At 45.2% G+C, this 57,230-nt stretch carries 68 protein-coding genes and 1 riboswitch (1 of these 69 running past the window's edge); of the genes, 6 read left to right on the plus strand and 62 right to left on the minus strand.

Annotated features, from left to right (window positions below; translation table 11 throughout):
- Positions 1–122 precede the first annotated feature (122 nt).
- The 14 genes from ytfJ to A8708_RS02550 form a co-directional block, all read right to left on the minus strand.
- Complete coding sequence (ytfJ, locus tag A8708_RS02485) at positions 123–605, minus strand: GerW family sporulation protein (RefSeq protein ID WP_068661939.1); 483 nt, start codon at positions 603–605, stop codon at positions 123–125.
- A gap of 135 nt (positions 606–740) precedes the next feature.
- Positions 741–1,445 (minus strand): DUF2953 domain-containing protein, encoded by a 705-nt coding sequence (locus A8708_RS02490; protein ID WP_068661940.1) that lies wholly within the window; start codon positions 1,443–1,445, stop codon positions 741–743.
- 123 nt (positions 1,446–1,568) lie between these two features.
- Positions 1,569–2,189, minus strand: a complete 621-nt coding sequence (scpB, locus tag A8708_RS02495) for an SMC-Scp complex subunit ScpB (RefSeq protein WP_068662011.1) — start codon at positions 2,187–2,189, stop codon at positions 1,569–1,571.
- Complete coding sequence (locus A8708_RS02500) at positions 2,158–2,949, minus strand: segregation and condensation protein A (RefSeq protein ID WP_068661941.1); 792 nt, start codon at positions 2,947–2,949, stop codon at positions 2,158–2,160. Before A8708_RS02500 ends, scpB begins: the two co-directional genes overlap by 32 nt.
- 16 nt (positions 2,950–2,965) lie before the next feature.
- On the minus strand, positions 2,966–3,607 hold the full coding sequence (locus tag A8708_RS02505; RefSeq protein WP_068661942.1) for a site-2 protease family protein: 642 nt from the start codon (positions 3,605–3,607) through the stop codon (positions 2,966–2,968).
- Complete coding sequence (gene ribH, locus A8708_RS02510; RefSeq protein ID WP_056614532.1) at positions 3,607–4,077, minus strand: 6,7-dimethyl-8-ribityllumazine synthase; 471 nt, start codon at positions 4,075–4,077, stop codon at positions 3,607–3,609. The genes A8708_RS02505 and ribH overlap by 1 nt, the downstream gene beginning before the upstream one ends.
- A gap of 72 nt (positions 4,078–4,149) precedes the next feature.
- On the minus strand, positions 4,150–5,379 hold the full coding sequence (locus tag A8708_RS02515) for a bifunctional 3,4-dihydroxy-2-butanone-4-phosphate synthase/GTP cyclohydrolase II (RefSeq protein WP_068661943.1): 1,230 nt from the start codon (positions 5,377–5,379) through the stop codon (positions 4,150–4,152).
- Between the two features lie 16 nt (positions 5,380–5,395).
- Positions 5,396–6,073, minus strand: a complete 678-nt coding sequence (gene ribE / locus A8708_RS02520; protein ID WP_068661944.1) for a riboflavin synthase — start codon at positions 6,071–6,073, stop codon at positions 5,396–5,398.
- 16 nt (positions 6,074–6,089) lie between these two features.
- Positions 6,090–7,199 (minus strand): bifunctional diaminohydroxyphosphoribosylaminopyrimidine deaminase/5-amino-6-(5-phosphoribosylamino)uracil reductase RibD, encoded by a 1,110-nt coding sequence (gene ribD, locus A8708_RS02525; protein ID WP_068661945.1) that lies wholly within the window; start codon positions 7,197–7,199, stop codon positions 6,090–6,092.
- A gap of 233 nt (positions 7,200–7,432) precedes the next feature.
- A riboswitch (FMN riboswitch) is annotated at positions 7,433–7,613 on the minus strand.
- A gap of 693 nt (positions 7,614–8,306) precedes the next feature.
- Positions 8,307–8,738, minus strand: a complete 432-nt coding sequence (locus A8708_RS02530; protein ID WP_068661946.1) for a peptidylprolyl isomerase — start codon at positions 8,736–8,738, stop codon at positions 8,307–8,309.
- Positions 8,739–8,855: 117 nt separating this feature from the next.
- Complete coding sequence (gene lysA / locus A8708_RS02535) at positions 8,856–10,187, minus strand: diaminopimelate decarboxylase (protein WP_068661947.1); 1,332 nt, start codon at positions 10,185–10,187, stop codon at positions 8,856–8,858.
- A 159-nt stretch (positions 10,188–10,346) separates the two neighbouring features.
- A complete protein-coding gene (locus tag A8708_RS02540; RefSeq protein WP_068661948.1) occupies positions 10,347–11,993 on the minus strand; it encodes a spore germination protein in 1,647 nt (548 codons plus the stop codon).
- A 24-nt stretch (positions 11,994–12,017) separates the two neighbouring features.
- Positions 12,018–12,440 carry a stage V sporulation protein AB gene (locus tag A8708_RS02545; protein ID WP_068661949.1) on the minus strand — a complete coding sequence of 141 codons (423 nt, stop codon included), beginning with the start codon at positions 12,438–12,440 and terminating at the stop codon, positions 12,018–12,020.
- Positions 12,437–13,069, minus strand: coding sequence for a stage V sporulation protein AA (locus tag A8708_RS02550; RefSeq protein ID WP_068661950.1), 633 nt, complete (start codon positions 13,067–13,069; stop codon positions 12,437–12,439). Before A8708_RS02550 ends, A8708_RS02545 begins: the two co-directional genes overlap by 4 nt.
- A gap of 192 nt (positions 13,070–13,261) precedes the next feature.
- Here A8708_RS02550 and A8708_RS02555 point away from each other — a divergent pair, with 192 nt between their 5' ends.
- Positions 13,262–13,471 (plus strand): DUF378 domain-containing protein, encoded by a 210-nt coding sequence (locus tag A8708_RS02555; protein WP_068661951.1) that lies wholly within the window; start codon positions 13,262–13,264, stop codon positions 13,469–13,471.
- Positions 13,472–13,606: 135 nt separating this feature from the next.
- On the opposite strand, the gene sigF is transcribed toward A8708_RS02555, so the two are convergent.
- The 17 genes from sigF to A8708_RS02640 all read right to left on the minus strand — a co-directional run bounded on the left by sigF (position 13,607) and on the right by A8708_RS02640 (position 28,057).
- Entirely contained in the window at positions 13,607–14,362 is a 756-nt protein-coding gene (gene sigF / locus A8708_RS02560) for an RNA polymerase sporulation sigma factor SigF (RefSeq protein ID WP_028554229.1), read from the minus strand.
- An 11-nt stretch (positions 14,363–14,373) separates the two neighbouring features.
- Entirely contained in the window at positions 14,374–14,820 is a 447-nt protein-coding gene (gene spoIIAB / locus A8708_RS02565) for an anti-sigma F factor (RefSeq protein WP_068661952.1), read from the minus strand.
- Positions 14,817–15,170, minus strand: a complete 354-nt coding sequence (spoIIAA, locus tag A8708_RS02570; RefSeq protein WP_068661953.1) for an anti-sigma F factor antagonist — start codon at positions 15,168–15,170, stop codon at positions 14,817–14,819. Before spoIIAA ends, spoIIAB begins: the two co-directional genes overlap by 4 nt.
- A 139-nt stretch (positions 15,171–15,309) precedes the next feature.
- Positions 15,310–16,485, minus strand: a complete 1,176-nt coding sequence (locus A8708_RS02575) for a D-alanyl-D-alanine carboxypeptidase family protein (RefSeq protein WP_068661954.1) — start codon at positions 16,483–16,485, stop codon at positions 15,310–15,312.
- Positions 16,486–16,673: 188 nt separating this feature from the next.
- Positions 16,674–17,975, minus strand: a complete 1,302-nt coding sequence (locus tag A8708_RS02580; protein ID WP_068661955.1) for a pyrimidine-nucleoside phosphorylase — start codon at positions 17,973–17,975, stop codon at positions 16,674–16,676.
- A gap of 133 nt (positions 17,976–18,108) precedes the next feature.
- Positions 18,109–18,492, minus strand: coding sequence for a cupredoxin domain-containing protein (locus tag A8708_RS02585; RefSeq protein WP_056614567.1), 384 nt, complete (start codon positions 18,490–18,492; stop codon positions 18,109–18,111).
- Positions 18,493–18,639: 147 nt separating this feature from the next.
- The gene (locus tag A8708_RS02590; RefSeq protein WP_204787456.1) at positions 18,640–18,993 is read right to left on the minus strand and encodes a hypothetical protein; all 354 of its coding nucleotides are present in this window, start codon (positions 18,991–18,993) and stop codon (positions 18,640–18,642) included.
- Positions 18,994–19,247: 254 nt separating this feature from the next.
- Entirely contained in the window at positions 19,248–20,102 is an 855-nt protein-coding gene (locus tag A8708_RS02595) for a purine-nucleoside phosphorylase (RefSeq protein WP_068661957.1), read from the minus strand.
- An 18-nt stretch (positions 20,103–20,120) separates the two neighbouring features.
- Entirely contained in the window at positions 20,121–20,948 is an 828-nt protein-coding gene (locus A8708_RS02600; protein WP_068661958.1) for a purine-nucleoside phosphorylase, read from the minus strand.
- Positions 20,949–20,983: 35 nt separating this feature from the next.
- Positions 20,984–22,159, minus strand: coding sequence for a phosphopentomutase (gene deoB / locus A8708_RS02605; protein WP_068661959.1), 1,176 nt, complete (start codon positions 22,157–22,159; stop codon positions 20,984–20,986).
- A 124-nt stretch (positions 22,160–22,283) separates the two neighbouring features.
- Entirely contained in the window at positions 22,284–23,180 is an 897-nt protein-coding gene (gene xerD, locus A8708_RS02610; RefSeq protein ID WP_068661960.1) for a site-specific tyrosine recombinase XerD, read from the minus strand.
- Between the two features lie 86 nt (positions 23,181–23,266).
- Positions 23,267–23,503 carry a DUF4227 family protein gene (locus A8708_RS02615; RefSeq protein ID WP_068661961.1) on the minus strand — a complete coding sequence of 79 codons (237 nt, stop codon included), beginning with the start codon at positions 23,501–23,503 and terminating at the stop codon, positions 23,267–23,269.
- 57 nt (positions 23,504–23,560) lie between these two features.
- The gene (gene ald / locus A8708_RS02620) at positions 23,561–24,691 is read right to left on the minus strand and encodes an alanine dehydrogenase (protein WP_068661962.1); all 1,131 of its coding nucleotides are present in this window, start codon (positions 24,689–24,691) and stop codon (positions 23,561–23,563) included.
- A gap of 182 nt (positions 24,692–24,873) precedes the next feature.
- Entirely contained in the window at positions 24,874–25,344 is a 471-nt protein-coding gene (gene fur / locus A8708_RS02625; RefSeq protein WP_068661963.1) for a ferric iron uptake transcriptional regulator, read from the minus strand.
- 94 nt (positions 25,345–25,438) lie between these two features.
- Positions 25,439–26,062 (minus strand): stage II sporulation protein M, encoded by a 624-nt coding sequence (gene spoIIM / locus A8708_RS02630; protein ID WP_068662012.1) that lies wholly within the window; start codon positions 26,060–26,062, stop codon positions 25,439–25,441.
- Between the two features lie 240 nt (positions 26,063–26,302).
- Positions 26,303–27,502, minus strand: a complete 1,200-nt coding sequence (locus tag A8708_RS02635) for an endonuclease Q family protein (protein WP_068661964.1) — start codon at positions 27,500–27,502, stop codon at positions 26,303–26,305.
- A complete protein-coding gene (locus A8708_RS02640) occupies positions 27,503–28,057 on the minus strand; it encodes an NUDIX hydrolase (RefSeq protein WP_068661965.1) in 555 nt (184 codons plus the stop codon).
- Positions 28,058–28,150: 93 nt separating this feature from the next.
- On the opposite strand from A8708_RS02640, the gene mciZ reads away from it, so the two are divergent.
- Positions 28,151–28,342: a Z-ring formation inhibitor MciZ gene (gene mciZ / locus A8708_RS02645; protein ID WP_068661966.1), complete on the plus strand. Its 192-nt coding sequence runs from the start codon at positions 28,151–28,153 to the stop codon at positions 28,340–28,342.
- 65 nt (positions 28,343–28,407) lie between these two features.
- Here mciZ and A8708_RS02650 read toward each other — a convergent pair whose 3' ends face one another.
- Complete coding sequence (locus A8708_RS02650; protein ID WP_068661967.1) at positions 28,408–29,538, minus strand: M20/M25/M40 family metallo-hydrolase; 1,131 nt, start codon at positions 29,536–29,538, stop codon at positions 28,408–28,410.
- A 72-nt stretch (positions 29,539–29,610) separates the two neighbouring features.
- Between A8708_RS02650 and prli42 the strand changes: the two genes are divergently transcribed.
- The gene (gene prli42 / locus A8708_RS35205) at positions 29,611–29,715 is read left to right on the plus strand and encodes a stressosome-associated protein Prli42 (RefSeq protein ID WP_157256922.1); all 105 of its coding nucleotides are present in this window, start codon (positions 29,611–29,613) and stop codon (positions 29,713–29,715) included.
- A gap of 4 nt (positions 29,716–29,719) precedes the next feature.
- On the opposite strand, the gene A8708_RS02655 is transcribed toward prli42, so the two are convergent.
- The 4 genes from A8708_RS02655 to lpdA all read right to left on the minus strand — a co-directional run bounded on the left by A8708_RS02655 (position 29,720) and on the right by lpdA (position 34,630).
- The gene (locus tag A8708_RS02655) at positions 29,720–31,051 is read right to left on the minus strand and encodes a dihydrolipoamide acetyltransferase family protein (RefSeq protein ID WP_068661968.1); all 1,332 of its coding nucleotides are present in this window, start codon (positions 31,049–31,051) and stop codon (positions 29,720–29,722) included.
- A gap of 51 nt (positions 31,052–31,102) precedes the next feature.
- On the minus strand, positions 31,103–32,083 hold the full coding sequence (locus A8708_RS02660; RefSeq protein WP_068661969.1) for an alpha-ketoacid dehydrogenase subunit beta: 981 nt from the start codon (positions 32,081–32,083) through the stop codon (positions 31,103–31,105).
- A 2-nt stretch (positions 32,084–32,085) separates the two neighbouring features.
- The gene (locus A8708_RS02665) at positions 32,086–33,096 is read right to left on the minus strand and encodes a thiamine pyrophosphate-dependent dehydrogenase E1 component subunit alpha (RefSeq protein WP_068661970.1); all 1,011 of its coding nucleotides are present in this window, start codon (positions 33,094–33,096) and stop codon (positions 32,086–32,088) included.
- A 109-nt stretch (positions 33,097–33,205) separates the two neighbouring features.
- Positions 33,206–34,630: a dihydrolipoyl dehydrogenase gene (gene lpdA, locus A8708_RS02670; protein ID WP_068661971.1), complete on the minus strand. Its 1,425-nt coding sequence runs from the start codon at positions 34,628–34,630 to the stop codon at positions 33,206–33,208.
- A 175-nt stretch (positions 34,631–34,805) separates the two neighbouring features.
- Here lpdA and A8708_RS02675 point away from each other — a divergent pair, with 175 nt between their 5' ends.
- On the plus strand, positions 34,806–35,069 hold the full coding sequence (locus A8708_RS02675; protein ID WP_068661972.1) for a DUF2627 domain-containing protein: 264 nt from the start codon (positions 34,806–34,808) through the stop codon (positions 35,067–35,069).
- Positions 35,070–35,107: 38 nt separating this feature from the next.
- Here the strand turns inward: A8708_RS02675 and steA are convergent, their stop codons facing one another.
- From steA to A8708_RS02690, 3 genes are all read right to left on the minus strand, one after another.
- Positions 35,108–36,265 (minus strand): putative cytokinetic ring protein SteA, encoded by a 1,158-nt coding sequence (gene steA / locus A8708_RS02680; protein ID WP_068661973.1) that lies wholly within the window; start codon positions 36,263–36,265, stop codon positions 35,108–35,110.
- Between the two features lie 199 nt (positions 36,266–36,464).
- On the minus strand, positions 36,465–36,644 hold the full coding sequence (locus A8708_RS02685) for a hypothetical protein (RefSeq protein ID WP_068661974.1): 180 nt from the start codon (positions 36,642–36,644) through the stop codon (positions 36,465–36,467).
- Positions 36,645–36,951: 307 nt separating this feature from the next.
- A complete protein-coding gene (locus A8708_RS02690) occupies positions 36,952–37,209 on the minus strand; it encodes a hypothetical protein (RefSeq protein ID WP_068661975.1) in 258 nt (85 codons plus the stop codon).
- 145 nt (positions 37,210–37,354) lie between these two features.
- Here A8708_RS02690 and A8708_RS02695 point away from each other — a divergent pair, with 145 nt between their 5' ends.
- Positions 37,355–37,621, plus strand: a complete 267-nt coding sequence (locus A8708_RS02695) for a hypothetical protein (protein ID WP_068661976.1) — start codon at positions 37,355–37,357, stop codon at positions 37,619–37,621.
- 57 nt (positions 37,622–37,678) lie between these two features.
- Here the strand turns inward: A8708_RS02695 and A8708_RS02700 are convergent, their stop codons facing one another.
- From A8708_RS02700 to A8708_RS02710, 3 genes are all read right to left on the minus strand, one after another.
- A complete protein-coding gene (locus A8708_RS02700) occupies positions 37,679–37,909 on the minus strand; it encodes a hypothetical protein (RefSeq protein WP_068661977.1) in 231 nt (76 codons plus the stop codon).
- A gap of 44 nt (positions 37,910–37,953) precedes the next feature.
- Entirely contained in the window at positions 37,954–38,379 is a 426-nt protein-coding gene (locus tag A8708_RS02705; protein WP_068661978.1) for a hypothetical protein, read from the minus strand.
- A 90-nt stretch (positions 38,380–38,469) separates the two neighbouring features.
- Positions 38,470–39,570 carry an MBL fold metallo-hydrolase gene (locus A8708_RS02710; protein ID WP_068661979.1) on the minus strand — a complete coding sequence of 367 codons (1,101 nt, stop codon included), beginning with the start codon at positions 39,568–39,570 and terminating at the stop codon, positions 38,470–38,472.
- Between the two features lie 244 nt (positions 39,571–39,814).
- Between A8708_RS02710 and A8708_RS34660 the strand changes: the two genes are divergently transcribed.
- Positions 39,815–39,907, plus strand: coding sequence for a YjcZ family sporulation protein (locus A8708_RS34660; protein WP_082595420.1), 93 nt, complete (start codon positions 39,815–39,817; stop codon positions 39,905–39,907).
- A 152-nt stretch (positions 39,908–40,059) separates the two neighbouring features.
- Here A8708_RS34660 and spo0A read toward each other — a convergent pair whose 3' ends face one another.
- From spo0A to spoIIIAF, 20 genes are all read right to left on the minus strand, one after another.
- Positions 40,060–40,857 (minus strand): sporulation transcription factor Spo0A, encoded by a 798-nt coding sequence (spo0A, locus tag A8708_RS02715; protein ID WP_068661980.1) that lies wholly within the window; start codon positions 40,855–40,857, stop codon positions 40,060–40,062.
- A gap of 234 nt (positions 40,858–41,091) precedes the next feature.
- Positions 41,092–42,432 (minus strand): SpoIVB peptidase, encoded by a 1,341-nt coding sequence (spoIVB, locus tag A8708_RS02720; protein WP_068661981.1) that lies wholly within the window; start codon positions 42,430–42,432, stop codon positions 41,092–41,094.
- A gap of 118 nt (positions 42,433–42,550) precedes the next feature.
- The gene (gene recN / locus A8708_RS02725) at positions 42,551–44,278 is read right to left on the minus strand and encodes a DNA repair protein RecN (RefSeq protein WP_068661982.1); all 1,728 of its coding nucleotides are present in this window, start codon (positions 44,276–44,278) and stop codon (positions 42,551–42,553) included.
- A 15-nt stretch (positions 44,279–44,293) separates the two neighbouring features.
- The gene (ahrC, locus tag A8708_RS02730; protein ID WP_057312193.1) at positions 44,294–44,743 is read right to left on the minus strand and encodes a transcriptional regulator AhrC/ArgR; all 450 of its coding nucleotides are present in this window, start codon (positions 44,741–44,743) and stop codon (positions 44,294–44,296) included.
- 2 nt (positions 44,744–44,745) lie between these two features.
- The gene (locus A8708_RS02735) at positions 44,746–45,198 is read right to left on the minus strand and encodes a hypothetical protein (protein ID WP_068661983.1); all 453 of its coding nucleotides are present in this window, start codon (positions 45,196–45,198) and stop codon (positions 44,746–44,748) included.
- Between the two features lie 102 nt (positions 45,199–45,300).
- Positions 45,301–46,131: a TlyA family RNA methyltransferase gene (locus A8708_RS02740; protein ID WP_068661984.1), complete on the minus strand. Its 831-nt coding sequence runs from the start codon at positions 46,129–46,131 to the stop codon at positions 45,301–45,303.
- Positions 46,132–46,164: 33 nt separating this feature from the next.
- Positions 46,165–48,057 (minus strand): 1-deoxy-D-xylulose-5-phosphate synthase, encoded by a 1,893-nt coding sequence (gene dxs, locus A8708_RS02745; RefSeq protein WP_068661985.1) that lies wholly within the window; start codon positions 48,055–48,057, stop codon positions 46,165–46,167.
- A gap of 114 nt (positions 48,058–48,171) precedes the next feature.
- Complete coding sequence (locus tag A8708_RS02750) at positions 48,172–49,086, minus strand: polyprenyl synthetase family protein (protein ID WP_420848522.1); 915 nt, start codon at positions 49,084–49,086, stop codon at positions 48,172–48,174.
- Positions 49,082–49,333 (minus strand): exodeoxyribonuclease VII small subunit, encoded by a 252-nt coding sequence (xseB, locus tag A8708_RS02755; protein ID WP_068661987.1) that lies wholly within the window; start codon positions 49,331–49,333, stop codon positions 49,082–49,084. The genes A8708_RS02750 and xseB overlap by 5 nt, the downstream gene beginning before the upstream one ends.
- Complete coding sequence (gene xseA / locus A8708_RS02760) at positions 49,323–50,690, minus strand: exodeoxyribonuclease VII large subunit (RefSeq protein WP_068661988.1); 1,368 nt, start codon at positions 50,688–50,690, stop codon at positions 49,323–49,325. The genes xseB and xseA overlap by 11 nt, the downstream gene beginning before the upstream one ends.
- Before the next feature lie 7 nt (positions 50,691–50,697).
- Positions 50,698–51,564 (minus strand): bifunctional methylenetetrahydrofolate dehydrogenase/methenyltetrahydrofolate cyclohydrolase FolD, encoded by an 867-nt coding sequence (gene folD / locus A8708_RS02765; RefSeq protein ID WP_068661989.1) that lies wholly within the window; start codon positions 51,562–51,564, stop codon positions 50,698–50,700.
- A gap of 68 nt (positions 51,565–51,632) precedes the next feature.
- On the minus strand, positions 51,633–52,094 hold the full coding sequence (nusB, locus tag A8708_RS02770; protein ID WP_068661990.1) for a transcription antitermination factor NusB: 462 nt from the start codon (positions 52,092–52,094) through the stop codon (positions 51,633–51,635).
- 119 nt (positions 52,095–52,213) lie between these two features.
- Positions 52,214–52,441 carry a DUF2273 domain-containing protein gene (locus A8708_RS02775; RefSeq protein WP_068661991.1) on the minus strand — a complete coding sequence of 76 codons (228 nt, stop codon included), beginning with the start codon at positions 52,439–52,441 and terminating at the stop codon, positions 52,214–52,216.
- 14 nt (positions 52,442–52,455) lie between these two features.
- Positions 52,456–53,016 (minus strand): alkaline shock response membrane anchor protein AmaP, encoded by a 561-nt coding sequence (gene amaP, locus A8708_RS02780; protein ID WP_068661992.1) that lies wholly within the window; start codon positions 53,014–53,016, stop codon positions 52,456–52,458.
- A gap of 85 nt (positions 53,017–53,101) precedes the next feature.
- Positions 53,102–53,515 (minus strand): Asp23/Gls24 family envelope stress response protein, encoded by a 414-nt coding sequence (locus A8708_RS02785; protein WP_068661993.1) that lies wholly within the window; start codon positions 53,513–53,515, stop codon positions 53,102–53,104.
- Between the two features lie 153 nt (positions 53,516–53,668).
- The gene (accC, locus tag A8708_RS02790; protein WP_068661994.1) at positions 53,669–55,027 is read right to left on the minus strand and encodes an acetyl-CoA carboxylase biotin carboxylase subunit; all 1,359 of its coding nucleotides are present in this window, start codon (positions 55,025–55,027) and stop codon (positions 53,669–53,671) included.
- A 66-nt stretch (positions 55,028–55,093) separates the two neighbouring features.
- Positions 55,094–55,588 (minus strand): acetyl-CoA carboxylase biotin carboxyl carrier protein, encoded by a 495-nt coding sequence (accB, locus tag A8708_RS02795; RefSeq protein ID WP_068661995.1) that lies wholly within the window; start codon positions 55,586–55,588, stop codon positions 55,094–55,096.
- Between the two features lie 158 nt (positions 55,589–55,746).
- A complete protein-coding gene (locus tag A8708_RS02800; protein WP_068661996.1) occupies positions 55,747–56,484 on the minus strand; it encodes a SpoIIIAH-like family protein in 738 nt (245 codons plus the stop codon).
- A gap of 40 nt (positions 56,485–56,524) precedes the next feature.
- Positions 56,525–57,166 carry a stage III sporulation protein AG gene (gene spoIIIAG / locus A8708_RS02805; RefSeq protein WP_068661997.1) on the minus strand — a complete coding sequence of 214 codons (642 nt, stop codon included), beginning with the start codon at positions 57,164–57,166 and terminating at the stop codon, positions 56,525–56,527.
- 4 nt (positions 57,167–57,170) lie between these two features.
- Positions 57,171–57,230: the end of a stage III sporulation protein AF gene (gene spoIIIAF / locus A8708_RS02810; RefSeq protein ID WP_068661998.1), read on the minus strand. The gene runs 687 nt beyond the window's last position; only the last 60 of its 747 coding nucleotides appear in the window; its start codon lies beyond the right edge, outside the window; the stop codon is at positions 57,171–57,173.

The raw sequence follows: 57,230 nt of genomic DNA on the forward strand, positions 1-57,230 counted from the left end.
CTAGCTACAAAGGTGGCCTGGCCCCTCCCTTGGTTGGACTTTCACCAACTAGATAATGCGTGCCTCTGGGCACGCCACAAAGAAAAAGCTGTCCTCAAAGGACAGCTTATAATGACAACAGGTTACACAATAAAATTCTGATTCTCGACGTTGGTCACATTGGTTGAAACCGCTGCTGGCGATTTCGCTGACATACCTTTGATCATACTCTGAATCTTGTCCACAACCTGTGGCGCTGAATCGATGAGTCGCTCCAGAATATGCGTTTGATTATCTAACGGTACAACCTTTACGCCATTCTTACCTACAACTAAGAAAGCGATTGGCGTGATGGAAACCCCACCACCGCTACCACCACCGAAAGGGAGCGCAACTTTGGCATTAAGTGCGTCGCCACGATTGACTCCGCCTTCAATTTCGATTTCGGAGTCTGTTACAAACTCACTACCGCCCGCGGCAAAACCAAATCCGACTTTGGATATCGGCATAATTACACTGCCATCTGGCGTTTCGACCGGGTCACCGACAATTGTGTTTACGTCGACCATCTCTTTTATATTTTCCATGGCGACTTTCATGAGGCCTTGAATCGGGTGTTCGGACATCTTCATATTCCTCCTTAGCGTTTTTCCCACCATTACCATACGTTTCTGGCAACGAAAGCTCAAGCTTTGAGATCTCAAAAGAACTATCATAGTTCAGTTCTAGAATGCCCCTACTAGCATAGGGTTATGTAACACTCACGAAGCTGGTTTGAATCTTGCTTTGGCCTTCAAAACATACTGGATCCAGGTTCGAATGCCACCTTTGATTTTTGCCGCACGATACAACAACCGAATCCCAGCCATTACCGCAACCCACACCCGAATTCGACCAGCAAAACGAAACTCCGTCGCAAATTGCTTTGCATTATATTGCGGTATCACATCAATACGGGGCTTCGCTGTCAGCTTCACATACCGGACTGCAAAGCCAAGCAGCGAAGACTTGATCCCCCACACTGCCCCAGTTGTAATCGCTGTTTCTGGTGCATCGCCAAGACCTACACGTGTGATCCACTTCAACTCCGTACACTCTACTTTAGCTAATGTTTGCTTCATCCAGCCATATAAATTAAGCGTATGTACAAGGACATCTTTGGTTTCCTTGTAGAAGGTGATGACTTTATCTTTGGTTATATGATCTCTCGTCTCATCTTTCAGCTTCGCGTTATGTTGAGTCACTTTTTCCGACTTAATTAATATCCCTTGCGTGAATCCTTTGAATTGAATGATTGGAATAACATAACGGTAACGTACGAGCCCAAACAACCCTCGCATCTCCACGGAAAGCGTATCATTGTCTTTTACCCGGGAGAAATAGAACTCACCACGCATATAGCTGCACAGCACTACGATAAGTGCAATAATGACAACCGAGACGGCCAATCCTACCCACAGCAACATATACGCCTCCTTAGTCAAAATGAAAAAACTCCACGCGCATGATGAATTCTCGCAGGTGAAGTTAGTATGACCTCTATAAGGAAATGAAATGCATGATTGGATACGATCTGATCTAACATTGCCTTACTCGGAATGCTCGTCGCTCACATCATCCAGGGTCAATTGCTTCTGGTCCCCATTCAAACGATCGAATAGCATACGAGTTTCTTCTTCAAGATCAAAACTACCTTGGAAGTTAGCCGAGTCTGGTAATTCTTGAATCGAGTTTAAACCGAAATATTCTAAGAATTGTTTGGATGTGCCGTATAAGATCGGCCTACCTACTGCATCCGCTCGCCCGACCTCGGTAATTAAGTCCTTGCCCGTTAACGTGGCGAGTGCTCGATCACACTTCACGCCGCGGATCTCTTCGATCTCAACACGTGTAATAGGTTGTTTATAAGCAACAATGGATAACGTTTCAAGAGCTGCCTGCGAGAGTGAGGAACGTGATGGCGTATAAGCCAACCTCTCAAAATACGGAGCATGCTCCGCCAATGTAGTGAGCTGGTAAGCACCAGCAACCTCTACAATTTGAACACCGCGACCTTTGCGTTTGAAATCCGTTCGCATATCTTTCAGCAAATCTTTAATCACATAAGCATCAAGTTCCATGACTTCAGCAAGCTGCTTGAGATCTAGTCCTTCGTCGCCAGAGGCGAAGAGAAGACCTTCAATAATCGATTTCATCTGTTGGAAGTTCAGTGTCAAGGTTCGATCCCTCCTCTTTGGCTTGGATGACAATATCTTCAAATAGCTGATTCTGGTAGCAGATAATCTTCTTCATTTTCATCAACTCAAGGATCGCTAGAAAGGTAACGACAATTTCTTCCCTCGTCATCTCATAATCGAATAGTTTGGAAAATAACAGCTTACCACCTTTAATTCTAAGCAAATCAACAACTTCACGAATCCGTTCTTTCACCGAGATTTCGTCTCGTCTGATTCGCGCAACAACATTACGGTTCGCCAATTTGCGGAGCGTACGCTGGAAAGCAATCAGTAAATCTGCCACATCTAACCCTTCCACCGGGTTCTCTTGAAGATCCGGCAGATAAGGAGTTAAATCTTCGGGTTCACGCGTGTAAACGAGACTGCGCTCCACCTCTTTATCACGAAGCATATCAGCAATCGATTTATATTTCCGATATTCAATCAACTTGGCAACGAGCTCAGCGCGCGGGTCTAACGAATCATCCATATCATCAAAATATTCGTCAAATTCAATAACAGGCGGCTTAGGTAAGAGCATTTTGCTTTTGATGGAGAGCAGCGTAGCAGCCATAACGAGAAACTCACTTGTAATATCCAACTCCAGCTCTTGCATCGCTTGTACATACCCAAGGTATTGATCTGTAATTTCTTTGATCGGAATATTGTAAATGTCGAGTTCATTTTTATCAATCAGATGAAGCAATAGATCAAGGGGGCCTTCAAACGCTTCTAATTTGTACGTAACCTTCATGTCGTTCTTCCCCTTGTCATAGTGAATAAAGATGCATGATGACCTGTACGGCATAAGGATATAATCCGCTAAGCGCCCATTGTCCAATCGGGGTCACCATTAAAACGATTACAAGAATGAGTGCTTTGATCTTATGCTTGTCCAGCCAATGCTGTTTCGGAGTTGAGATAAGTCCTCTCCATATGTACCATCCATCAAGCGGATAGAGCGGCAACAAGTGGATAAGTCCAACCATTAAATTAACGATGACACAATATTGCAAATAAACACGCCATTGTTCTACAACGAGCGATTCTGTTCCTCCACCAAGTAGAGCAGGTAAGTAAAAATAAAGCCACCAGAAAAACAAAACGAGCACAAGATTCGTGACGGGGCCAGCTAAATAAACCATGGAAGTTGACAGTTTTTTATGCTTAGCAAAACGTTCTGGATCGACTGGAATGTTCTTCGACCAGCCATAAGGTCCGAAGACGATCATCGCCAACCCCAGGACGTCAAGATGCGCCAAGGGGTTAAGCGAGAACCGTTTGTTGTCACGAGCCGTTCGATCTCCTAGCAGCCAAGCGACTCCAGCATGCGCTGTATCATGCAAGGTGATGGCAATCAGGAAAGCGAACAGCCGCGGCAGCAGTGTTTCTAAATGGTAATAAGCCAGCATTAGGAAGAGAATTGCTTCGTCAAATTCGCCATTTCAATCGCAGTTACGGCAGCTTCCCAGCCTTTGTTGCCCGCTTTCGTTCCTGCACGTTCAACGGCTTGCTCGATGGAATCCGTTGTTAATACACCGAAGATGGTTGGAATTCCGGTTTTCAAGTTAATTGCGGAAACACCTTTGGCCACTTCGCTGCACACATAGTCAAAATGAGGCGTTGATCCACGAATTACCGCACCAAGGGTAATAACTGCATCATACTTGCCGCTTTCGGCCATTTTCTGAGCAATAAGAGGAAGTTCAAACGCGCCAGGAACCCAAGCGATGTCGACTTCACTTTCATCTACACCGTGACGTTTAAGCGCATCTTGTGCACCGCCTAGTAGTTTGGAAGTAATAAACTCGTTGAAACGTCCTACAACAATCCCATATTTTAAATTTTGCGAAATTAAATGTCCTTCATAAATCGTTGCCATGATAATAATCTCTCCTTCTGTTGAACCCTATTTGGTTGATTTGGATGTGTGTGAAACCCATCATGCTATAGATTAAATGCCTTTGCCTACATCGATAAAGGACAACATGTGACCCAACTTCTGCTGCTTGGTTTGCAAATAATTAAGATTATCTTTCTTACTCTCCATTTGGATCGGAACGCGTTCATCTACCTCAATTCCATATCCCTCTAAGCCTTTGATTTTACGCGGATTATTCGTTAGAAGACGAAGTTTGGAAATCCCGAGATCTTTGAGAATCTGAGCACCAATGCCATAATCACGAAGATCTGGAGCAAATCCAAGCTTAATATTCGCTTCTACGGTATCTAATCCCTGCTCTTGCAAGGCATAAGCTTTCAATTTATTAACTAAGCCGATACCGCGACCTTCCTGTCGCATATATAATAATACACCATTGCCCTCTTCATCAATCTGTTTTAGCGCGGCATCGAGCTGTGGACCACAATCACAACGGTGAGAATGGAACACATCACCGGTCAAGCACTCCGAATGGACACGTACTAAGGTAGGTTTGGAAGGGTCAATGATACCTTTAACTAAAGCTACATGTTCTTTGTCATCTAGTTGATTCGTGTACGCAATCGCTTTGAATGTGCCGAAATCGGTTGGCAAATCAACTTCAACCTCGCGTTTCACCAACTTTTCCTGCTGATTGCGATAGTGGATAAGATCTTGAATCGTAATGATGCAGAGCCCATGCTTCGCGGCTAACTCCATCAAATCAGGCACCCTTGCCATAGTACCATCTTCTTTGATAACTTCACAAATCACACCTGCCGGATACGAATCAGCTAGGATAGCTAGATCGATTGCGGCTTCCGTATGACCTGCTCTGCGAAGTACGCCACCTTTTTTGGCGATCAAAGGGAATATGTGACCCGGTCTGCGGAAATCCTGCGGCTTTGTCGACGGATCAATCAAACCTTGAATCGTTCTGGAACGCTCATGTGCTGAAATTCCAGTGCTTGTATCCGTATGATCAACAGAAACCGTGAAGGCTGTACCGTGATAATCTGTGTTGCGCGCCACCATTGGAGGCAGATCTAGTTCTCTTGCTCTGTCTTCGGTAATCGGTGTGCAGACGAGCCCACGCCCTTCTTTAATCATGAAGTTGATCACTTCTGGCGTCGTTTTATCGGCAAGTGCGATAAAATCACCTTCGTTTTCGCGATCTTCATCATCTACAGCAATAATTACTTTTCCTAGTTTCAGATCTGTAAGCGCCTCTTCAATTGTATTGAACCGAATGGATTGTGTCATATATATCTCTCCTAACTTACATAAAGCCATTATCTGCCAAAAAGCTTGCAGTCAGCTTACTTTTCTTCGTCTCTCCGTTTCGGTGAGCAGAAGTTTCAGAAGGACCGAATTTGAGCAGTCGTTCCATATATTTGCCAAGTACATCGCATTCAATGTTGACTGTATCCCCTGCCTTTTTGTCATGAAGGACTGTTTGTGCAAGGGTATGCGGGATAATCGAAACGGAAACATCGTTTTCTGTGACATCTACAACTGTCAAGCTTATACCGTCTATCGTAATGGAACCACCAGGAATGATATAGCGGAAAATATGCGGATTCTCCGGTGCGAATCGGTACACGACTGCATTCTCTTCCGCTATGCGAGAAAGGATTGTAGCCGTAGCATCCACATGACCCTGGACAATATGTCCGCCAAATCGGCCATTCGCAGCCATCGCCCGCTCCAAATTCACTCGCGTGCCCGATTGAAGTTTACGTAGGTTCGTCTTTCGATACGTTTCAGGCATCACATCAACAGAGAAGGAATCACTATCATAGGAGATGACCGTGAGACATACACCATTCACGGCAATACTATCTCCCAAATGGACATCTTCCAGTATTTTTTTGGCGCCAATGGTCAGGACCATGGCTTGCCCTCCACTATGAATGCGGCGCATGTGGCCGATTTCTTCAATAATGCCGGTAAACATGCCACTCCTCCATTCCCTAGCTCTTATAGAGCGGATAACCGGTTATACATACATCCGGTCCGAATTGCTCGACACGCAGCCGGTCGAGCGTAATGGCGTCATCCATCTTCGAATATCCATCGAAGTGGATGTTCATCGGTGCTGCTTGACCCCCGCCGATTATTTTCGGCGCAAACATCAGCACCAGCTTATCAATCAGGCGCCGCTCCAGCATGGCGCCGTTCAAGCGGCCTCCACCCTCGAGGAGGATGGAGCCGATCTCGCGCTCGCCAAGCTGCTGCATGGCGAGCGTCAGGTCCACCTGCGGGCCGTCGCCGCAGGTGAGGATCGTGACGCCGCGCGCTTCCAGCGCGGCACGGCGCTCTGCAGGCGCCTGTGCGCTGGCGAGCAGGATCGTCGGCTGACGATCCTGCTCGGTGAGCACGCGGGCGCCGAGCGGGACTCGCAGCTGCGAGTCCGCGATGATGCGTACCGGCTGCACAGCCGGTACGTCGCCGCGCGTACTCAGCTGCGGGTCGTCGGCGATAACCGTCTGGACACCGACGAGGATGCCTTGATGCTGGTGGCGAAGCGTGTGAACCCACCCTCGCGACTCCGCGGAAGTAATCCACTTGCTGTCGCCGGTTTTGGAAGCGATACGACCGTCAAGCGTGCTCGCAGTCTTCATCGTCACAAAAGGCATACGCGAAACGATGAATTTGTTGAAAATCTCGTTCATCTTCGTGGATTCATCACCTAGCAAGCCTACGCTCACTTCCAAACCTTGTGCACGCAGCTTAGCGATTCCCGTCCCAGACACTACAGGATTCGGATCTGTCGCAGCTACAACAACACGCGTCACACCAGCTTCGATGAGGCGGTCGCAGCAAGGCGGCGTTTTGCCATGATGACTGCAGGGCTCCAAAGTCACATATGCCGTGCTTCCTTTGGCTTCCTCGCCAGCCATACGTAACGCCAACACTTCAGCATGACCCTCTCCACGCTTCAAATGTGCACCCATGCCGACAATGCGGCCATCTTTTACAAGTACACAACCAACTACAGGATTAATTCCCGTTTGTCCGAGCCCACTCTCTGCCATCTGAAGCGCAAGTCTCATATAGGTTTCGTCATTTAACAGCCCCATGGATGATCACCGCCTTCTTATTCCAGTCCTTTGATTCTAATGCAAAAAAGCCCCTTCCGCTTACGGATGGGGGCCAGAGATTGTTTAGATAACACGAATAAGCCTCAGCTTTTACGCTTATCACATTTTTGATCACAACAAACAATACCGACGAAGATTGTCCCTTTGGACAGACCTGCCGAATTTACGTTAATGTGAAAAAATGAACAAGCATGCTAGCGAATTGCATTCGCATTTTCCTTCTCCCATCCAGACTATACTGTCGGTCCCGGAATTACACCAGGTCAACCGTAGCGAAGCTGTTGTCAGGTACCGCTAGCTTCACAACGGGTCACGGACTGATCGCAACCATATACACGTACATGCTCACGAATCACCGCCGGTGTGGAATTTCACCACGCCCCGAAGGTTTTGCATACTATAAAAAGAGATCAATAACTAAACCTTAGTTACTAATTTCTTTATTACACAAAAATTTATCACTCACGCATGAAAATTGCAAGGTCTTTTTTCAATTTTTCTGATAAAACTTGTCGGAATTAATGGATTTGACCTGCAATAGCTGATCTTATAGTCTTTTTTCAGTAAGAATTTGGATATGAATCATGGACACATTGCGCGGAATGAACCTTTAGTCTCGTCTCCTTAGTTTTAGTCCATACCCTTAGCTTATTTTCCAAACTAACCTCATCTTCTATACATATTTCCCATTTTAAGTTTTTTTGAGTGGCTTAGTAATTATTGAAATTGCAATGAGAGTCTCGATATATGTTTTCGATTAATTTAATTTCAGTCATTCAAACCCTCTTCCACCTGTTCAAAAATCCAAAAAAAGCACATTGGTGAATCGGAGTGCCTGTACGAATTTCCGCTAATTTAAATATGGATTTTACCTGTAAAACATACAGTTATTCCTGAAGAATCCCATCGATTATTCCACTTAGATGGAAAATCTACAGCTAATACTCCTTCAAACACACATTATCGTAAATATAGCTACAGAAAATCCATCTATTCACATCACACTAGAACTCCACCCGTCCCTCACACTCCGCCAAAACACAAAAACTGCCCAGACCTAAGTCTGAGCAGTCCCTATGACAGAAATTATACTTCGACAACTTCTACTTTTTCCATTTTGTCTTTGCCTTTGAATGCATCAACAAGCTCCATACCTTTGGATACTTTACCGAACACGGTGTGTCCGCCATCCAAATGTGGCTGTGGTTGGTAAGCAATGTAGAATTGGCTTCCACCTGTGTTACGGCCAGCATGCGCCATGGCAAGGGAACCGCGCTCATGTTTGTTTGGGTTGATTTCACAGTCGATTTGGTAGCCAGGGCCACCAGTTCCTGTTCCAGTTGGGCAACCACCTTGTGCTACGAATCCTGGGATGACGCGGTGAAAAACAAGTCCGTTGTAGAAACCGGAGTTTGCTAGTTTTTCAAAGTTAGCGACAGTGTTCGGTGCATCTTTCTCAAAAAGATCGATGACAACCTCTCCGCCACCTGCTAGTTGAATTTTTGCTTGTTTTGCCATTATGTGGTTCACTCCTTTAGGAAATAATATCTTATTCTACTATGAATGGCTGCATTACACAAACAACAGGAGCTACCCTTCGCAATAAAGGGCCTCCTGTCGATCTTGGATACCTATTTAGACTGTCTTGCTTACTTGTTTCATTCTCGCTGGAATTACGTCATTTCCAACAATTTGGTCAAAAGATTCACGTTTCACGACGAGGTCGCTCTCGCCGTCTTTAACGAAAACAACACCCGGTCTGCGGATACGGTTATAATTGCTAGCCATCGAGTAGTTGTAAGCTCCTGTACTTGACACAGCCAGAATATCACCTGCAGCTACCTTCGGCAGGTTCACATCCCAGATCAACATATCACCGCTCTCGCAGCATTTGCCAGCAATGGAGACAACCTCAGCAGGTTGCTCAGCCGCGCGATTGGCAAGCCCCGCTTCGTATACAGCATCGTAGAGTGCAGGACGCGGATTGTCAGTCATTCCGCCATCCACAGCCACATACTTGCGCACACCGGGAATATCCTTCGCTGTTCCGACCGTATAAAGCGTAGTTCCTGCATCGCCAACGATGCTGCGGCCTGGTTCAACCCAAATTTCTGGAAGCGGGTAACCGTTGCTTCCGAAGTTAGCTTTGATCGCGTCCGTAATAGCTTTCACATAGACAGCAACAGGAAGTGGCGTATCTTCACTCACATAACGAATGCCGAAACCACCGCCAAGATTAATTACTTTGAATGTAACATCTAATTCAGTCCGAACATGAATGGCAAATTCAGCCATTTTCTCCGCCGCAATTCGGAACCCTTCAACTTCGAAAATTTGTGAACCAATATGCGAATGTATACCGAGAAGATCAAGATTGGAAAGCTGCGAAGCTTCCTGAATCGCTTGGAAAGCTGATCCATTCCCGAGATCGAACCCGAATTTGGAATCGGTTTGGCCCGTTGAAATATATTCATGCGTATGCGCCTCAACACCTGGCGTAATCCGCAGTAAAATTTTCACTTTTTGGCGTTTCTCAGCCGCAATCGCATTCAACATTTGCAACTCGATAAAGTTATCCACAACGAAGCATCCAATTTTGGCATCAATGGCCATTTCCATTTCAGAAACGGTTTTGTTATTTCCGTGGAAGTGAATACGCTCAGCCGGGAAGCCCGCTTGCAGCGCTGTATACAACTCGCCATCCGAAACAACATCCAAAGACATTCCTTCTTCTTCTACGATTCTGCACATTGCCATTACGCAAAATGCTTTGCTTGCATAAGCTACTTGAAATTTCAGCCCAGAAGCTTTGAAAGCTTCAACGAATTCACGACAACGCTGGCGTACGAGTGTCTCGTCAAAAACATAGAGAGGCGTACCGTATTCGGCAACTAACTTTGTCGTATCGACACCGCCAATTTCGAGATGGCCTTGGTCATTTATTCTGCTGGTACCATGTAAATACATACCTATATTTTCCCCTCTCTACTTGAACCTTCCCTATGCCAAATTCCGCTAAAGAGGTCGCATACATACTAATAAAAGTACCATAGTGCACGCGTATTTGACAATACATGCGCCTAGAACAAACAAAAAAGGGCAGGAACGATTCCAGCCCTTCTCACTCTAGGTTTTCGGTTGACGGGTACCATCAATCGGCTTGGTAATACTAAGCCTAGTTTTACTTGCAAGCACTGGACGACGGAGTAATATAGCGAAGAAGCTCTTGGCATTAAATGGGATAAATGGCCACATGTAGGGGGCATCATAGGATTTCTTTGAAGCCAATATGATGAGCCACAACGTTGAACCAATGACGAATCCAGGAACACCAAAAATAGACACCGTAATTAGTAACGCTAACCTCACGATGCGATTCGCCAATCCTAATTCATAGCTTGGTGTGGCGAACATTCCGATGGACGCCAGCGCAAGGTAAAGGATGACTTCGTTAATGAAGAGACCTGTCTTAACGGCAATATCCCCGACCAATATCGCGGCCACCAACCCCATGGCAGTTGCAAGCGGTGAAGGGGTGTGTACCGCAGCCATCCGCATGAGATCGATTCCTATATCTGCAATCAGGAACTGAATGAGGAGCGGTAACGTTCCTTCCTTTTGAGGACCAAGGAATTCAAGACCTTCCGGTTTTAAGGAAGGCTCCATCACCATGAGATACCAGAGGGGCAGCAAGAAAATCGACATCATAATACCTGCGAAACGCACCCACCTCAGATAAGTTCCGATAAAAGGTGTATTCCGATATTCCTCGGCATGCTGTACATGATGGAAAAAGGTTGTCGGCAAGATCATGACACTTGGGGAGGTATCCACAAACACACAGACATGCCCTTCTAGCAAGTGTGCAGAGACCACGTCTGGACGCTCTGAATAGCGCACCATTGGATATGGATTCCAACCCTTATTTACAATCATTTCCTCTAACTGTTTCTCACCTAAAGGTAGACCATCTATCTCTACTTGTTTCATTTTATCTTTCACGTCTTGAACAAGTGACGCATCGGCGATATCGTTAATATATCCAATACATACATCTGTCTTCGTACGCTTACCAATTTGCATAATTTCTAGTTTAAACCGCTCATCACGAATACGGCGTCTAACAAGGGTAACATTCGTTAACAGCGTTTCTACGAAACCATCGCGCGAACCTCTGACGACTCGCTCTAGATCTGGTTCTGCAATTGATCGGATAGGAAAGGTTTTGGCATCTACCGCGATAGCTGTCGTAACGCCCTCGATAAAGAAGGCAGTCCCGCCCATTAACACTTGTCCAACAATCTCAGACATTTTCGTATAATGCTTTACTTGAATATGTGGAATTAGCTTCTCAATAAACGTCTCCAACGTATGGTGAGCTACTTCTTCACGGTCTGCATAGGTCAATCGTGTAATGATATCCGTGAGTACGGTATCTTTCGCGAAACCATTACAGTAGAAGATGCCTACCCTTTTGGCACCAAACACCATCTCGCGCATCACAAGATCAAAACTCCGATTCAATCCAACCCTTTCTTCCAAAACACGCTGTACTTCTCGCAGGTTTTTCGGAATATCCTCTTGGATCTTGAGCGCCTTCTCTTGGGCTGTCATATTGGTTATGGGATTATAAGCAGATAGATTCCCTTCCTCATCGACAGCAAGCCTTTCTTCTTGTTTAGGATCGGTTTTTCCTTGATTCTCATCTTCATGCAATTCTTGCAGGTTTTCCTCTTCTTCACCCTGTTGACCATTTCTTACTATAAATTTCATTGGTGCGCCACCTTCCTCCGCCCTTTAATAAAATATCCATTCAAACAAGGAGCCGATAACTTTCCCGAAAATCATGGCCATTAAGAGGACAATTCGATAGGAATCCATGCCTACCCTTTTGGCCAAAATGGGCAGCACATTGACGATCTCGGTCAGCGCTGCAGCGAGTAAACCAACAAAGCAACCCGCAAATAAGCCGAATAGTGCCGCGCCCATCGGGAATAAATGCAAATGTAAATCACTGAAATCAACCCAAGTAAACAGGAGTGAACCTAGGACAACAGCTGCTTCATAGGCGTGGATTTTGGAAAATGAACGTGTGATTTGAGCTAACCTAGGAATGATATCCAGAACGACTAGAAAGGCCACCATACCACTGCCGACTGCAATACCCCCAGCTAATCCGATGAACGCGGCTAGGAAGGCTTCCCCGAACAGCGTAATCACTTCGCGTCCCCTTCTTCATTGATTTTGGAGTATTCTTCTGTAATCACATAATGATTAATATTTTCTTGATACATGAACATCTCAACTTCTAATGGACTCGGTTCTTCATTGAATTTCTTTTTAAAGAGATGGTTGAAGAAAAGGACCATGCCTGCTCCGATGCCAATTGAATAAGGAATTTGCAATATGAGTGGATGATCCACCTTTTTACCTGTCATCAATTCATAAATACGCTGATGGACGGCTAGCATCGACACGTCTGCGTGGAAATTCATAATCGCCAGCCCTGAGCCAATAAATAAAAGTAACCAAACGATCCCGATGAGAAGCGGATTAGCCTTCTTATTATCGGTGTATATCTCCAACAGCACATGTGGTTCACCAAAATGTTCAACTTGCAGTTCGGGAAAATGCTTCTTTACTTTACGAATGATTAACAGCATATCGATGAGCACGCGATTCCCATCCTCTTGTTGAGGTTGATGAATAATCATTTCGTTCAGTGCTTGTTCATATTCAGGCTCGACAAATAGCTGTGCAATATGGTGCAGTCTCACGATCTGACCTTTGCGAACGCGCGCTTTGCGGCGCAGACGTATGTATAGATATTTATTCACGATATGGACCATGGTTCACCCCTTTCAGAGCTTAACAATGTCAATTCTGCCTGCAGTCATCCATGTCTAGAAAATAGTATGCAAATTCCTTCCTTTGTGTAATCCATTCACGATCTGGTAAATTCTCCATGCATAAAGTCGGTTATGCCAAGGCATGTTAAATAGGGAATACGAATACTTATTCCATATAAAGAAGGTGATAACATGGCAAAATTCGCGTTGACACTCGTCATCATTGGTGCGCTGAATTGGCTTCTAGTTGGGCTTTTCGAATGGGATTTAGTTTCTGCTCTGCTTGGGGGAGATTCACACCGTGAATCCTCAGGGTTAAGTCGTATCGTATACGCCCTCGTAGGTTTGTGCGGGATATATTGCGTAAGATTTTATGCGGTAGACCGTTATTCCACAAGGTAAAAAGAGTTCGGTGTTACCGTACAAGCCGCTTATCACCCTGATATCAATCATCATGGAAAATTAGCGGTTATGTGTATGTACACTGAAAAACCGTCCTCCCCTAGGGAGCACGGTTTATTCATCGTATATCGGACATTATTGTGCAATCTGATCTTTGATCGATTGCAGAATCTTTTTCTCCAAACGTGATACCTGCACTTGCGATATGCCTAGTCGACTAGCAACTTCCGACTGCGTTTGATCTCGGAAATAGCGGAGATACACAATCAGCCTTTCACGCTCTGAAAGCGTCCCAATGGCCTCATTCAACGCTAATTTCTCGAACCATTTCTCTCCGGATTCATCCGAAATTTGGTCCATGAGCGTAATCGGGTCTCCATCATTCTCAAATACCGTCTCATGAATCGACGAGAGTGGTTTATTCGCCTCTTGTGCGAACACGACCTCCTCCGGCGTAATCATAAGCTCCTCGGCAACCTCTTTGATCGTAGGGAGCCTTCCCAAGCGTTTCGAAAGCTCATCCTTCGTTTTGCGAATTTTGTTCGCAAGCTCCTTCAGAGAGCGACTTACCTTCAATGTGCCATCATCCCGCAGAAACCGCTGGATTTCCCCGATAATCATCGGTACGGCGTAGGTTGAGAATTTGACATCATACGATAGATCGAATTTGTCCACGGACTTCAGTAGTCCAATGCACCCGATCTGGAACAAGTCTTCGGCTTCGTAACCACGGTTCAAAAACCGCTGAACCACGGACCACACCAAACGGATATTGCAGCTGACAAGTGTTTCTCTAGCGAGTCCATCTCCGGATTGGCTGAGGGCGATTAACCGTTTGACTTCCGAATCGTCTAAATAACTATGAGAAGCATGCTTCAGATCAACATCCATAGATCCTACCCCTAATTGTATAAAGCTTTTTTAGATTCAATTCGCTTCAACATGTTTATTTTCGTTCCGATTCCGACGGCCGTCACAACTTCCACTTCGTCCATGAAATTTTCCATAATTGTAAAGCCCATCCCAGAACGTTCAAGCTCAGGTTTGGACGTGTACAAGGGTTCCTTCGCTTGCTCTAAATCAGCAATGCCTTCACCCTTGTCCTCAATGGTTAAACGAATCGTGTCATCATCAATTTCAGCTGAAATGGTAATGACACCATCCGTATTATTGTTATAGCCATGTATAATCGAATTCGTTACGGCTTCTGAAACAACCGTTTTGATATCCGTCAATTCATCTAAAGTTGGATCTAACTGCGAAACGAATGCCGCTACTGCAACACGTGCAAATGCTTCATTCTCAGATCGGCTGGCAAATTGCAAGGTCATAAAGTTACGTTCACTCATAAGGCAACCTCCAAACTGGACATTGCATTACGCTCGTTATCTTGAATCGTCACGATTTTAAACATGCCTGAAAGCTCGAACAATCGATAAACAGCCGGTGACACGTCACAGACAACCATTTTGCCGCCTTTGCTCGTGATTTGCTTGTAACGACCTAGAATAACGCCAAGCCCAGAGCTATCCATGAAGGAGAGATCTTTCAAACTTAGAATTAAGTGATGCGTCTGCTCTTTCGCAATCGCATCCTCCATCCTCGCCTTCACACTATCTGCCGCATGATGATCCAGCTCGCCTTTCAATCTAACAATCAGCGCTCTTCTGCCTTGCTCAAACTCAATTTGCAGGCCCAATATGTTCACTCCCTTCGGTCATGAACAGTAGTTTCTACACCTGAGCTGGCAATTCCTGCCCCCCGACAAAACTAGAAGAAAACCGCTAAAAGTAGGCAAATTACTCGATTACATCATCTTCGATTCGCCGTTTTCTGCATTAATCCGTGGTAAACAATTGCGATGTCGTTCGTTTGAACAGTTTCCACCACGAAGCTTTGTCAACAGCTTGCGGAGACGTTAAAGGGTACTCGGCTAAGACATTATCCCCATTGTAGACCATGATTTTACCAATCGGTTGACCTTCTGCTACCGGTGCTCTCAGGCTTGGGTCAAGTTGCAATTGGTGTCGGATATTTGCCGTGTCCGTCCCTTTTTTCATCAGAATGCTATAATTTTGCTTTGCTACTAACGGCACCGTGGATACTTGCCCTTTATTAATTGCAAAGCTTCCCAAGCTATCCCCTGTTTTGAACAACGGATAATTCGTATATTGCGCGAAAGCATAATCAAACAACTTCGTCACTTCCGCATTCCGCGTTTTGGTATTAGGCTCGCCTAGTACTACCGCGACAACACGTAAATTATCTCTTTTCGCTGTGGCTGACAAACAGAACTTGGCTTCACTGGTGTAGCCTGTTTTCAATCCATCGGCTCCGCTATAGAAACGTACTAATTTATTCGTATTTACAAGCCAGAACGGCTTAGGTGAGTCTTTGCGCAAATAATCTTGATAGGCACCTGTAAAATTCGTAATCCCTTCATGCTTCAGAAGCTCGCGTGACATAATCGCAATATCATTCGCTGTTGTGTAGTGATTAGCCACAGGTAGTCCATTACAGTTAGAGAAGTGGGTATTCTTCATCCCGAGTTGATGGGCTCGCTCATTCATCATGGCTACAAAATTCTCTTCCGAACCAGCAATTTTCTCAGCCATAGCGACAGAAGCATCATTTCCGGAAGCCATTGCAATGCCCTTTAGCATTTCTTGAACCGACATTTGTTCGCCCGGCTCTAAGAAGATTTGTGAGCCCCCCATGGAAGCCGCATATTCACTGACGCTGACTTTTTCATCCATTTTGAGGGTACCTTTGTCAACCGCTTCCATAATCAATAACATCGTCATGATTTTCGTAATACTTGCTGGCGGAAGTTTGGCATCCTTATTCTTCTCCGCAATCACCGTGCCAGTATCCGCATCCATGAGAACAGCAGACAGCGCATTCGGTGTCAGATCCACTGGTTCTACTTTCGTTTCTGCCGCATAAGCCGCTGGCAGAACCAGCATTATACTTAGCCCCAAACAAATAAAACTGATTAGCCCTTTTTTTCGCATAGCAATTGTACCCCTCCTGTGATGTATGAAGTGAAAGTTTTGGCATTTTGCAGCATGAATGACTGCTAATCAGTGTTGACGAATTTCCTGTAAATTATTCCATGAAGGTAAAAATAAGCCACTAAGAGAGAAAGCACCTTCCGTTAGGAAAGTGCTTCCGCTTGTAGCGACTTATTCGACTACTGCCACTATTCGATTACATCATAAATTAATTGTTTTGGAGCTGGCTGCGTTGACGTAATCTTATAGGCATCGCGAATCATGGCTTCAACCTCAGCCACATCTTGGCGATTCGCATGGATGGTACAGATGGATTCCCCTATTTGGATGGGATCCCCTATCTTTTTATTTAATGTCAGTCCCACCGCATAATCAATGGAATCTTCCTTCTTCGCTCGCCCCGCGCCAAGGACCATGGCCGCAATGCCGATATTTTCTGCTTGAATTTCGTTAATGAAACCCGCTTGCTGCGACTTAACCTCGAGATGATATGCTGCCGTTGGCAACAACTCAGGCTGATCAACAACGCGTGAGTCGCCACCTTGGTTGGCAATGAAACGTTTGAACGTATCCAATGCCTTCCCCTTGAAGATGATGTCACGAACAGCCTCCTGCGCCTCGTCAAAGGAAGTAAGCACCTTACCTAGGACGGCCATATAGGCAGCAACAGATATCGCAACTTCCGTTAACTCTTTGTCTCCTGTGCCGCGCAGCACATCGATCGATTCTCGAATTTCATTCGCATTGCCGATCTCTCTGCCGAGGGGCTGGTCCATATCGGTAATCATCGCAATGGTTTTTCGATTCAGACGAGTTCCGATATCCACCATTGTACGAGCGAGTACTCTGGCATCCTCCACCGTTTTCATAAAGGCACCGGAACCGATTTTCACATCCAAGACAATCGCTTCTGCGCCAGAAGCAATCTTCTTACTCATAATAGAACTGGCGATCAATGGGATTGAATCCACCGTAGCCGTCACATCTCGCAAGGCATAGATTTTCTTATCCGCAGGAGCCAAATTGCCGCTCTGACCCACAATAGCAATTTTGTTCGTGTTAACTGCTTCGATAAAGGCTTCCTTCGACAACTCAATTTGGAAACCTGGAATCGATTCTAGCTTATCCAGCGTGCCTCCTGTGTGACCCAAGCCTCTTCCTGACATCTTGGCAACAGGTATGCCAAGTGATGCAACGACAGGCCCTACAATAAGGCTCACTTTATCTCCAACGCCGCCCGTTGAATGTTTATCTACCTTCACACCGGCAATAGCAGATAAATCAATCATTTCACCAGATCCCGCCATCGCTAATGTGAGGAAGGATGTTTCTTCATCCGTCATTCCGTTTAAGAAAGTCGCCATCAAGAATGCGGACATTTGATAATCAGGAATAATCCCTGCGGTATAATCTTTGATGATATACGTAATTTCTTGTTCACTTAACGCTTCACCAACACGTTTCTTATGTATTAGATCAACCATTCTCATGATATTGCCTCCTTAACGTTTCGCCAGAGATCTGGCTTCGTAAACATTCGCTCTACATTCCATCTTACATCACAATTAGCCAAAATAGAAAAAAGGGAGCTAGTAAGCCCCCCTCATCTATCATCTATGAAGATTATTGTACAATTAATTTGGACTTCATTTTGGCATGTCCTTCGCCGCAAGGAAGAACACAATCAATTTCATATGTACCTGGTTTGTCAAACGTAATTTCCTTCGAAGGGTTTTCTTTATCGAGTTTAATATCCAACCCAACAATTTCAACCGCGTGTACGCCTTCTTTTAAAGATAAAGATACTTTCGTAGGCTCACCTTTTTTGATCGTGTACTCTGGCGTATCGAACTGCCAGTTTGAAGCAACTAATTTCAGCTGTTGCATTTTACCAGCGGCAGCCTCGGCTTCCTGTGCCTCTTGGCGATCAGAAATATCTTGAAAGAGGACTCCCAGCCCCAATGCGCCCGCAAGTATAAATAGTACAAAGAAAATCCACTTTTGCATGCATATCCCCCTCATCGTGTGTTCACTTCATCTATTCTACCTAACATCAGAGAATAATCCCATATCTAGTCCGTGGCAAAACTTTGACTATTTCGTGACAGAATTGTGAACTGAACTCCATCTTACTATTGCCCATTCCAGAACAAATTACACGCGATTCCAACGATCACTAATTTTGAAGCCACCCGGGTTACCCAGAGGTTTCCAATCAGATTGTTTCATTGGCTGAGCAACAGCTCCGCTTCCACTCTCTGTAAGCTTTCTAATATCGCTGGTGATCCTCGTGCTGCAACTTACACACAGCTTATGTACACGAATTGGTTCTGCACAAGAAGCACAGGGATAACTCAAATTAGGATAATCAGAAAGATGTAACTTGCCTTCTTTCATCCAAACTTGCAATTGAACATTGGAAACGCCTGTAGCAGCGCACACCTGCTCATTGGATGAACGGTAATTTCTACGAAGATAATTCACACAATCCATTAATTGATCGTTCATGCTGGTGCTGCATTCCATGCATTGGTTGCGTAAATTTCTTTGAAATACTTTCCCGCAGCGCGGGCAATTGGCCACCATGAGCTGCCCAGGAACCCCCATGCTCCAACACATCCTTCTATGGAATAGGTAATCTATCAGGGATAGATTACCATCGAATATAGTTCTAATTAACTACATTCTACCATGTGTCCCAGACGAAGGATAGGTCTTAGGATGCTCAATCCCACAAAAACCTATGATTTTCTCAACCTATTTTATCCCAATTGAACTTCGCGAACAAAAGCTTTCACCAATGCAATAAATTTGGGCTTCGTTCGATTGGCCACAGCTACTACCTGCTCATGGGTCAAAGGTTCAAGTTCTTCACCAATCGCCATATCAGTAATACAGGAAATGCCCAGAACTTTAAGACCTGCATGGCGCGCTGCAATTACTTCACCAACAGTCGACATACCGATTGCATCACCGCCGATACGCGCAAGCATCGTCAACTCTGCAGGCGTGCAATAGGTTGGACCTGTAATGCCCGCATATACGCCTTCTTGCAGGTGGAGTGGACTTCCATCCTCTCCAATAACCGTTGATGCCAACTTATGAGCAAGAGAGCGATAGTCACGATTATACGCTTCTGACATATCAGGGAAACGAACACCAAGCTCAGCATGGTTCGGCCCGATCAGCGGGTTAGCGCCTGTCATATTGAGATGATCGCTAATCAACATCAAATCACCAGCTTGGAAGGAACGATTCATGCCTCCAGCCGCGTTCGTCATTACGACGGTCTCTACGCCGATTGCTTTCATCACATAAACAGGGAATACCACTTTTTGCATATCATAGCCTTCATAATAATGAAAACGTCCTTGCATCACGATAACTTGTTTGCCTTCCAAAGTACCTATCACGAAACGGCCTTCATGCCCCTCTACAGTCGATACAGGGAAATGGGGAACCTCACTATATTCAATTGCGATTGGCTGCTCAACCTGATTCGCCATATCACCAAGCCCTGAACCTAGAACAAGTCCAATGGATGGTGACACACCGCCTAAACGTGAGTGGATGAAGCTTGCCGCCTCATTGATTTGTTGCATGTAAGTCAATGTCATGTTGTTCTCCTTTTCTGCTTATAGCGCTTCAATAATCCCGAGGACTAGCTTCAAGAACTTAGGTTTGACCTTCTCGGTCGTCTCCATAACTTCTGCATGAGATAACGGTTGATCTAATATACCCGATGCCATGTTGGAAATACAAGAGAAGCCCAATACTTCAATGCCCGCATGACGAGCGACGATAACCTCAGGAACCGTAGACATCCCAACCGAATCTCCACCCAACGTGCGGAACATGCGAATTTCAGCAGGTGTTTCATAGTTAGGTCCAAGCAAACCTACATACACACCTTCTTGAAGTTTAAAATCTTGCGTAGCCGCAACATCATGCGCTAACTTACGCAGACGCTTGCTGTAAGCTTCCGACATATCCGGGAACCGAACGCCTAAGGCGGAATCATTCGGTCCAATTAACGGATTGCGGAACGTCATGTTCAAATGGTCGCTGATAACCATCAGATCGCCAACTTGGTAGGACTCGTTAATCCCGCCTGCCGCGTTGGTAACGATCAAAGTTTGTACGCCAAGTTCTTTCATGACACGGACAGGAAAAGAAACGGTTTCGGCGCCATAGCCTTCATAAGCGTGGAAGCGCCCTTTCATCATGAGAACTTGCTTACCCTTGATGGAGCCTACAACGAGCTCACCAGCATGTCCTTCAACAGTTGAAACTGGGAAGTGCGGGATACGTGAATAGTCAATAACGATGGGCTGCTCTATTAAATCCGCTAGAACACCTAAACCTGAACCGAGAATAAGACCAATTTGTGGCATGATATTTGTTTCTTTTTTAATAAATGCTGCTGCCTCTTTAATTTCTTGCATCATGGATGTTTCTGACATGTTTGCATGCCTCCTCAAATTTATGTATGCCGTCTTTATTTCAAAAGATGTAGAAAACTCTCACCATGCTTAGTTGGTTCTACGCCAAAATTGTCAGCGATTGTCGCGCCTAAATCTGCGAAGGTACTCCGAATCCCTAAGGAAACTGGTGATTGGAAACTCGGGCTATATAGTAAAATTGGTACATATTCACGTGTATGATCAGTTCCTGCATGCACAGGATCGTTCCCATGGTCCGCGGTCAAGATAAGCAGATCATTTGGCCCAAGACCCGCTTTCAACTGTGGTACATAGGCATCAAACTCTTCTAATGCCTTCCCATAACCTTCAGGATCACGTCGATGGCCATACAAGGAATCGAAATCGACTAAATTTGTAAAAGCCAGCCCCTTAAATGATGTTCCAAGCACTTCTATCGTTTTGTGAATGCCATCCAAATTACTCTTCGTCGAAGTCGCTTTCGTGACCCCTTCACCGTCAAAGATATCATTAATTTTGCCAATAGCGATAACATCCCATCCAGCATCCTTCAGTTGATTCATGACAGTAGGCTCTGGTGGTTTGACTGCGTAATCATGTCGGTTAGGTGTTCGTTTAAACGCGCCTGGCTCACCTAGATAAGGCCTTGCAATAACACGCCCGACTGCAAATTCATCTTGCATCGTTAGTCTGCGAGCAATCTCGCAAGCGCGATACAGCTCATCTAATGGAATAATGTCTTCATGAGCAGCCAATTGAAAAACGCTATCCCCTGACGTGTAGACAATCCATGCACCTGTTTTCATTTGCTCTTCGCCGAGCTCATCTAAAATCTCAGTCCCCGAAGCTGGTTTATTTCCAATCACCTTTCGACCTGTCTCTTCTTCAAACTGTGAGATTAATGCCTCAGGAAAACCGTCTGGGAATACTTTAAATGGTATTGAAATACGGAGTCCCATCAATTCCCAGTGGCCTGTCATCGTATCTTTACCTACGGACACTTCTGCCATTTTGCCATAATAACTCTCTGGTGACGATACAGGTGGAATCCCCTGAATATCTGCAATATTGCCGAGTCCCATTTGCTGCAAATGAGGCAACGCAAATCCGCTTACTTTCTCTGCTATATGACCAAGTGTGTGTGCTCCTAGATCACCAAACTGATCAGCATCCGGCAATTCTCCGATGCCTACGCTATCTAATACGATCAAACTAATTCGTTCAAAGCGCACCGATATCCCTCCAAATCAATTCCAAATAGTAATGATATCCACCCTTCATTATCCCACTTCCAGCAACTGAATGCAAAACAGCAGCAATTCCGGTTGGAAATGCCGCTGACTATCATTTACACTTTCATAAATGAGCTCTCGGGTGTGCCTGATTATAGACATCCTTCATTTTGATCTTCGTAACCTGCACATACAACTGTGTTGAGGAAATATCGGAATGTCCCAGCATTTCTTGTACAGACCGCAAATCTGCACCATTCTCGATTAAATGTGCAGCGAAGGAATGTCGAAGCGTATGTGGCGTAATTTCGTTCGTAATTTGCGTTTCCAACGCATATCGTTTCATTATTTTCCAGAAACCCTGTCGCGTCATCCGCGTACCTAAGTGCCCAATAAAGAGTGCTTCCTCGTGTATCGATCTTTTGAGCAGTTTGATACGATGGATCTGAATATAATTATCAATCATCCGAATGGCTATGCCGCTAAGCGGAATGATCCGCTCTTTCTCCGCTTTGCCGATACATCGAATGAAGCCCATTCCTAAATTCACATCAGCCATATTCAGTGCGACAAGCTCAGAAACACGAATCCCTGTGGCATAGAGCAATTCAAGCATAGCTTTATCACGTGCGCCGTTCACATGCTGGGATTGTGGCGCCTCTAGCAACTTTTCAACCTCGAGAATGCTGAGTACCTTAGGTACCCTCTTCTCCAACTTAGGAACCTCGATGAAGACAGAAGGATCAGAATCAAGGAGTCGTTCTTTCACCATATATTGAAAAAAAGAGCGTAATGAAACGCGTATTCGCGATAACGTTGCTGAAGCTCGTCCGAGCGTTTTCAATTGCGATAGATAACTCCCAAGATGTACTTTCCCTGTTTCTCGCCAGCTTGTAACACCTTGCATCTCAAGATATGTAACGAATTGAAGAAGATCTCTTTCGTAGGATTCGAGTGTATTCCGTGAAAGTCCTCGTTCAGTCTTCAGAAATTGGATGAAGGATTGCAGCTCACTCGTCATTATGTCAGTCTCTCCCTCGTTTACCTGCTATTAAATCCATACAATAGCATTCCACGGTGATAGGAGAGATTCCTTTATTTTACGATTTACTCACCATACCAATAGAACAAACGCAATCGCTCACTCATTGAGTTCGAATCAAAGGAGACGTGCTCGCTATGACCGAATACCTTAACGGATTTGCCTGTCGGCGCTTTGTACTTGTTCACAGGCTGAATCCAGCCCGATACAGCTAACAGCACTTGATATAAGACAACTGTTAGTGCCACAAACACCAAAATATACTGCAAGCGTACTATTAATTTTCGATAGGAAAAAATCATAGCTCGGCCTCATTTCCATTCCATTCTTAGGAACAGAATATGAGGCTCGGCCCACGATTATGACAGATCACTCAACTTGGTGTAAGGCATGCCAAGCGCTTCAGCTACCGCTGGGTGCGTAACACTACCCTTATACGTATTCACACCTAGCTGAAGCGTGTAGTTCTCTGCTAGGGCTTGTGTAAATCCTTTATTCGCCAACTCCAATGCGTAAGGCAAAGTGACATTCGTCAATGCGAGCGTTGATGTTCGCGGAACCGCTCCTGGCATGTTCGCCACCGCGTAATGCAGGACACCGAACTTCTCATAGGTTGGATCACTATGAGTCGTTACCCGATCAATCGTTTCGATGGATCCTCCTTGATCGACAGCGACATCCACAATGACGGCTCCAGGCTTCATGCTTTGAACCATGGCCGATGTCACTAAACGCGGTGCTCTGGCCCCTGGTATTAGAACCGCGCCTATGAGCAGATCTGCCTTCTGGACTGCGCTAGTAATATTATACGGATTGGACATCAAGGTACGGAGATGTCCTCCGAAGATGTCATCCAATGCTCGCATCCGATCTGCACTTCGTTCAATAATAACGACGTTAGCTCCAAGTCCTAATGCCATCTTAGCAGCATTCGTGCCAACAATCCCACCCCCTAGAATAATGACATCCGCCGGTGGTACCCCTGGAACTCCGCCAAGCAGAATACCGCGGCCGCCATAAAATTTCTCGAGGTAATGAGCTCCTATTTGTACAGACATCCGCCCCGCTACTTCGCTCATCGGTGTTAATAAGGGGAGAGAGCCGTTCGGAAGTTGAATGGTCTCGTAGGCGATACCCGTTACTTTCTTCTCTAACAACTGAGATGCGAGATCATGGGCTGCTGCTAAGTGCAAGTACGTAAATAGCATCTGACCTTCTTTGAAATAGCCATATTCAGCAGGCAGCGGCTCTTTCACTTTCATAATCATATCACTTTGCGCCCACACATCAGCGGCAAAGCCAAGTATTGTGGCGCCTTCTTGCCTATAATCCTCATCGGAGAATCCACTGCCAATACCTGCTCCCGCTTCAACCAACACACGATGGCCGGACATTTGCAGCATCCCTGCACCACCAGGGGTCAATGCAACACGATTTTCATTGTTCTTAATTTCTTTAGGAACGCCAACGACTAGGCTTGGTTTCGACATACTCGCCACCTTCTTCCTTCGGTTGATTCGTCTATAATGTACCCCGACTCCCTTACCAATTATGTGACAGTAAGCTAACTCTCAGCTACTACTTAGCATATGATGCAAACACAAAAATGCCTGTATGCATTTGTCGGCATACAGGCATTTTCATAAATTGAACAGCTTCCTTGCGGCAACTGTTAGTGGGATTTCTCCAATGAGTCCGGTTTCCCTCGTTCATTACATCGGTAGCAAATACCTTGGAAATCAAGGCGATGATCTAAGACTTGAAAATGAAATTCAGTTTCTAACCGTTCTTCGAAAGGTCCAAGCCAGTCTTCCATAATTTCATCTACAGCTCCGCATTGCACACAAATTAAGTGATGATGATGATGTCGCGAATTATCGTCCCGCAAATCATAACGAGCAACACCGTCTCCGAAATTCATTTTCTCCAAGACATGCAGTTCACTCAGAAGTTCTAACGTACGGTACACGGTAGCAAGTCCGATCTCTGGCGCTTTATCTTTCACAAGCATGAACACATCTTCTGCACTTAGATGATCTTGTTCATTCTCCAGCAGAACGCGAACGGTTGCTTCCCGTTGAGGCGTAAGCTTGTACCCCTGGGATTGTAATTGTTGTTTGATTTTCTCGATCCTTGCTTCCATATGCCTCCCCCTCAGAAAGGTGGGCATCCTAGCCCATTTTTAGCCACTCTTTTCATTATAGGGGGAGCGAACTTACAAAGTCAAACACAAATCATTACCCATAAACCCCCACCAGCATTGGGGTTACCCATTTCATCATGTATTGGGAGAAGTATCCTTCTAACAATGCGGCTGCTAAAAGGAACCCGCCCATCACCAAGGTGATGGTTGTATATCTCATGAAGGGTTGGTAAATGTTACCACTGCGACTCATAAATCTATGTTTTATTATATAGATGGAGAACGACATCGCGGCCACACTACAGAAAAGAATCGCTGGTATGACAATTAAATTTTGAGGAACAACGGCCACAAGCGCAAAAAGCATTCCTTTCCACGACATTTGACCCACAAGGTATCCGACCGTGAAACCAATCAGTACACCTTTTAGAAAATCCAAAACTAAGATCAGAGGCAAACCAATAATCGATAAGCCAAACAACCAGATCAATAAGATCCATTTCATATGCATACCGAATGCTTGACTAAATGATTGCCCACTGTCAATTTCGATGCCTTCATTAATTTCATGAAAAAAACTGCCCAAATGGCGGGTCATTTCGGTTCTTTGTTCCAAGGAAAGCGCATTAACCATGACAGCACCGAAAACAACGCCAATAACAAAGAGCACAGAGACGAATATAAATAACGGCAAATTATCCTTCATATATTGTTTCATCGTTATGTTCCTATTCACACTCGCCACTCCCTCCTTGTACAACCTCTACAAAGACAAGCTTATGAGCGAAACGGTGAAACTATGAATGATTTTTCTCCACATAAGAATTCATAAGTTTCCGATATACGGAAGTTTCAAATTCTTATTGGCGATAAAAACAACATCTCTCGGGGTCCCCACAAAGTAATCGGAATTAACTACGAAGCTTGTCATCACTTTGTGGGGTGGGATAGCGGTCGCTCATCCTCGAATGACTTCGATAAAAGGTTTTCTCACTTTGCCATACTTTCCTCCACCACCGACTTCAAGATGTAAGGTCCCTTCCCGAGCCTTTACAATGTAAGCAGCAATCTCTTCCCCAACAATGCCACCTAATTCCTCTGGCGTCGCATGGTGCAGAACCTGCATTTCCGTTCCGAAATAGCTTAGCAACTGTTCTAACTTCTTCGGGCCTAATCCCGGAATGTACTCTAAGGGGACTTGAAAATGGTAAGGCGGACGATGTGCCGGTTGATAAGATATCTCTCTATCAGCAATTGCCATAATGCGATCCATGACGCCACGCACGATCTTGGTACTGCCGCAATCCAAGCAGCGTTCCACAGCTGTTTCGCTATCAACGAGTACAGCCTCACAAACGCTGCAATAGGTGCGATGATACTTCCCTAGTCGCGAATTCAAGCCATAATTGGCTGCGACGCCTCTTCCATCCTGTCGTCGAAGAGCTTTAACTAACTCCTCAAAGGTTGGTGCCGCTAGTTTAATTTGGTTATATTCTCGACCTATTTTCGCTAAGGAATGAGCATCCGAATTCGTTACATAGGTGAAATCATCCAACTCCGAAATATATCCCGCCATTTCCGAATCCGCGCTTAACCCAAGTTCAACGGCAGGAATTTGCTGGACGTCAAGCAGATCATTCATGCAGCTCGTAGCGCTGCCGTATACGCTTTTGTGCGGCGTGAAGATGTGCGCAGGTATCAGAATACCACCTCTACCCAGCACCTCTTCTTGAAGCACACGAGCGGGCACATAGATGCGTTGCGAACTGAGCTCCACATTTTTCATATGCCGGCTCATCCATCCCGTAAATTCCTGCATCACTTGAAGATTCGGCATATAGGCTAGCACATGGGCTGGCCCCATCCCAGGGTCTCTCACTTCAATTTCACTTCCTAAGATGATGGATGTATCCCGATACCCAATCCCCCCACCTTCGAGCTCCACCATATCCCCTTTATCCAAATACATCATAATCTCTTCTTGAACGGATGGAGAGTGCGTGTCGATAATGGAGATCATCTCCATTCCTTTCCGGTTCGCAGCTTCATGGGCAATATTGAAAAAGGTGAGGTTATTCGCTGCACTAATTTTGACAGCCTGACCTTTCTCCGTCCGGCCAATATGAATATGCAGATCTACATAGTAATTCTTCAACATTTAGATCTGACCCGTTAACTTGTATAGCTGCCAAGCATATACAGCCATGATCGTTTTGGCATCACTGATACGTCCCTCACGCATATATTGCTGTGCTTGCTCCAAGGTAATTGCTTCACAATCCAGGAATTCGTCCTCATCGGGGTTCGCTGTCCCCTTAACTAAATCTTCCGCAATGTATAAATGGATAATCTCATCCGCAAACCCAGGCGATGTAGAAAATGAACTTACCAAACGGATGTTATCTGTTCGATACCCTGTCTCTTCCTCAAGCTCACGCAAGGCCGCTCTCAAAGGCTCCTCACCGCTATCAAGCTTACCAGCAGGGATTTCTACCTGGCTCTTCTCAAGCGGCTTACGGTACTGTTCTACGACGATCATTCTATCTCCCAGAAGGGCGATTACGGCTACTGCACCTGGATGCTTAACAATCTCACGAGAAGCCGTTCCGCCATTAGGCAACTTCACCTGGTCTACTTGCAGCGAGATGATTTTACCCTTGAAAATCAATTCACTGCTTATGGTTACTTCTTCAAATTTCTTATGTTCTGTCATTCGAGCACCTCATCTTGGTTATTTGGTCTAACTTGTCCACATCCTGCATATCGTTCATTATACCAAATTTATTCCTGAAAAGAGGTCAATGATATGAAGAGCTATGTGGATGCCAAGCAAATTCGACTTGTAGGTAAAGCCTGGGAAATTAAATACCACCTGCAACAGATGCTTCAACAAGGAGATCCGAAGAGACCGTTGGTTGAATATTTATCCCACTTGTACATATCACAGAAGATTTCTTCCCATAGCCATATCCCTCAACTTCGAATCGTTTCATCATAAAATAAAACGAAAACCGATTAGCCGCGCCAGTTGGCGGACGAATCGGTTTTTATTTTGTAAGGAATCTACACCTTAGCCGCTTCTTTCACAAGTGCCACGACGAGCTCAGCTGTTTTGACAAGATCACGGATCGCAATGCGCTCTTTGACCGTATGGATGTCTAAATAACCAACGGCCAAATTCACAGTAGGAATTCCCATCCCGTTGAAAACATTCGCATCACTCCCCCCACCCGAGTGGAAGGTACTTGCTGTTAGACCTATCGTGTTCATCGCACGAGAGGTTAATTGTACAATCGGAGCCGAATCGTCGTGCATATAGGATGCGTACACGATATCTGCATGGAATTCACAGGTCGTACCTGCTTCCGCCGCGGCGGATTCACACGCCTTTTTCATTGCAGCTATTTGCGCTTCCAATTTGTGCTGCACAATACTGCGGGCTTCAGCTTCCATCTTCACTTTATCACATACCACGTTCAATGGGCCTACGCCCGAAAAGCTGCCAATATTCGCCGTTGTTTCATTATCAATTCTACCCAATGACATGCGGGAGACAGCTTTACTCGCCACTTGAATGGCAGAGATGCCATCTTCGGGATTCACACCCGCATGTGCGGTTTTGCCATGGAAAATGATTTCAATTTCTGCACGACCAGGCGCAGCAGTTGCAATCGCACCAAGGTTTCCGTTGGAATCTAACGCGAAGCCATATTGAGCTTCCATGGAGCTGCGCTCCATGGCGCGAGCACCTTTCAAGCCGCTCTCTTCCCCTGCTGTAATGACGAACTGGATACGACCATGCGGAATGTTCTGTTCTTTCAGAACTTGAATCGCTTCGAGCATTGCGGCAATTCCAGCTTTATCATCGCTGCCAAGAATCGTCGTTCCATCAGAACGAATATAGCCATCTTCACCAATTTGCGGTTTAATGCCATTCCCTGGCGCAACTGTATCCATATGCGAGGTAAAGAAAATGGTAGGAATCGCCGGATTGCTGTCTGTCGCTTCTAGTGTACAGATCAAGTTGCCTGCACCATGTCCACTCTTAGACATCGAAGCATCCTCGACGACATGCAGGCCATACTTCCCGAATTTCTCTTTGAGTACAACGCAAATTTCTTGCTCGAATCTAGTTTCACTATCCACTTGAATGAGGGAAATGAATTCTTGAACTAAGCGATCTTGCTTAATCATATACTTTCCTCCGATACACACTTTGAGTTACAATAAAACGGTACAAGCTTGGACGAAAAGGAGTGAATCCCGTTGCTACAGAATAAGAAATGGTTTAAAGTCGTTATTTACATTATGCTATTCGTAATGCTGTTATCCAGTTTATTGTTTACAGCCGGATTATTTTTCACATCATAACCCATTAGTAAATTTTAGTATCCGCGTTGTAGCTTTCAAGATTTTCTTTCACTCGTTGTAGGAACCGTCCACAGATCACACCATCTAGAATCCTGTGATCGAGCGATAAACAAAGGTTAACCATGGAACGCACCGCTATCATATCTTGAATCACAACAGGCTTCTTCACGATCGATTCGAATGTAACAATCGCCGCTTGCGGGTAGTTAATGATTGGATACGACAGAATCGAACCGAAGGAGCCTGTATTATTAACGGTAAATGTCCCGCCAACCATATCTGTGAGCGCGAGTTTCCCCGCACGTGTTTTCTTCGTCAACTCATCAATCTCTCTTGCAAGTCCTGCGATGTTCTTCTGATCTGCCTTCTTAATCACTGGCGTCATTACGGAATCTTCTGTACCCACGGATAAGGAAATATTAATATCGCGTTTCACGATGATTTTATCTACCGCCCACACGGAATTAATAATCGGATAATCCTTGATCGCGTTGACGACCGCTTTCAGCATAAAGGCAAGGTACGTTAAGTTGATGCCCTCGCGGCGCATGAACTCATCCTTTACCTTGTTGCGCAAGACCACTAAGTTCGTTACATCCACTTCAATCATAGTCCAAGCGTGTGGAATTTCAGTAACGCTTTGACGCATCTTCGTAGCTATCGCATTACGCATAGGCGTTACATCAATGAGATGCTCATTTCGAGTATCCTGATTATGACCTTCTGCTTCAATCAGCGGCGTTTGTGGACTCGCTGATAGATGGATCCCCGAGCTGCGAACAGGCTGGCTTGTAGGCTCTTCTGGGGCAACAGGTGGAAGTGTGACAGCTGGTACTGCTTGAACAGCCACAGGTGCCGCGTTAGCCCCGCCAGATGCGATGTAGGTCTCTACATCCTTACGCGTAATACGTCCGCCAAGACCGGTCCCTGGAACACGAGACAAATCGACACGGTTGTCTTGTGCAAGTCGGTGAACTGCTGGCGAGAAGCGGCCACGCATGCTTTGATCCCCGTCATCGGAAGCAGAAGCTGTATCTGCTGTGAAAGAGATAGGCGCTGCCGAAGCTGCCTCTGAAGAGCCAGCAGGCTCCTCAATGACACAGATCGCTTCGCCTACTGCAGCCGTTTCACCATCACCGACAATAATTTTAATGAGTTTGCCCTCAATGGGACTAGGCATTTCTGTATTTACTTTCTCCGTGAATAGCTCACAAAGAACGTCATATTGTTCAATATAATCGCCTGGCTTCTTCAGCCATTTGCCGATTGTAGCCTCAACGAGACTTTCCGCCAAATGCGGAACCGTGACCTCGGTAAGGCGGCCGGTTTGGTTCATACGAGTACCTCCTAATTTCGGAAAAGATCAACGATAAGAACAGTGATCCATCTAGAATAAAGCAAGCTGACGCATAGCATCCTTCAACTTATCCGCATTGAGCAGGAAAAACTTCTCCATCGGAGGATTACTAGCAACGGCAGGAACATCAGGACCGCATAATCTTGCGATTGGCGCGTCTAGCTCAAATAGCAGTTCTTCTGCAATAATCGCTGATACTTCTGCGCCGACACCACCGGTCTTATTGTCCTCATGGGTTATGAGCACTTTACCTGTTTTTCTAGCGGCTTCTAGGATGGCATTGCGATCGAGTGGCTGCAAGGTACGCAAATCTAGAACATGGGCCGAGATTCCTTCCTTAGCCAGCTCCTCAGCAGCTTGAAGCACATAATTAACAACCATGCCATAAGCGATGACGGTAATATCCGTACCTTGTCGCTTCACATCCGCTTGGCCGATCGGTACGATGTAGTCTTCTTCTGGAACGTCGGCTGATAATGCCAAGTAGCATTTCTTATGTTCAAAATACAGCACAGGATCGCCATCGCGGATTGCCGCTTTAAGCAGGCCCTTCGCATCATATGGATTCGATGGTGCGACGATTTTGAGTCCTGGCGTACCGAAGAACACCGATTCTGGACATTGTGAATGGTAGAGAGCACCAGCGCCAGTTGCGCCATAAGGAGCGCGAATAACGATCGGGCAGCTCCAGTCGTTGTTCGAACGATAGCGAATCTTCGCGGCTTCGCTCAAGATTTGATTCGTTGCCGGGAAAATAAAATCGGCAAATTGAATTTCAGCGATCGGCTTCATCCCGTACATCGCTGCGCCGATGGCTACACCAACAATGGCCGATTCAGCAAGAGGCGTGTCCATCACGCGTTCTTCGCCAAAGAGATCGCGAAGCCCTTTGGTCGTGTTAAGAACGCCGCCTTTCCCTACGTCCTCACCTAAGACGAATACATTGTCGTCCTGCTGCATTTCCTCCTGCATCGCAGAACGGATTGCTTCCAAATATGTTATAACAGCCATCTCTATTTGCCATCTCCTTCCGCGTAAACATGAAGAAGCGTATCTTCCGGCTTCGGATAAGGGGCAAGATCAGCATACTTCGTTGCTTCATTGACTTCTTGCTTTTGACGATCTTGAAGCTCTAGGTCTTGCTCTTCGCTCCATAGCTCACAAGCGATGAGATATTCCTTAAATTTCAAGATGCCATCCTTCTTACGATTCTCTTCGACTTCTTCCTTCGTACGGTACAGCATATCGTCATCAGACGTGGAGTGAGGCATAATGCGGTAGCACATCATCTCGATCAAAGTTGGACCTTCCCCACGTAGAGCTCTCTCTCTTGCTTCTTTCGTTACACGGTACATTTCCAAGACATCGGTGCCATCAACTTGAACACCTGGGAAACCGTATCCTATCGCACGATCCGCGATTTTGCCTGCCACCTGCTTATGAATGGGCACTGAAATCGCATATTGATTATTTTCACAAACGAAGATAACCGGCAGCTTATGTACGCCTGCAAAGTTGCAACCCTCATGGAAATCTCCTTGGTTACTGGAGCCTTCGCCGAATGAAACGAAGGTAACGAAATCTTGCCTCTTCATCTTCGCTGCAAGAGCAATCCCCGCTGCATGTGGAACTTGTGTAGTAACCGGGGAGGATGCTGTTACGATATGATTTTTACGATCGCCGAAGTGACCTGCCATCTGTCTACCACCGCTGTTCACATCTTCCGCTTTACAGAAAATCGCGAGCATGAGATCTTTTACCGTCATTCCAACCGACAAGACGAAAGCATAATCACGGTAATAAGGTAAGAAATAGTCCTTCTGACTCTGCATCGCAAAAGCCATACCAACTTGTCCGGCATATTGTCCCATACCTGAAACGTGAAACGGAATTTTACCTGCGCGTTGCAGCATGAATGCTCTCTCGTCAAATCTCGTTGCAAGGCTCATAACCGTATACATACGTACGGCATCATCATCGGATAATCCTAAACTTCTGTGCTTATATAGCTGACCAATGGACATGGAGTTTGCCTCCTTAGTGAGATGTAATGGCTACTAAAAACTTAATACCTGGTCCTAGTACTTGACTCTATAAGCATATTATAAACGCAAACGTTTATGATTACAATTTTTATCCGCTAATTGCAATGCCATCCACAGCCAGCATCGCTTCGCCTAGTGCCTCCGAAAGTGTTGGATGGGGATGGATGGTCTGTCCAACTTCCCACGGCGTTGCATTCAACATCTGGGCTAGCGCTGCTTCAGTAATGCTGTTAGTTACTTGAGGGCCAATCATGTGAACCCCGAGAATGTCATTCGTCTCTTTATCTGCAATGACTTTCACAAAACCATCAGAATCGCCATAAACTAGAGCTTTCCCTATTCCCTTGAAACTAAATTTACCAACTTTCACTTGTCGACCTTGGTCAATTGCCTGCTGCTGGGTCCAACCAACACTCGCAATTTCAGGTCTTGTATAGGTACATTTGGAAACGAGGTGTGTCTGAAGTTCCTCCGGCTGATGTCCGGCAATATGTTCCGCTGCCAGAATTCCCTCATGACCCGCCATGTGCGCCAGCATCAGTCCGCCGATGACATCACCAACTGCGTAGATGTGGGATTCAGTGGTTTGCATATATCGATTCACACGAATAACACCTCTATCAATTTTGATATCGGTATTCTCTAAACCTATCCCTTCTACATTCGCCACGCGACCAACCGATACGAGCACGCGTTCTGCGGATAACTCATGTAACTCACCCTGCTTGTCCACTTGCATCGTTACCACGCCATCTGTCACTTTCACTGAATCCGGAATTAACTTCGTGCCCGTTTCTAATGTAATCCCGCGTTTCTTGAATAATCGCTCTAACTCTTTTGACACATCTTCGTCTTCAAGATTTACTAACCGTTTGTCGACTTCGACAATCGTTACCTTTACACCAAAATCGCTTAACATTGAAGCCCATTCAACACCAATGACACCACCGCCAACAATGATGATTGATTTCGGCAAGTTCTCCATCCGCAAAGCATCTTCGCTTGTGATGATGTTAATTCCGTCAATCTCTAAACCTGGCAAGCTGCGTGGTCTAGAGCCCGTTGCAATAATTAAATTACTCGAAAGGAGTGTTTCAATATCGCCATCCTCCTTCTCAACCGAAACAGCACCGCTGCGTGGTGAAAAAATGGAAGGTCCGATAATCCGACCATTCCCATAGTGAATGGTAATTTTATTTTTTTTCATCAGAAATTGAAGTCCTTGATGCAGTTGATCGACAATTCGTTGCTTTCGTCCAAGAACTCCATCAAAATTCAACGAGACCGCTTGCGCCGTGATGCCATAATCCTCACTATGCTTCATCGCGGCATACACTTCAGCGCTTCTAAGCAAGGCTTTACTTGGGATACAACCCTGATGCAAGCAGGTACCACCCATTTTGTCACGTTCAACAATCGCCACTGTCTTTCCAAGCTGTGCAGCACGAATCGCAGCTGTGTAACCGCCAATTCCGCCACCTAATACTACTACATCATATCTATGTTCACTCATGCAGTGTTAGCCTCCTATGAAACAATTCCTTGTTATATGTATATGTGCGTCTCTCTTATATTACCCTTTTTTGGGATCGAAGTCATAGTCTTATTTCTGAATTAGACACGCTTGCGGTTTCGGGTTATGATGATATAAAACATGTTTCATGTCTTATAAGGAGTTACTAATTACTATGAAAGCACCCTTTTATCGTTTTGTTGCTATTCTCCTTCTCGTTATTCCTGGCGTAACTGCAACTTATGGTTTTCTTGCTATGAAAGATGCCTTTTTTGCTCAGTTTGATACAGTTGCTAATAGCGGTATGTTATGGGGAAAATTCTTTTTGGGCTTAGTACTATTTCTGATTGGAGTAGCCTTTATCGGCGGATGGACCTTCTTTCGAGATCGTAAACGGAACTATTTGGCTCCACGATTCAAACCCAAACGCAACAAATAGACCGGACAAAGTGTCCGGTCTTTTATTTTGTACACCCTTCATTCTATGCCAACAAGCTTCCATACAGCATGGCTCGCTCGTTTCAGTATCCAGTGCAGCTGGAAGAGACTCAAACCTATGAATACACAGGATAGGCCAATTGTAGAGAGCGCTTCTCTTCGCCACCCTGTTGGTTGCTGAGTTAACGCTTGTAAGCTTTTGATATCTACGAGGCGAGCGCCAATTTTCATTCGAACAAGCAATGCACTCCCCATATTGGCTAAGCCTTTGGTCACAAAGTCACTCATATACGATCGCACACCCACGGTAACAAGCCATTCTCCACCCTTTTCATAGGCTAACAATAAAGCGGCATCCTCACTATTTCCAATACAAGGCAAGAGATGATGAGGGCCGCTCAAGCCGGCAGACGATTCATTATCACGAACTCCTTGAGGATCAGGGTAGGTGTGGACAATAATTTCGGCACCACTCTTCCACATCCGATTCGTAATTTGACCTGCATCACTAACAATTACATCCGGATGATAACCGTCTATCAATAGCGCATCTGCCCCTGCACCTACGCCGAGTAATACCGGTTTGAACGCCGCTATAAATCCACTAGCAGCTTGCAAATCCTTCCTATACCCTTTTCCATCAGAGACGACTAAAATATGTCTACCCGTGAATTGCGTGCGCAGCGGCAAATACGGCAGAGACTCTCTAACAGCTTGCTTCTCGCGCATAGCAAATGCCAACGTGCGTTCAATAAAGGGATCCCATCGCTCACTGGCATAGTCATTAGCCATCTTTTGGGCAAGCAGCCAATCTTCTCTGGTAAATGATTTGCATGAGATCGATTGACATCCAGCTTGGATCCTATCATGATAGATTATTATTTCTGATTCGTTTAGAAAGATATCAGCATGAACAGCATCCACTTCCATAATGGGGATATCGTGCTGCAATAGTAATAATGGACCTTCCGTCGGAAACATACCACTCATAACTTGCCCGCAATGTACGATCGCTTTCACTCTTCGATTCAACAGTTCTTGCACGTGTTCTTCCTCGATATCTCCCTTCAGCAGTACGAGAATTCGAGCACTCTTAAGCCCCTCATCTATTTCAATGGAACCTGCTAGTTTTGCTATTTTCCCTTTGCAAATGAGATTAGGCTTCGCAGTAAATAAAGATAAAGATGACCAATTCATGGTTAGACACCTAGCTTTCCTAACGTAAGTCTCATGGCCTATCTAATTTACCCGAACCCACTAAATTCTATGTATATTTCAAGCTAGGGATGGCAAGCATTGGTTAATATTCGTAAGGAAAGGAGAGGACATCGATGGAGCTAAACATGAGCGCAGACGAAGTATTAGGCCAAATTGTCCTTACGGAGCCGTTTTATGACTACTCATCAAGAACTTCCCACTCCACTTGAACCATCCGATCTACCCATGTTCGAATTTTCACTTCGATCGCTTGCTCAATCTCATCGTCTGTCATTTCACCTAGTTTATGCTCGGCAATTTCGAGAACGTCGGTTTTCTTCGTTTCACCATCTATCGCTAACTGAATTTGAATGCGCATCTTGTTCACCCTTTTTCATTATCAACTAAACTTTCCATTGCCTCTTAGGCATCACCTGTTACAATAGAACTATACACATACTTCATATGAAAAGAGGAATTACAATGTCTCGATCACATGCTCAGAAATTGCGCCAACGCCAAATACGTGAAGGCAAGCTGGATCCTTTGATGCAGCGGTTGCTCTGGCACGGTACGAACCCAGTAACCCGAACAACACCAACACGAGTAGAGCTTCAAAACAAACAACAGAATAAACACAAATCAAGGAATTTGAACCATAGTGAACATGGCGATAATTCCTTTTGTCATTTTACGCCATCTGCTTCTCGAATAGTAATCCCTTGTAAAGCCGCGTAATGAATCATTTCTTCTTTCTCGGATGGGCGAAACTGATATTTGCAATCGAACCCATTGAAGAATAAATGCCAGAGTTTAACAACGCCTTGTTCGTCAACTTCAAGCTCTGCCACGTATAAAGAATCAGGCTCATCCTCAAACTGTAATCCGATATGAATGTATGTTTGACCCTCCGAAATTTCTTGTTCACAATAGTCCATGATCATGTCCAGATGACCTCCTATTGAATAAAATCTTTTTTATTTATATAATATACTAATGCAACTGAGCAAACAAAGAGAAAAGCATGTTAATTTATGAATTTGCGATGTAGAATGTCTAGCTGAGCAAACTCTTAGGAGGAAATAACATATGGCCTACGATCCGCAAGTAGTTGATGCAACAATAGTGAGTGATAATAAAAAGAACGGACTTTTCGAGGTTGTCGTTTCCTTGAAAGACCGTAACAAATGCCGTCTTTTCTTTGAAAGAGATGCTGAAACTGGCATCGGCCGCGTAACGGATTTGAACCGTTTAATGAAAGAACCTTGCCCAATTTGCCGCAAAGACTACTTATGCAATTGTCTTGATCGTTATAAGTACTCCATCGCTGATCAGGCTTTGACGTTCATTAAGTAAACACATAGAACCCCCCTTAGCCACATCTGCTAGGGGGGTTCTTGTTTTTATCATCACTTATTCGTAGATAACTCGGTAGAGACCGTCTAGTAAGCTCTGATAATTTCTTGGATCATAGGTGATCTCCTCAAAGGAAACTTGTATGACTTTATTGGTGGTCTTCACAATGAAAAAACTATCCGCGCTACGCTCTGCATCAATATAAGTGTAGCACACCAACTGACTGCTACCTGTTTGTTTGCGTAGAAATGCCGTCGCTTCCTCGCTCTCATTCGCGAACTTAGGCATACGCCCACCTCCAAATCACATTCTTTGTAGTTCTAATCACGCGATTAGGATTGTGAGGTCTTTTTCCTCTTCAATGCCAGATATCCACCTAGAAGCGATACCGGTACGATAGCAACTAAACCTATCAATTCATACCACAATGGGATGATATCTTGCGTTAGTATCGAGTCAAATCCAATCCCAGCCCCAATGACCCCAATGATCGCTGCATTGAATAGTTCTCCTCGTTTGGCAACCTTCGCGGTGAAATAACTGCCAAGGAACGTCCAGAACAAACCAACGACCAGAAATAATAGTAATAGAGCCCCATTTGTATAAATCGCATTGATATCTTGATCTTCCAACGGGCGGTTAGCAAAGTAGAGACTACCAATAATCCCTGACGATAACATCGTCCCGATATTATCAATTGCTATTCCCAGCACAACGGCTAGAAAATGAAATTTGCGTTCACTTTTTTGTTCCGACATAGACTCTTCTTCTCTCCTGCTCACATCTGACTATTCTTTCAACTTAACCATAATACCATGTGAAATCCCTACTAGCTAGTTCAGTTAGAACTATGGCAATGCCCACCAATTTGCTTTGGGATAGGACTGTACATCAGAGTCCTTTACAATAATGGTCTGTCCAATAGGTGGTGTCACCATTTTAACCCCTTTGGCCTCCGCGGCTTTTGCGGCACGTGTCACAGGATCGTTCCAATCATGAATGGCTAAGGTAAATGCACCCCAGTGGATTGGAAGCATCACTTTCCCTCTCACATCCAGATGTGCTTGAACAGTTTCTTCTGGCATCAAGTGAATATCCGCCCAACGCTCATCATATTGCCCACATTCCATCAAGGTCAGATCGAAAGGCCCATATTTATCTCCAATTTCCTTAAAATGAGAAGTGTACCCACTGTCGCCACTAAAGAATATGCTAGCGTTCTTTCCTTTGATGACCCAAGAGCACCATAAAGTCGCCCCACGATCATTCGTGCTACGTCCAGAGAAATGATTGGCAGGTGTACAAGCCAACTCAAGTCCTTCGAATGACACGTCCTCCCACCAATCATGCTCCTCAATCGCAGCTGCTGGAACTCCCCAGCGGATTAAATGAGCGCCTACACCTAACGGAACAATAAACCGTTTCACTTTGTGTTTGATTTTCATAATCGAACCATAGTCCAAATGATCATAATGATCGTGGGATAAAATGACTGCATCAATCTGCGGCAGCTCTGCAATATCAAACGGAATGCCACCGCTGTATCTGTTTTTTCCTACCCATGGAAAGGGGGAAGGCATTCTTCCAAACATCGGATCAAGCAGCAAAGCTTTCCCATCGATAGTAATCAAGCTAGCTGAGTGACCGAACCAAGTAACCGTCGTATCCCCATTCACGTTAAACCGAGGCTTCTCCATGGGTAATGGGGCCTTGGGCCGTCGGTAGGGGCTTCCTTTGATCATATCGCGCAAAATCCCTAGCGTCGTGCCAAAGTTCATGTTCATCATGGCTGGGACTGGATTTTCGAACTTGTTATGCGCATATTGGGGAGACTTACCAAACCTTTGAATATCAACTTGGGACGGTCTGCGACCGAATACCGGATACGTGTTCATAAAGAGGACATACACACCTATCAAAATTACAATAATTACTATCGCCACTAACATTCTCATTGCCTCCATGCTTCTAATTCAGCTGACACGTTTATCCAGAACAAACGAATAAGCTAGGATGTAATAACGTAACAACGCCTCCTTTGGTTCCATTTTTCACATCGCGCCTTCCTGCCTGCAAATTTATTTCAAGGGACAGGGACAGGAGCACAATCAGTCGGTTCGCCCAAACATTCCTCAGAAATAGTCATAAGCTATCTCGAAACACAAACCAAATATCCATTGGAGGTTGATTCGAATGAGTTGTGGAACTGGGTATGGTACTTCTGCTGCAGCTGTTTTGGTACTTTTCATCTTGTTGGTTATTATCACTAGCGCATTTGTTTGGTAATACAAAACTAATACAGAAGGACTACCTAGACTGTCTAGGTAGTTTTTCTGCTTCTCTTCTCCGTCATACCACTACAATAAAATGAAAAAGAACGCCCCAATAAGAGCGTCCTTGATCTTGATCTCATATATATTATAAAGCTCCTAACCCTCTCAAGAAACTTTATGTTCGATTCTAAGCTTATCTGCCACCATCGCAATGAACTCGGAGTTTGTGGGTTTGGATTTCGAGATATTAATCGTATAGCCGAAAATAAAGGAAATGCTGTCGATGTTGCCGCGCGTCCAAGCGACTTCAATCGCGTGACGAATCGCACGTTCGACGCGGCTCGGCGTCGTTTTGTATTTTTCAGCAATTGCTGGGTAAAGTGTCTTGGTGATCGCGCCTAGAATTTCAATATTGTTGTACACCATCGTGATGGCTTCACGTAAATATTGATAACCTTTAATATGCGCGGGTACGCCAATTTCATGAATAATGCTCGTAATATTGGCATCCAAATTTTTACCTTTCGGCATATGTACGACATTCGCACGCGGTGTTGAGGAAGTCGTCGTCGATGTCGTAGGATTACCTGCCAGCTGACGAATACGATTCGTAAGGGTTTCCATATCAAATGGTTTTAAAATGTAGTAAGAAGCGCCAAGTTGCACGGCTTTTTGTGTAATATTTTCTTGTCCGAATGCCGTAAGCATAATGATTTTGGGCTGAGAAGGAAGATTCATTTCTCGCATTTTTTCAAGAACACCTAGTCCATCCAGATGAGGCATAATAATATCTAGAATGAGAACATCGGGCATCTCACGCTGTTGTTCTAGAAAACGAAGAACCTCGTTACCATTGTAGGCAACACCCATAATTTCCATATCCTCTTGCTCACCAATGAACTCTGATAATAAATGGGTGAATTCTCGGTTATCGTCTGCAAGTAATACCTGAATTTTTTGCAACTGAATTTCCTCCTTTAGCTACTAAACAAGTTGGTATTTATCTCTCTTATGTAAAGCTATTCGACAGCTCTTTTTAAAATCCTTCTGTCGAATATTATTTTTCTTTTCTTTTGTTTGACTTTCTTATATAATAAAATATTTATCTTCGATATCCAACATTTTTCGACACGAAGACACTAAACTCGCTATTTTTCCATAAAATGATATTAAAATGAAACAAAGAACTAAAGGCAATTAACTCACCTTTAGTTCTTTGTCTGTGTTCCCTGCAGTCGGGCGAAGGATAATGCCAGAGTCCTGAAGCATCCACTCGATAAAGCAGCCATAACCGCTGGTCGGATCATTCACGAATACGTGTGTGACAGCTCCAATCAATTTTCCGTTCTGAATAATAGGAGAACCACTCATCCCTTGCACAATGCCGCCCGTTTTATCTAACAAGCGGGGATCCGTAATTTTGATAACCATACCCTTCGTACCCGGTACATCTTGTTTGGATACATGTACCACTTGGATATCAAATTTCTCAACCTTTTGACCTTCCAGTACGGTATAGATTTGGGCAGGTCCTTCTTTCACTTCTTCAGCAAAGGCAACAGGAATCGCTTCTTTATCTAAGCTGTGGTCTGGTGCTCCATACATTTTCCCGAAAATTCCGAAAGCCGTATTCCGTTCAATATTCCCGATCACCTTGCTGTCCTTATAGAGGGTAGCATGCTTTTCACCAGGATCTCCATTGTGGCTTTTGGAAATCGACGTCACATTGGAATAGACAATGTCGCCATCGCCTACAATAATGGGTGTCTGGGTATCCATGTCAGTTATAACATGTCCCAGAGCTCCGTAGACGCCTTGATCAGGTGCATAGAAGGTTAGTGTCCCTACACCTGCCGCTGAGTCACGAATGTACAGACCTAGGCGATAAGACTTATCTACGACGTCATACACAGGTTGCAGCTTCACAACAAGTTCTTGATTGTTTCTTAAAATTTGCAGAACAAGGGGATTCTTGCTCTCGCCTGATTTGGCCACCAGCTCTGCGACCTTACTAACATCCTTCGAATCCTTGCCATTAATTTTGGTAATTAAATCGCCAACTTGAATCTTCGCTTCTTCCCCGGGTGAAACTTTTTGCTCAGAGGCAACAGTCACAAGATGGTGACCTACGACCAGAATACCGGCAGACTTTATTTTCACGCCGATCGTTTGGCCCCCTGGGATCACTTTTAAATCAGGTACGACATTCACTTTGACAGTCTTGATTGGAATGGCTCCGAACAGCTTGAGCTTCATTTCCGTTTGCCCAGAATGGTCGGATTGCAGAGAGATAGGTTCATTCAAATTAACTTGAAATGAGTGCTTGGCGTTGCCATTTACCTTCACAATATCCGTATCCTTGACCGTAACCTGGGCACTGACCGGCATCGTTAATTGAAGCTGCTTCCCTTGGCCGCTAAATAAGCGGAGTTCTTGTGGAAAGGAGGCGAAGCTCTGAAAAGGCGGGGACATACTGACCAAGCAAACGAAGAAGACGAGCAAGAGTCCGAACAATCTTTTTCTTTTGTTGGATTGCACTATCAACACGCTCCTTCATAATTCCTTGAGCCCTGACGAATCTCCTCGTCAATTGCGTACCTATAAGTTAACCCCAGTCCCCTTCTTTTATAACAGCAAATGATGACTATCTATACTTTCATACCCTTGCTTTCTTATTTTTTGCCATGGTAAGCATTTCTCCGGCATGATGAAGCGTAGTTTCTGTCACTTCAACACCGCCAAGCATCCTCGCCAGCTCTTCAATACGGCCAGCATCTGGCATATCTTGAACACGCGTAAACGTCCGCTCTTGATCCACTTCTTTCCGAATATAGAAATGAACATCTGCAAAGCTTGCAACTTGCGGTAAATGCGTTATGGAGAAGACTTGACAACTTTGCGAAAGAACGGACATTTTCTCAGCAATCGCTTGTGCCGCTCGTCCACTTACCCCGGTATCCACCTCATCAAATACGAGAACCGGAATTTGGTCAATTCGTGCAAATATCGCCTTCATTGCGAGCATAATACGGGAGAGCTCTCCACCCGAAGCTATTTTACTTAATCCACGCAGCGGTTCCCCTGGGTTAGGTGCCATAAGGAACTCAACCTGGTCAATTCCTTGTCTGGAGAAGCGAACCTTGTTACCGTCCACCTCGACACCGCGGTCATCGATAATATGAGCGATCTGAACTCGGAACTGTGTTCGTTCCATTTGGAGATCACGTAATTCATGTTCGATTTGCGCAGAAAGATCACTTGCGATGCCCTTGCGCAGATTTGACAGGTCTAGAGCATGAATACCGATTTGTTTCTCTGCTAGTACTAGCTTCTCTTCTAATTTACGAATAATTTCATCTTTATTTTCAATCGTATCGACTTCATTCTTGATCTTCTCTAAGTAAGCAAGAATCTCTTTAATATTCTCTCCATATTTTCGACGCAGAGACGTAATGGTATCTAATCTTTGTTCAATGAAATCTAGACGTGAAGAATTGAATTCAATACTGTCGCGATAATCTCTAATTTGGTACGCGGCATCTTCTAATTGATAAAACGCGGATTGCGCTTGCTCAAGAATCGGCGTCAAATTCGTAGGGTCAAGTTGAACGATATCCTGAAGTCGGGATACGGCCTTGCCAGCAGCGTCGAGTCCTCGATTCGTCGCATAGAGAAAATCATAAGCTTCAGACGAGCTTTGATACAATTTCTCGGCATTCGCTAATTTGCGCTTCTCCTCCGCCAAGGATTCATCTTCGCCTAATTTCAGCTTAGCTGACGATATCTCTTCAATTTGAAACCGATATAGATCTAACATTTGCAGCGCCTGCTTGCTCGTTTCTTGAAGATCATTCAGTTCTTTCTGGAGCTTCATATACTGATCATAGCTAGCTTGATACGTCTTTTTCGCCGACGCGATTTCGTCATCCCCGAACAAATCCAGTGAATGAATGTGCTCGTCCACATGAAGCAGAGATTGATGTTCATGCTGGCCATGGATATTAACGAGCCACTCCCCTGTCTTACGGAGCATCGTCATATTCACAAGCTGCCCATTGATTCGACTTGAACTCTTGCCTGTCGCCGTAATTTCACGACGAATGATCAGATGCTCGGAAGCATCCGATTCAATCCCAAACTCTGTAAGCGTATGCCAAACCGGATGAGAAGCAGGCAAGTCGAACATGGCTTCAATCTCAGCTTTATCTGCACCATATCGAACTAATTCCGAAGAGCCTCTCCCACCGACAATTAATGTTAACGCATCTATGATAATCGATTTCCCAGCGCCAGTTTCCCCTGTAAGGACATGAAAACCTGCTTTAAACCGAATATGTACATGTTCAATAACGGCTAAATTGCGAATTGAAAGTTCTGTAAGCATGAACGCCTCCTGATTTTAAGATAATAAGGACATGACTTCATTTACAAAAGTTACACTATTCTCTTTCCCGCGGCAAATCACAAGTATCGTATCATCGCCACAGATTGTTCCCATAACGCCATTCCACTCCAAATTATCAACTAACGCACAAATCGTATTCGCTGTGCCTGGCAAGCATTTCATCACAACCAAATTATCCGTGTAATCTATGGAGACAAAATGGTCACTTAAAGCCCGGCGAAGCCTCTGCATGGGATTGAATCGTTGATCTGCCGGCATGGAATATTTGTACCTGCCATCATCAAGCGGAACTTTAATAAGATGGAGTTCTTTGATATCTCTTGAAACGGTTGCTTGTGTGACATGGAATCCAGCCGCGCGAAGCGCCTCAACTAGTTCATCCTGTGTTTCAATCTCATGATTGGTAATAATTTCTCTGATTTTTACATGCCTTTGACCTTTCATCCTTACACCTCTATGTGAAAAGTGATTTTTTTGATTTTACTAACGGCCATATCAACGTAAAGGATACCTTGGGCCTCAGGATAAATGAGGGTGTAGGGCAGCAGCATATCACGCACAGCGCTACCGGTCATCTCTAGAGGCTTACGATCTCTCGCCACCTTCACCAGATACACATCATCTTCCTTTTGCACAAAATAATCAATAAACAAGCGGCTTTCCAGGTGGTCTCTCTCGCTAATGGTTATTGAAATTGGGATTTTGGTCTTACCTGCAAATACTTCGAATCCTGCGCCTTCAAGCAGATCAACTACATCATCCTCGGGGATATTCGCATGCCTTGGAATACGCCCTCTTCTACGGCTTGCCCCTGTAGACCATTTCTGAAATCGCCAAATAACGAAACAAACTACAACGATAAGGATTAACAAAATGACTCTTACATCGCCTTGTTCCATGTCCTTCACCTCGCCATAGTATTCGCGAATCCGGAATGGAAATCCTTTCTTCTAAGTGAAAAACCCATCTCTGGGCCGCAAAAGGCGTTCTCAAAGATGAGTTTATTTTCCATGCAATTTCTGAGACTCTTTAACCGTCCCAGCAATAAGGGCTTTGATTGTAGCAGGTGTTGCCATCGACTCTTCCTTCTCATCACTTGACCAGTACGCAAGAAATTCAATGTTCCCTTCTCCACCAGTGATTGGGGAATAAGTCAGTCCTTTCAAACGTAAGCCGAGCTCCTCTGCAAAGGAAAGAACCGTGGTAAGTACATCAATATGTACTTCCGTATCCCGAACGACGCCTGACTTCCCAACCTTCTCTCGGCCAGCTTCGAATTGCGGCTTAATCAGCGCAACAACATGACCCTGATTTCCTAAGATTTCTTTCAGTGGAGGCAAGATGATGCGAAGTGAAATGAACGAAACATCAATGCTTGCAAAAGTAGGTCTTGGACCCCCAAGATCCTCCAATTTCGTGTATCGGAAATTCGTTCGCTCCATGACATGAACCCGCTCGTCATTGCGCAGCGACCAATCCAATTGATTGTAGCCCACATCAACGGCATAGACGGAAGCCGCACCATTTTGCAGCGCACAATCCGTGAACCCGCCAGTAGAAGCGCCAATATCCAACATAACAGCATCATGCAAGTCGATTTCAAAATGTTTTAAGGCTTTCTCCAGCTTTAGGCCGCCACGACTGACGTAAGGATGCAGCGCACCCTTCACTTTCAGCACGGCTTTCCGACTGATCTTCATCCCAGCCTTATCAACTGGCTCTTCATCCGCAAAAACAAGGCCTGCCATAATGGCGGCCTTTGCCTTTTCTCTACTTTCAAAATAACCTTGTTCAAGTAGCAATAAGTCTAATCGTTCTTTATCCGAGGACATATCTGATGTGTTGCTCCTATTCAAAATCGGTTACTAGGCCTTCGCACGCAGGACCTTGCGAGGAACTAGCTTCTTCACTTCGGTAATCAAGTGGTGGGCAGTTAACCCCACTTCTTCGCGTTGTTCAGTCACACTGCCATGCTCTACGAAGTAGTCTTGAATTCCCATTACTTCAACTTGCCCACCAACAATACGTTTCTCCGCGTAAAATTCCAATACCGCACTTCCGAAACCACCTTGGATTGAACCCTCTTCCATGGTGATGACTGGTATTGATTCCTTAGCTAACTGTAGCAGATATGATTCATCCAATGGTTTAATAAATCTTGCATTCACGACTCGAAGTTCAATACCCTCTTGGGCAAGCTGAGCTGCTGCTTCCTCCGCCACTTGAACCATAGGTCCAACAGCAAGAACTGCAGCATATTGACCTTCACGTACAGTTTCCCAAGTACCAAGCGGAATTGCCTTAGGACCCTCATCAATGGAAGCACCCGTACCATTAATACGCGGATACCGATACGCGATCGGGCCATCATTATATTCAAGCGCCGTTTGCATCATATCGCGCAATTCCTTCTCATCCTTCGGCATCATCAAGACCATGTTAGGAATTGTTCGGAGGAATGAAATATCATACACCCCTTGATGTGTTTCGCCATCTGGACCAACGAAGCCAGCACGATCAATCGCGAAGGTAACATTCAATTTAGGACGACATATATCATGCACAACTTGATCATACGCACGCTGCAAGAACGTTGAATATACGGCGAATACCGGCTTCAAGCCTTCACTTGCGAGTCCTGCACATAATGTAGCCGCATGTTGCTCCGCGATACCAACATCAATCATTCGATTCGGGAATTGCTTCGCAAATTTCATTAACCCGGATCCACCTGGCATGGCAGGTGTCACGGCAACTACACGAGAATCCTTCTCGGCAAGCTCAATTAATGTATCGCCAAAAACTTGTGTATACATTGGCGGACCTGAGGACTTCAGCACTTGACCTGATTCCATTTTGTATGGCCCTAAGCCATGCCAAGTATGAGAGTCGTTCTCTGCAGGTTTATACCCTTTACCCTTAGTCGTGACAATATGAATCAGTACAGGTCCTGCAACCTTCTCAGCCTGTTTCAACGTATCCATGAGCACTTGTAAGTTATGTCCATCTACGGGACCGATATAAGTAAAACCTAGTTCTTCAAACCACACGCCATTCAAAACAAAATATTTAAGACTATCCTTCAGCTTCTCCGCTGTCTTAGCCAGCGTTCCGCCGATGGCAGGAATTTTCTTCAGTAAAAATTCGACTTCTTCTTTCGCTTTCAAATAATGACGATCTGAACGTATCTTGCTTAGATAATTATGAAGAGCCCCTACGTTGGGCGCAATCGACATTTCATTGTCATTCAGAATGACTGTAATATTCTTCTTCTCGTGACCAATATGATTCATGGCTTCTAATGCCATACCACCTGTAAGTGCACCATCACCGATAATGGCAACAACCTTGTTATGCTCGCCCTTGAGATCACGAGCCATCGCCATACCCATGGCAGCAGAAAGAGACGTACTGCTATGTCCCGCTTCCCAGACATCATGCTCGCTCTCGGAACGCTTAATAAACCCGCAAAGCCCTTTGTACTTACGCAAAGTATCAAACTTGTCTTTACGTCCTGTCAGAATTTTGTGTACATACGCTTGGTGACCTACATCAAAAATCAATTTATCATACGGGCTGTGAAACATGGTGTGTAAAGCTATCGTGAGTTCAACCACGCCTAAATTCGGGGCTAGATGTCCACCAGTAACGGAAAGCTTCTCAATAAGAAATTGACGGATTTCTCCTGCCAATTCTTCGAGCTCCGTTAAGGATAACCGCTTCAAATCTGCAGGCCGATTGATTTGTTCGAGCAGCACGCTTGTTTCCTCACTTTCAATGTGAAAATACTAAGATTTCACTATTATATCATATTATTGGGTAAATCGTGTGAAACTACCTTGCGATAAGGCATATTAATTGTATACGTATGTCTAATGATCCCGTTTCATCAGGTAATCTGCAATCTGAAGCAACCGTTCAGGGTTCGGTATATTGGATCGGATTAAGGCATCTTTGGCTTGATTCGTCAGCTCTTGTACTTTCTGCTCAGAAGCTTCCATGCCGATAAAATAAGGGAATGTCACCTTCTGCTGTTTCTCATCGCTTTTCACAGGCTTACCCAGTTTCGCTTCATCGCCGATAATATCCAAAATATCATCTTGAATCTGAAAAGCTAATCCAAGTGCATGTCCAAATTCACTGAGCGCTTCCAATTGTGCCTCAGAAGCCCCTGCAACATGTCCACCAGCACGTAATGAAAACACAATAAGATCACTTGTTTTGTGAGTATGAATATAAGTAAGCTCTTCTAGCTTGGTTATTCCTTGCTCGCCTAACATATCCGCTGCTTGGCCGCCAACCATGCCACGGGCACCTGCAAACACGGCAAGCTCTTCGGAAATAGCCAGTACGCGCTCAGCGGGAACACCGAACTTTTTGTGAGATTGCGCAACGCAGAAGAAGGCGTGCGTCAGTAGCGCATCGCCAGCAAGAATTGCCATTGCTTCACCATATACTTTGTGATTCGTTAACTTGCCTCTTCGGTAATCATCATTATCCATCGCTGGCAGATCATCATGAACTAATGAATAGGTATGCACCAATTCAATGGCCGTCGCAACAGGCATAGCAGATTCCAAGGAGCCCCCCAGCGATTCTGCAGCAGCTAGAACCATGATCGGACGCAGGCGTTTGCCGCCTGCCATTAACGAGTAGTCCATGGACTCACGTAACGAAGCAGGTACTTCCCATTCAGTTGGCAATGATTGACGCAGTGCGGCTTCAACCAGCTCAGCATGGGAAGCGATGTATGTATGAATAGTAGACGTCGTGTTATTCAAACTAATTCCCCTTATCTTCCAAGACAGGCTGGAAAGGCTTCCTTGTTACCCCAGCTTCACCTTCAACCAGCATCTCAATTTTCTTCTCCACTTGCTCCAGCTTCACGCCGCATATATGGGAGAGCCTTACACCTTCTTGATACAGTTCAATTGCTTTCTCTAGAGGAACGTCGCCGCTCTCCAGCTGACTTACGATACGCTCAAGCTGCTCGATTGCCACTTCAAAACTTACTTCCGCTTCACTAGTTGACATCCATGTTCGCCTCCATCCCCGAAACTTGACATTGTATTTTGCCGTCTTTAAGACGTATGGATAATCGATCACCAAGTTTTACCTGGGAGATCGAACGAACGAGCTGTTTCTCTTCCTCATCATAAGCAAGGCTATACCCCCGCTGCATAACTTTCAGCGGGCTCAGTGCGTCCAGATGACGGACGCTGGATTGCCACTCCTGCTTCTTCGAGCGCAGGAGGGTCTGCATGGCCGTTAGCATCTGACGTTTAGACGTATCCAAACGTCGTCTCGCCATCACGGCCTGCTCGGTTGGATTAAAGCTGGATAAGCGACGCTCCAGCTTCAAACGGCGCTGCGCGAGCTCCGTGAGGCGCTGACGCATCCGGTAACCGAGCTGCTCCGCCAGCCGGTCGAGTCGCTCTGCAGGCTGCATCAGCAGCTGCCTGCGAGGGTTCGTCAGGAACGGCGAGCGCTTCGCGCGCTCGAGACGTTCCTGCTTGCGACGCAGGAGCTGCAGCAGCCCGTAATGCAGGCGCTGCGCCTGCTGCGAGAGCTGCTGCTTCAGCTCGAGGTGGTGCGGCACCGCGAGCTCGGCCGCCGCCGTAGGCGTCGGCGCTCTGAGATCGGCGACGAAGTCGGCGATCGTGAAGTCCGTCTCGTGGCCGACAGCCGAGATGATCGGGACCGCGGAGGCTGCGATAGCCCGCGCGACGATCTCCTCGTTGAAGGCCCACAGCTCTTCCAGTGAGCCGCCGCCGCGGCCCACAATGAGCACGTCGGCTTCACCGAGCCTGTTCATAGCTTCGATCGCCTTCACGATCGAAGGAGCAGCTTGCGTCCCCTGTACGAGGACAGGGTACAGCAAGATGGGGATCGACGGGAAGCGCCGCTGCAAAGTGATGATGACATCACGAATGGCGGCCCCCGTCGGAGATGTGATCACGCCAATCGCTCGCGGAAACCGAGGAATCGGTTTCTTGCGCTCTGGCGCGAATAGCCCTTCTATTTCGAGCTTCTTCTTCAGCTGCTCGAAAGCCATATACAAGCTGCCGATGCCATCAGGCTGCATCGCCGTTACATAGAACTGATAAGCACCATCGCGCTCATACACGGAAATATTTCCGCGTGCAATGACTTTCGTGCCCTCTTTCGGGATAAATCCCAGCCTCTGATTATGCGATGCAAACATGATGCTTTTGAGCCGACCGTCCGCATCCTTCAAAGTAAAATACATATGTCCACTAGAGTGATGTGTGAAATTTGAAATTTCGCCTCGCACCCACACATCTTGGAGTCGTGTGTCTCCTTCTAGTAATAGCTTAATGTAACGGTTTAAATCTTTGACGGATAAAATCTTGGTCTCATTTCTAGCCATAGGGCAATTATACGCTCACATTCGCTTGAGCTGCACGGCTAGCCGCGTCAACTGTGTTGCGAAGCAGCATCGTAATCGTCATTGGGCCAACACAACCTGGAACTGGTGTAATGGCGCTTGCAATCTCTTTCACAGCTTCAAAATCAACATCGCCCGTTAATTTGCCGTCTGCAGGACGATTCATCCCAACGTCAATTACAACTGCCCCTGGTTTCACGTGGTTGGCTTTGATTAAATGTGCTTTCCCAACAGCTACAACAAGAATATCTGCTTGCTTAGTGATTTCTTCCATATTAGGTGTGCGGGAATGTACGATCGTAACCGTTGCATGCTCACGCAGCAACAGCATAGCCATCGGTTTACCGACAATGTTACTTCTGCCGACAACAACTGCATGTTTGCCTGCAATCGCTACGCCTGTCCGCTTAAGAATTTCAATAACGCCATGCGGCGTACAAGGCTTCATACCGTCTTTACCAATCATCAGGTTACCTACATTTATGGGGTGGAAGCAATCTACGTCCTTCGCTGGATCAATTTCATCAACAACAGCTTCTTCATTGATATGCTTAGGGAGTGGTGATTGAACAAGGATCCCGTTAATTCGATTATTCGCATTAAAACCATGGATGAGTGCAATTAATTCTTCTTGTGTTGTTTCTTCAGGAAGACGGTGTACTTCGGAATAGATACCGACATCATCGCAAGCTTTCGCTTTGTTTCTTACATAAACTTGCGAAGCAGCATCTTCACCTACAATAACTACGACAAGACCTGGCTGGTTCCCCTGTGCTGTAAGAGCAGCTGCGTCAGATCTGATTTCCTCACGAATAGAGCTTACGAGTTCTTTCCCATTAATTACTTGCGCTGACATGTTATTTCCCCCTTAGCCGTTTAAGCATTACCTGTATGCAAAGTTAACTGTTCATGATTTAGATGAATTTAATGTGTACGCACTACTTTTTCTTTCAGTTCGTCGATTTCTTTGATCATTTTCCCCAATACGCCATTCACGAATTTCCCTGATTCATCTGTCCCATAATGCTTGGCCAAATCAATCGCCTCATTGACAACAACTTTTGGCGGAACATCATCACGATACAGCATCTCATAAGCACCAAGTCGGAGAATTTCCCGATCGATGCGAGACAGCCTGTCCATTGCCCACCCCTTCAGATACTCTTCTAACAACTCGTCGATGCTTACTTTGTTCATGTAAGTTCCTTCAACAAGTTCAACAATGTAAACAGGATCTATCTTATCTCCGGAGAAATCCAACTGCGTTTCATTATCATGTTCGGCTTCATGAATCGCAACTTGAACAGCCTCCTGAGGAGTAGCCTCATTCATTTGGATTTGGTATAAGCTTTGTATAGCAATTTCACGTGCAATTCTGCGTTTCATTCTGTTCCTCCTAAGCGCTTTGCTCCTGCTAAGCGACCTTCTCCTAAAAACTCTTTCTCCTAGTATACGTCAAATTGGATCCAATCCAAACAAAAAAATCCATGGATGAACCAGGGATTTTAGCGAAACATTCTCCATTTTTGTGTGAGATAGCGCCAAATGTCTTCCAGCATGACGAAACTTTCTTTGCGATCCAGCTTATTTCCAACATAAAAGCCTACAAGAACGATAAATCCAAAGATCAACATATCCCAAAAACCAAAGAATAAATAGATGAAACCGAAAAATATTCCCGCTGTCACGCCAATTACTTTGCCCCTATGGAACTCCCATAGTTCATTCCACATATGTGGATTCACCTCTATTCGACCCGGCTTTTAAACGTTGGGGCAGATTGCACGATGTTCGCTACGAATACGGTTACGGAAGCTACTGGTATACCGGTAATATCTTCTATGTAACTTTTCACTGTGCCTTGCATGTCTTCAGTCAATTCTGGAATCGAACTTTCCCCGTCTACAATCGTTCTAATGGTTATTTCTAACCCAGCTTGATTCACTCTAACACGTGCCCGAAGATCTTTGGCACCTTTCGTGCGACCTGCTGCTTTCAGTGAAAGATTCTCAACCGTCTCGATTGAAATTCGAATATCCCCAAAATCCGTTCGTTGATCAATGGATGGTGCTTGGGAACGTCCGCGACGTAGTGTTACGATTAGGAATCGAACAGAGATCAGTCCCATTATCAAGCTAACGATAATGCCCGGATACGCGTAACTCTTCTCGTAATAAAAGTGGCTAAGCGTTGTACTTGCTTGATCGAGTGGGATCCAGCTTGATGCTGTGAACAATACTAAGATCGATGCGACGAATATGATTAAGCTATAGAAAAGTAGCAAGAGCCTGTCCACAATTTTACCCACTACGCTTGTCCCCTTCCTAAGTTAGAGGAAACCCCCTGCAACCTGTAGGGGGTTTCAATTGATTCATATAGCTCAGCTTTACCGCTTATTTTACACGATGGGCCGCTGCTGGTTCTTCGTCAATCGGTTTATCCGCCTGTTTAAAGTGAACGTCATGAATGTGTACGTTGACCTCAACAACATTCAAACCTGTCATGGATTCAATCGCCATTTTCACATTGTTCTGAATATCACTTGCAACTTCTGGAATACGATTTCCATACTCGATGATAATGGAGACGTCAATGGCAGCTTCACGTTGTCCGACCTCTACCTTTACGCCTTTGGACAAATTCTTGCGTCCAAGTAATTCAGCAATGCCGCCAGCTAATCCGCCACTCATCCCCGCTACACCTTGCACTTCCACCGTTGCCAATCCGGCAATGATTTCGATAACTTCGGGGGCAATCTGGATGCTGCCCATGTCTGTCTTGACGTAATCCGGAGCGATTGTGCTCATTGTGGCACCTCCTAAAAGTTTTGCGCCAGCAAAACTGGCTTGGAAAGCTTCAGCTTACAGCTGTGTAGAAAATTTGACTCAAAACATATAAATGGGATAAGCCATCTTAATTTATTAGTATAGCATTTCGGTAAAAATATGACAATTGATTGTCTACGATTCTGGATCGTTTACGTCGTGCTCTTCCAAGAACTTAATATCGTGGTCGCCACTGATAAATTTCTTATGTTCAAGCAGCTTCAAATGAAAAGGAATCGTCGTATTAACACCATCCACGGCGAACTCATTGAGGGCTCTTTTCATCCGATTAATCGCTTCTTCACGTGTACTTCCCCACACGATAAGCTTCGCGATCATGGAATCATAGTGTGGCGGGATCGTATATCCTGGATACACAGCGCTATCCACACGAACACCAAATCCACCCGGCGGCAAATAAAATTTAACTTGTCCTGGAGATGGCATGAAGTTCCTGTTCGGATCTTCCGCATTCACGCGGCACTCGATCGCCCATCCATTGATGCGGACGTCATCCTGGCTGAAGGACAATGGATTCCCTTCAGCAACGCGAATCATTTCTTGGATAATATCGATCCCCGTAATCATCTCAGTAACAGGGTGTTCAACTTGGATCCGTGTGTTCATTTCCATAAAGTAAAAATTACCATCTGGACCTAACAAGAATTCCAACGTTCCTGCTCCCGAATAATTCACAGCTTTCGCAGCACGCACAGCCGCCTGCCCCATTGCTTTACGCGTTTCTTCCGTAAGAATTGGACAAGGTGCTTCTTCAACCAGCTTTTGTCTACGGCGCTGTACAGAGCAATCACGTTCGCCTAAATGAACGACATTGCCGTGTTTATCAGCAAGGATTTGAATCTCAACGTGCTTCATGCCAGTTAAATACTTCTCCAAGTAGATCCCTGCATTACCGAAGGCATTCTGCGCTTCTTGTTGAGCTGCCGTAATTTGTTGAACAAGTGTTTCCTCATTCTCCGCAATACGGATTCCTTTACCGCCGCCGCCTGCTGTCGCTTTAATAATAATCGGATACCCGATATCACGTGCAATAACCACAGCATCTTCAATATCCTCAACCAACCCATCGGAACCCGGGATAATTGGAACTCTCGCTTCCTTCATCGTTTGCTTCGCAACTGCCTTATCACCCATACGGGAGATAGCGTCAGGTGAAGGACCGATGAATGTGATATTGCAGCTCTCGCAAATTTCTGCGAAGTCAGCATTTTCTGCAAGGAATCCATACCCTGGATGAATGGCATCGCATTCTGTTAACGTTGCAACACTCATCAAGTTAGTGAAGTTCAAATAGCTGTCTTTGGACGCTGTTGGCCCGATACAATAAGCTTCATCTGCCAAACGAACGTGCAGTGCTTCACGGTCTGCTTCCGAGTACACAGCTACCGTATAGATGCCGAGTTCCCGGCATGCACGGATAATACGAACTGCAATTTCTCCACGGTTCGCAATAAGTATTTTATTAAATTTCATGATTTGCCCTCCTAAGAGCTCTTCCTCCGAAAAGCTTGCGCTGTCAGCATAAGCTTGCAAACGCAACTATTCCGGTCTAACCAAAAATAAAGGTTGTCCATATTCAACGAGCTGTCCATTCTCAACGAGAACTTCAACAATCTCGCCTTTTACTTCTGCTTCTATTTCATTCATTAGTTTCATAGCTTCCACAATACAAACAACACTCTTATCCGTTACTTTAGAGCCAACGCTTACGAACGGCGCTGATCCTGGAGAAGCGGATTGATAGAATGTTCCTACCATCGGAGATACGATCTTATGTAAAGATGAATCCTCTTGCTTGGCTTGTCCGCTAGCAGGTACGGGTGCTTCAAGTGCAGCTGCTGGCGCTGAATTTGTGTAGTTGGGTTGAGCAATCGGTGCGTATGTGTGTTGAACTGGAGCGGATACATAAAGAGGCTCCGCTTTATTCGGTTTACGAATTGAAAGGCGTGCACCTTCATTTTCAATTTCAAGTTCTTGTAAAGAGGATTGATCGACGAGTTTAATTAACTCTTTGATTTCACTCAATTTAAACATTCAAGTCACTCCTTTAGACGTTGGTGAATCCTTTAAAAAATGCGTTTTCATAGCCGCAACGTATGTATTATACCCATAAACGAACGAAATGGAAAGAGTCCAGTTTATTCGGACCCTTTCCACTATCCATTTGTGAAGCACAAACTTCACTAGAATCCTTACGGACGCACGTATTGGATCTTGATATTTTCTGGCATAGCACCCAATTCTTTCACTACCATGTCAACGATGGAAACACCTTGGCTTTTCTCCAATTTATCAGCTTGAACCGTCACCTTCCATTTGTTACCATCTTGATTAATGACCGCTTGCGGGAAATCTTGAATTAGAAGATCTTGTAGATTTTCAATTTTATCTTGCAGATCGGACAAGGCCGACAAATCATTCGTTGCTTTAGCCACTGCTTCAGGTGTTTTCTTCGAATCCAAAATGATCGTCATCAGATCTGTGGAAACTTTGCTGAAGTAGTTGTTTTGTTTCACTTGTTCATTCGTGAAGTAGTCGTTTGCACTCGTCGTTTTGGCTTGTTCTTCTACTTGTTTCAGCACTTGATCATCTGTTTTGGATGTTGCTGGTTTGCTTGCATCTTTTGTCGTAGTTTTGGAGTTATCTTGTGTAGTCGTTGCTTTAGCGTCTGTTTTTGTAGAAGTTTGCGGCGTTGTTGCTTTCGTGTCGGATTGTGTACTTGTGCCAGATGTTGCTTTCACATCCGTTTTCGCACCTGTAACTGGATCCACTTGTGTCATATCAATCTTCACTTCTTGCGATTGCGTGACGGCGTCTGACGATGCCAGATCGAGCTTATTGACGTCCTCCGTAAATAGATAATACGCGGAGAGCACCACCATCAAGCTGAGCATCGAAACGAGCCAAATTGTTTGTCTTTTTGCATTCATTGTTTATTCCTCCTTAGAATAGTTAGATAATTTAAATGAATTAATTCCCTGTTTTGCGCGGCAAAATGGAAATTTTACCCGCTTGGACATCCATTCCACGCTCAACGGCTTCCATGATCATCTTCTTCACCGTGAGATTCTCTGCGCCTTTCGCAACAACAATGACACCTCTTATTTTGGGTTTAATGTATTTGAGCACAAGCGGTTTCTGGTCACCTGATACTTGATAAACAACGACTTCACCACTTCGCGTTACCTGGGATATGTTGCGTGTTGCTCCACCATTGTCGCGTTCTGTCGTCATGGTCTGATTATCGTTATAATTTTTGTCGACGGTCATTTCTTCCGTAGATTCAATGGTAACGAGTACTTCCACTTCGCCAACACCGACAATTTGTTGCAGGATGCTTTTCAGTTGGTCTCCGTAAGCTTGTTCATAATCATGAAAGCTTGCGTTTTCCTTCGATGTGCTTCCCGCAAAGGTTTCCTTACTTTCCGCTGGGGGAGACGCTCTGCCTGTGCCAATGGGATCCAGATCTTTGACATTTATAAATGTGTTGATAATCATTAGCGCAGCTCCTAAAAGCCCAACCATGATGACCCAAAGCAACGTATTCTTACGCTTAGGTCCACCTGGCCCGCCGCCGAATTTGTGCTCCATCCATTGCAGCAATGTTCCCATCGATTCACCTCGCCATCCATCCTTTGCTTTGTACGGTTTCGATCTCGATTGAGGCAGGATCTAC

Origin of the sequence: Paenibacillus oryzisoli (genome assembly GCF_001653565.1) — a bacterium.
Taxonomy (GTDB): domain Bacteria; phylum Bacillota; class Bacilli; order Paenibacillales; family NBRC-103111; genus Paenibacillus_E; species Paenibacillus_E oryzisoli.

Coding starts and splice junctions, on each gene's coding strand:
- ytfJ (WP_068661939.1), bottom strand. CDS start 605: ATGTCCGAACACCCGATTCAAGGCCTCATGAAAGTCGCCATGGAAAAT.
- A8708_RS02490 (WP_068661940.1), bottom strand. CDS start 1,445: ATGTTGCTGTGGGTAGGATTGGCCGTCTCGGTTGTCATTATTGCACTT.
- A8708_RS02500 (WP_068661941.1), bottom strand. CDS start 2,949: ATGAAGGTTACGTACAAATTAGAAGCGTTTGAAGGCCCCCTTGATCTA.
- A8708_RS02505 (WP_068661942.1), bottom strand. CDS start 3,607: ATGCTGGCTTATTACCATTTAGAAACACTGCTGCCGCGGCTGTTCGCT.
- ribH (WP_056614532.1), bottom strand. CDS start 4,077: ATGGCAACGATTTATGAAGGACATTTAATTTCGCAAAATTTAAAATAT.
- A8708_RS02515 (WP_068661943.1), bottom strand. CDS start 5,379: ATGACACAATCCATTCGGTTCAATACAATTGAAGAGGCGCTTACAGAT.
- ribE (WP_068661944.1), bottom strand. CDS start 6,073: ATGTTTACCGGCATTATTGAAGAAATCGGCCACATGCGCCGCATTCAT.
- ribD (WP_068661945.1), bottom strand. CDS start 7,199: ATGGGGCTGTTAAATGACGAAACCTATATGAGACTTGCGCTTCAGATG.
- A8708_RS02530 (WP_068661946.1), bottom strand. CDS start 8,738: ATGGCAAAACAAGCAAAAATTCAACTAGCAGGTGGCGGAGAGGTTGTC.
- lysA (WP_068661947.1), bottom strand. CDS start 10,187: ATGTATTTACATGGTACCAGCAGAATAAATGACCAAGGCCATCTCGAA.
- A8708_RS02540 (WP_068661948.1), bottom strand. CDS start 11,993: ATGAAATTTATAGTAAGAAATGGTCAACAGGGTGAAGAAGAGGAAAAC.
- A8708_RS02550 (WP_068661950.1), bottom strand. CDS start 13,069: ATGGTCCATATCGTGAATAAATATCTATACATACGTCTGCGCCGCAAA.
- A8708_RS02555 (WP_068661951.1), top strand. CDS start 13,262: ATGGCAAAATTCGCGTTGACACTCGTCATCATTGGTGCGCTGAATTGG.
- sigF (WP_028554229.1), bottom strand. CDS start 14,362: ATGGATGTTGATCTGAAGCATGCTTCTCATAGTTATTTAGACGATTCG.
- spoIIAB (WP_068661952.1), bottom strand. CDS start 14,820: ATGAGTGAACGTAACTTTATGACCTTGCAATTTGCCAGCCGATCTGAG.
- A8708_RS02575 (WP_068661954.1), bottom strand. CDS start 16,485: ATGCGAAAAAAAGGGCTAATCAGTTTTATTTGTTTGGGGCTAAGTATA.
- A8708_RS02580 (WP_068661955.1), bottom strand. CDS start 17,975: ATGAGAATGGTTGATCTAATACATAAGAAACGTGTTGGTGAAGCGTTA.
- A8708_RS02585 (WP_056614567.1), bottom strand. CDS start 18,492: ATGCAAAAGTGGATTTTCTTTGTACTATTTATACTTGCGGGCGCATTG.
- A8708_RS02590 (WP_204787456.1), bottom strand. CDS start 18,993: ATGAACGATCAATTAATGGATTGTGTGAATTATCTTCGTAGAAATTAC.
- A8708_RS02595 (WP_068661957.1), bottom strand. CDS start 20,102: ATGACATTGACTTACATGCAACAAATCAATGAGGCGGCAAGCTTCATC.
- A8708_RS02600 (WP_068661958.1), bottom strand. CDS start 20,948: ATGTCAGAAACATCCATGATGCAAGAAATTAAAGAGGCAGCAGCATTT.
- xerD (WP_068661960.1), bottom strand. CDS start 23,180: ATGACGAGTGAGCTGCAATCCTTCATCCAATTTCTGAAGACTGAACGA.
- A8708_RS02615 (WP_068661961.1), bottom strand. CDS start 23,503: ATGATTTTTTCCTATCGAAAATTAATAGTACGCTTGCAGTATATTTTG.
- ald (WP_068661962.1), bottom strand. CDS start 24,691: ATGTCGAAACCAAGCCTAGTCGTTGGCGTTCCTAAAGAAATTAAGAAC.
- fur (WP_068661963.1), bottom strand. CDS start 25,344: ATGGAAGCAAGGATCGAGAAAATCAAACAACAATTACAATCCCAGGGG.
- spoIIM (WP_068662012.1), bottom strand. CDS start 26,062: ATGAAACAATATATGAAGGATAATTTGCCGTTATTTATATTCGTCTCT.
- A8708_RS02635 (WP_068661964.1), bottom strand. CDS start 27,502: ATGTTGAAGAATTACTATGTAGATCTGCATATTCATATTGGCCGGACG.
- A8708_RS02640 (WP_068661965.1), bottom strand. CDS start 28,057: ATGACAGAACATAAGAAATTTGAAGAAGTAACCATAAGCAGTGAATTG.
- mciZ (WP_068661966.1), top strand. CDS start 28,151: ATGAAGAGCTATGTGGATGCCAAGCAAATTCGACTTGTAGGTAAAGCC.
- A8708_RS02650 (WP_068661967.1), bottom strand. CDS start 29,538: ATGATTAAGCAAGATCGCTTAGTTCAAGAATTCATTTCCCTCATTCAA.
- A8708_RS02655 (WP_068661968.1), bottom strand. CDS start 31,051: ATGAACCAAACCGGCCGCCTTACCGAGGTCACGGTTCCGCATTTGGCG.
- A8708_RS02660 (WP_068661969.1), bottom strand. CDS start 32,083: ATGGCTGTTATAACATATTTGGAAGCAATCCGTTCTGCGATGCAGGAG.
- A8708_RS02665 (WP_068661970.1), bottom strand. CDS start 33,096: ATGTCCATTGGTCAGCTATATAAGCACAGAAGTTTAGGATTATCCGAT.
- lpdA (WP_068661971.1), bottom strand. CDS start 34,630: ATGAGTGAACATAGATATGATGTAGTAGTATTAGGTGGCGGAATTGGC.
- A8708_RS02675 (WP_068661972.1), top strand. CDS start 34,806: ATGAAAGCACCCTTTTATCGTTTTGTTGCTATTCTCCTTCTCGTTATT.
- steA (WP_068661973.1), bottom strand. CDS start 36,265: ATGAATTGGTCATCTTTATCTTTATTTACTGCGAAGCCTAATCTCATT.
- A8708_RS02685 (WP_068661974.1), bottom strand. CDS start 36,644: ATGCGCATTCAAATTCAGTTAGCGATAGATGGTGAAACGAAGAAAACC.
- A8708_RS02690 (WP_068661975.1), bottom strand. CDS start 37,209: ATGATCATGGACTATTGTGAACAAGAAATTTCGGAGGGTCAAACATAC.
- A8708_RS02695 (WP_068661976.1), top strand. CDS start 37,355: ATGGCCTACGATCCGCAAGTAGTTGATGCAACAATAGTGAGTGATAAT.
- A8708_RS02700 (WP_068661977.1), bottom strand. CDS start 37,909: ATGCCTAAGTTCGCGAATGAGAGCGAGGAAGCGACGGCATTTCTACGC.
- A8708_RS02705 (WP_068661978.1), bottom strand. CDS start 38,379: ATGTCGGAACAAAAAAGTGAACGCAAATTTCATTTTCTAGCCGTTGTG.
- A8708_RS02710 (WP_068661979.1), bottom strand. CDS start 39,570: ATGTTAGTGGCGATAGTAATTATTGTAATTTTGATAGGTGTGTATGTC.
- A8708_RS34660 (WP_082595420.1), top strand. CDS start 39,815: ATGAGTTGTGGAACTGGGTATGGTACTTCTGCTGCAGCTGTTTTGGTA.
- recN (WP_068661982.1), bottom strand. CDS start 44,278: ATGCTTACAGAACTTTCAATTCGCAATTTAGCCGTTATTGAACATGTA.
- ahrC (WP_057312193.1), bottom strand. CDS start 44,743: ATGAAAGGTCAAAGGCATGTAAAAATCAGAGAAATTATTACCAATCAT.
- A8708_RS02735 (WP_068661983.1), bottom strand. CDS start 45,198: ATGGAACAAGGCGATGTAAGAGTCATTTTGTTAATCCTTATCGTTGTA.
- A8708_RS02740 (WP_068661984.1), bottom strand. CDS start 46,131: ATGTCCTCGGATAAAGAACGATTAGACTTATTGCTACTTGAACAAGGT.
- xseB (WP_068661987.1), bottom strand. CDS start 49,333: ATGTCAACTAGTGAAGCGGAAGTAAGTTTTGAAGTGGCAATCGAGCAG.
- xseA (WP_068661988.1), bottom strand. CDS start 50,690: ATGGCTAGAAATGAGACCAAGATTTTATCCGTCAAAGATTTAAACCGT.
- folD (WP_068661989.1), bottom strand. CDS start 51,564: ATGTCAGCGCAAGTAATTAATGGGAAAGAACTCGTAAGCTCTATTCGT.
- nusB (WP_068661990.1), bottom strand. CDS start 52,094: ATGAAACGCAGAATTGCACGTGAAATTGCTATACAAAGCTTATACCAA.
- A8708_RS02775 (WP_068661991.1), bottom strand. CDS start 52,441: ATGTGGAATGAACTATGGGAGTTCCATAGGGGCAAAGTAATTGGCGTG.
- A8708_RS02785 (WP_068661993.1), bottom strand. CDS start 53,515: ATGAGCACAATCGCTCCGGATTACGTCAAGACAGACATGGGCAGCATC.
- accC (WP_068661994.1), bottom strand. CDS start 55,027: ATGAAATTTAATAAAATACTTATTGCGAACCGTGGAGAAATTGCAGTT.
- accB (WP_068661995.1), bottom strand. CDS start 55,588: ATGTTTAAATTGAGTGAAATCAAAGAGTTAATTAAACTCGTCGATCAA.
- A8708_RS02800 (WP_068661996.1), bottom strand. CDS start 56,484: ATGAATGCAAAAAGACAAACAATTTGGCTCGTTTCGATGCTCAGCTTG.
- spoIIIAG (WP_068661997.1), bottom strand. CDS start 57,166: ATGGGAACATTGCTGCAATGGATGGAGCACAAATTCGGCGGCGGGCCA.